The sequence below is a fragment of the Salinivibrio sp. PR919 genome, assembly GCF_001995355.1.
In the GTDB taxonomy this organism is placed as follows: Bacteria; Pseudomonadota; Gammaproteobacteria; order Enterobacterales; family Vibrionaceae; genus Salinivibrio; species Salinivibrio proteolyticus.
Genome location: NZ_MUFL01000026.1, coordinates 1 through 42476, shown reverse-complemented (window position 1 = coordinate 42476; position 42476 = coordinate 1). Strand labels below are relative to the sequence as shown.

The following is a 42476-nucleotide window of genomic DNA, read 5'->3' as shown; positions in this document are numbered from 1 at the left end:
TAATAAAGATCATCACAATGCCGGTCGTCGACAGGTCAATCCCGAACAATTGTGCGAGGAACACCGCAGCAATGCCTTCAAACAACGCGGTGCCATCCATGTTCATCACCGCGCCCAACGGCAAGACCATGCTCGCGGTCGACGGAGTGACCTTGAGCTCTTCTTTGGCAGCCTGCATCGAAACGGGCAGTGTCGCAGCACTGGATGAAGTGGCAAACGCCATCGCCAGTGGTGCAGAAATGGCGCGAAACAGACTCACAAAGCCAATACCACCAGCAACGCGTGCAATAAGCGGCAACACGATCAGTGCATGAACCATCGTGAGTCCAAATACCAAGGCGGCGAAGCTAAATAGCTGGCCGAATAGATCGTTATCCCCTTTATGGGAGAATTGGAAAACAATCGCAAACACAGCAAACGGCGCCAGCTTGATAATGCCTGCCAYCATGGTGTTAATGCCTTTATTCAGCCCGCGAATGGTCTCGAATAATGGGTGCGACTCTGGCAGCGCGACAATCAGCGAAATGCCGAACAAGATGGTGAACACCACAATCGCCAACAGGTTACCCTGAGTCACCGCGGCAAACGGATTCACCAACGCCATATTAATAAGTTTGGTGGCAATGGCTCCGGCTCCCGCTGCATCTTGGTTGATAAAGCTAATGCTCTCATCCACAGGCGGTGCATTGGTGAGCGGTTGCCATTCGGGCATCATCAGCGCTGCGCCAAGACCAATGGTGATCGCGATGGTGGTGGTAAAGCCGTAAAACAAAAGTGTTGCACCACCTAAGCGCTTAAGGCGAACCACATTGCCAATATTACTGATCCCCTCCAGTAACGAGAGCAATACCATCACGCCGACCACGGCTTTGAGTAGACCGATATAACTGACCTTGGCAAGCATAAGCAATGGATACCAAGTGGTCTGTTCTGCGTTTTCAATGGGGCCGAATACCGTGCCCACCAGCCAAGCCAGTGCGGCCGCCACCGCAATTTGCAATGGCAAAGAATGTCTAAGGGTTTTCCACATTGTCTTTTCCCTAATCACAGCGTCATAGCTGCATAATGATGATTTATCTGCATTTTTGTAGCGAATTGGCGACAAATCATAGCAAGTAGCGGAATTCAGCTCATGTAAAAGTTATGAACAATCTGGAATAACTAGTAACAAAATGGTTGGTTGGCGAATGAGGCCACACTTTTCACTGCAAATACCAAGAAAGCGCAAGATAAAAAAAGCCCGCCATGACGGCGGGCTAGGGATCACCACAAAGCCATTATTGGGGGCGTTGGTTTTGTGGGTTGAGCTCTAAGTTGACGGGGGTATCTAGCTCTTGGTTCAAGGCTTTTTCGAGTTCTGCCACATTGGTGCCCGGTGTGGCTTCAAGTAGGGCAACGCCCTCTAGGTAACTCACCAAACTTAAACCGTATTTTTGAGCCAGCTCACTCGCGTGCGCTTCGGTTGCTTTGACCAAAATAGAGCCAGTAACAGTCAAAGGCGTGCTTTGCGCGGATACAGCGACCTTATCGCCAACCATCACGCCCATTTGTTCACCGCTCATGCTGCGAGCGCTGTTGGCCGTATCCACCACCACGTAGTCTTGACCGTTCAATTGCACGCTACCTGCGCTAACACTCAAGCTAAAGCCCATGATAGCGAGTGCTGAGATCATCTTTTTCATACTTCGTCTCCTATTAACCACGGTGACCGATAACACGCAGTGACCATTGGGTCAGTTTGCCATCATCGCGGTTGTTGGGCATGGATTTAACCTCGCCACCTAAGGTGTACTGGCGTGTATCACCGTCAGTATCCGTGACATAGAGCGTCCACTGACCTTGCGATGCTTCACCATTAAATTTGTGCGATAGCATTAAATGGTCGGTAAAACCTTCTGGATAGGTAGGATCCAGGGTGTTTGAAAGCATACTGTTACGTGGTGACATCAATACGCTGCGAGTCCCTGAGGGCGACTCTAACTCAATGAGCAAATCAGACATACGGCTGTGCTCAATTGAGGTACGCACTTGTACCGCCTCAATAGTGAGGTTGTCGGCCACTTGCACACTGTCTGATGTCGCCACCGCCCCAGCATCGGCTATCGCAAGCCCAGTTTCACCCTCTTGGTTGTGATAAGACCACGCCCAATCCGTGAACACTTGTGCAGGAAGTGGCTGATATGTCTTCGCCGCATCGAGTGCCGCATTGACATCAATCAAACCAAACCCGTAGGTTGGGCTATACCAACGCCCCGCAGCATTTTGTTTCCAGCCTTCTAGGCCAGTCACCGTGCGCTCACCACCACGTGCTGTTTGATAGGTTAAAAGAACATCAGCATCGTCTGCATCAACCCGTGTCGCGGTCGTCGCTAATAGATGACGAATATCGCGCTGCGATAGGTTCGGGTAGGCTGACATCATCAACGCAAATGCCCCTGAGGTATTTGGCGCGGCGGAAGACGTCCCGTTCATCACGCTGTTGAAATCACAGGTGTTGTCTATCTCCGTGCCACCGTGCAGGTCGTGCGAATCGTAAGGAATACTATCATCACGGTTATATCCCATCGTACAACCGGTGAGGTCCGTGGTGATATGAGCGGGTTTATTGGTGCCATACTCCCCACCCGGTGCAGTCAGGAACACATTGCTCCCGACCGACGAGTAGGAAGAACGTTCGCCGTCTGCATTGAGCGCGCTGACCGTGACGTTCCAATAATTCGCATTATCAGACGATTGGTTGCTGTTCTGCCAAGGCAACCCGTGGTTCCCGTCGACAGGACCGAAGCGCTCACGATTAAATGAGGTACGCTTATAACCATTTCCCGCTGATTTGATGAATACCGCCCCCAGTCCGCCAAAGGCTTCCGTGCTCATTTTTTTGTATTGGGCATTCTGGCGACCATCATAGCTCATTGGGTCATCGCTGTAGGGATAGCTGCGCACCCCGGAACCACCATAGCTTTGGTTGAATATACGGACATCATCCGAATAGCCTTCACGGCCATGGCTGATCTCCCATGCATTCTGGCTTTGATATTCGAGGTAGTTATAACCTTGCAGGTTGGCAAGCGGTGCGACCCCCATACCACCAAGGCCGTTATCTCGCACTGCGGCGATGATGCCTGCGACTGAGGTACCATGTGCGGTATTACGATTACTCCAGCCTTCTGGCGTCGGATCATTGTCACGATTGACAAAATCGTAAGATTTACCTGCTCGGACATTGGCCGCCAAATCTGGGTGACCAACCTCCAACCCATCATCCACAACAGCGACATTGACGTTTTGGCCCAGAATAGCCTGTCGGTGAGCCCACCAAAGGTTTAGGTCGTTCCCCGCTTGCCCACCTTCGCGGGCAAAGGCTTTTTGACCACTGTTGAGTAGGTGCCACTGCTGCGCTGTAAATGGGTCATCACCCGGCAAACAGCGCTCTGCACTGGTGCGGCCAATATCAACAGGCTCATTGCCCGTTAACGCCACACAAGCTTGTGGATCGGGCTCGACAGAATCGGGCAATGTATGCCGCCAAACGGCGTGGTCGCAATCAGGTATGCGCGGATCCCCCATAAGCTGCCAATCACTTAGCCACTATTGTATTGGCAATGCGGTCTCTACCCCTAGTGAACGGCGCGCCAAGTACACATCATGCAAACTTGGGTCATCGGCCTCTCCTTTCACTGCATTGTCATTTTGACAGCCTAGATCTCAAATGCGACTTCATCCAACTCCGTTCGATGGGCGAGTGCTGCCGTTATCACGTATCATAAATCAACCCTAAGGAGCTTTTATGAGTTGGATTGAAACAAACGAGGCCATCTTCCGGCTGAGTGTGTTTGTCGCCGTGCTGGCGGTGATGCTACTCGCTGAGTGGCGCAGGCCAAAACGCCCCCTTACCAGAACACGGCGAGAACGCTGGCGTGGCAATATTAGTTTGACGGTGTTTAACACCCTAACGCTACGCTTGTTTGCCCCGCTAACAGCGGTCGGTACTGCGGCTTGGGCTCAAACCCATCATGTGGGCGTGTTCAATGTCCTCGSTCTGCCCGAGGCATTCGCGGTAATAGTGACACTGGTGCTGATGGATTTGGCCATTTGGTATCAACACAAGCTATTCCATCAATGGCCTTGGCTATGGCGTTTACATCTTGTCCACCACGCGGACATGGACATTGATGTCACCACAGGAGCACGTTTCCATACCGTAGAAATTTGGCTTTCCATGCTGATTAAATGTTTAGTTGTCATGATGCTCGGTGCGCCTGTGATGGGGGTGATCCTTTTTGAGACCTTGCTAAGCGGCATGGCCATGTTTAATCACAGCAATGTCGCCGTGCCCARACAGATAGATGAGTGGTTACGCCGCGTTATCGTTACCCCCGACATGCACCGGGTGCACCACTCGACCCGTTTTCATGAGTGCAATGCCAACTATGGTTTCAATCTGTCTTGCTGGGACCGCTGGTTTGGCACCTATGTGCCACAACCGCGTAAAGGCCATAAAGGGATGCGTATCGGCTTAGCCGAAGTCAGCCAAGCCACTGACGCCAGTCATATTTTGGGGATGCTGCGTTTGCCTTTGCGTTGGCGTATACTTCAGCGCGCCTATCAAAATAACAAGGAGACGCAGGCGCATGAGCCAAGTCATCGTCACATCCAAAAACCCCGCTAAAATCGCCGCCGTTGAAGCTGCCTTTCGTGATGTTTTTCCTGAACACCCCTTTACGTTTACCGGTGTCGCGGTCCCCAGCGACGTGCCAGACCAACCCATGACAGAGAAAGAAACCTATGCCGGTGCCTGCAACCGTGTTCAGCATGCCAAAGCAAAATACGAAGGGGATTTTTACGTCGGGGTAGAGGCCGGATTAGACCACCAGCATACCTTTGCATGGATGGTAATCGACGATGGGACGACACGCGGTGAAGCGCGCTCAGCCTCTCTACCGCTGCCGCCAGAGGCACTGCGCGCATTACACCATGGCGAGGAGCTGGGTGATGTGATGGATCGTATGTTCAGCGAGCAGAACGTGAAGCAAAAAGGCGGTGCGATTGGTATGCTCACCGGGCATCGCTTAACGCGCTCAAGCGTTTACCATCAGGCACTTATCTTAGCCTTGATTCCTTTTCTGCACCCTCACCTATACCGCTGATAAACCAAGAAAAAACGGAGCCCGAAGGCTCCGTTATCAATAAAATAGTGGCGTTCCGCTAGTCGGTATGCGCTTTCTGCTCTGCTTCGCTTTTGAGTAAACGCGCCAGCCACGCTTTACTGTCATCATCAAGGCGTTTGAGCTCATTGGAGCCGCGCGTCACGGTAGCGATGCCAACCCCCAGCAACTGACTCAGTTGGCGCTGGCTCATTTTACCTTCCAATAGCTCGTGTAAAATATTGATCCTCGCGACCAAGGTATCACGCTCATCTGGCGTCAGTAGCGCCGTCAGCAACGCATCATCATGGCCATCTTGTCCGGCACGACGCACTAAAGCGATAACATCTTGCCACCCTGAAAATGCAGGTGATTGCGACATGGTTTCCTCTCACGGTTAACGTCAGTGCGGCAAGTGTACCATTAATAACGTTTCGCTAACTCGTTGGCCCGTAAAAATTGAACCGGCTCCCCCAATAGCTGACGGTAATAGATTTCAAACATCAGCACATTTTGTACATAATGACGGGTTTCATAAAACGGGATCGACTCGATAAAAGCAATCGCGTCCATATGGCCTTGCGATCGTTCCAACCAGCGCGATACCCGATGCGGCCCCGCATTATAGGCAGCAAAGGCTAAGATGCGATTGCTCTCAAAGCGATCTAGCATCATTTTTAGATAGCCACTGCCAAGACGAATGTTCACCCCAGGATCGCTTAAACTCGCCGGCCCTTCGTAGTCATAACCAAGCTCCCGCGATGTTTCTCGCGCCGTCCGCGGCATGAGCTGCATTAAGCCCCGCGCGCCAACATGAGACACCGCGTGAGTAAAGAAGGCACTCTCTTGCCGAGACAACGCCATTAACGTGGTTTTATCCACCCCTCGCTCACGGCTGAAAAACTCAAACCACCACTGATGGGCAAGCGGGAAACGCAACGATAAGTGATCCCACATTTTTCCGGCGATCGTTGCCTGCACCGCCAAGTGATACCAGTGCTTTTTACTGGCGTATGCCGCCAATAACGCAATTTGCGCATCGCTGGCGCGGTTGAGGACGTAATACCATTCACGTTTCGCGGCATAGATTTTGTTCAGCGCAATCAGCTCATCCACTCGCGCTAACACATCTTTCACTGGCATCAGCCCCTCTTCTTTGAGGACAGCTGATCGGGAAGGGATATGAATGGCTTGATCCAAATGCTGCGCCGCAGCGACACTGTAGAAGTTGCGCTCTCCCACCATATTGGCGAAGGCGCGATTGGCTTGCTCACTATCCCCTAACTCGAGCTGAATGCGCGCATCCCAATAGCGCCACTTCAGCGATTGCTTCTCGTTATCACTGAGTAGCGACAGCCACGCATTGAGCGCGTGCCAATCATTGTCCAATAACGCCAATCGAAAGCGTCGCTCAATCAAGCCATCGTTGTGGGTATTGCGCAGCATGCGATCGCGCCACCCCGCAAGAGCAGGATCGTCATCATTCATCAATTGGCTGATCAGGTAATCGGCAATTTCTTGGCGTTCACGCTTATCATAATGTTGCCCTTCAACCGTACGACGAAACTGACGAATGGCTTGCGCTTCGTCTTTACGCGACAAGCGTTCAAATGCCAGTCGGGTTAGCTTTTGGTTAAAAGGCGTCACCTGACTGCGCTTGGAAAAATCAGCGACGTTCTCAGGCTCATCATAAAGCGCCAGTACCTGCGCGCCTTGTGGCTGATAAGACGCCGGTAATTGGCGATTTAAATACCGCATCAGGCTACGGTTACGTGCTTCAAAGGTTAGTAGCATCCGCTGTAATACCAGCTCTCCGGTTAAGAGTTTTTGCTCAGATAAAAAACCGAATAAGGGATCGCAAGCGCTGTCTACCGACTGACCCGAGAGATAAAGCGATTTCGCCCCACTGCGTGCTAATGCGCGGTTACCAGCCTGACTGTGGGCGTAATAGTACTGGCACTGATAACGCTCACCACGCGGGACATCGGTCTGGAAAGACACCAAGGTTTTCCATTCCCCTCGATCGGCAAGCAAGGTCAAATAGTCGGCCCGCAAACTGTTTACAAAAGGCAACGAACTGTAGCGGTTGATAAAGTTAGTGACCGACTTGTGCGACTTTAATGACAAATTGCGAGTAAAGTCACGATAGTCCAAATAGGGATAAAGCGGGTAATCGCGAAGCTGGCCCTTTAAGGTACGAAAGCGCTTGAGATCACCACGCTCGATGGCGTCGATTGCGGCCTCATATTGGCGCTGTTGCGGGGTCAACTCGGTGCCGTCTGGGGTGGATGAGGCCAACACCGCCGGCGCGGCAAAGCTGGATGTCACTAATACGCCTGACACTAAAGGGCGTGAGAAGGCACGGACACAGACGACAGCGAGACGATACGCTGCGCCATATGACCGGGAGAAGGCAGTGAGTAATTCCATGTCAACGGTTGCTCCTGTGTTCCTAACATCGAGTAGACAACAGCCTGGAAGGCAAATTCCCTCGATGTTAACGCCTGAATATGACGATCACTGTTAAACTTGGCAAAGTTAACGTTAGAATAGCGTCTTTCACTCCACAACTATTAACGCGAGCAGAAATGGCTGAGTACGTATATACCATGTCGCGGGTGAGCAAGATCGTGCCACCTAAGCGCCAAATTCTGAAAGATATTTCTCTATGTTTCTTCCCCGGCGCCAAGATCGGTGTGTTGGGTCTAAACGGTGCGGGTAAATCGACCCTATTGCGCATCATGGCCGGTATCGATACCGACATTGAGGGTGAAGCCCGTGCGCAACCGGGCTTAAAAGTGGGTTATCTGCCCCAAGAGCCGGTATTGGACGAAGACAAAACGGTTCGTGAAACCGTCGAAGAAGCGGTTGCCGATGTTAAAGACGCATTGAACCGACTCGATGCAGTTTACGCGGCTTACGCTGATCCAGATGCAGATTTTGACGCCTTGGCGCAAGAGCAAGGCGAACTGGAAGCCTTGATCCAAGCAAAAGACGGTCACAACCTCGACAACGCCCTTGAGCGCGCCGCTGATGCCTTGCGTCTGCCTGAGTGGGATGCACAAATTAAGCACCTTTCGGGTGGTGAGCGCCGTCGTGTCGCCATTTGTCGCTTGCTCCTTGAGAAACCAGATATGCTGCTTCTTGATGAGCCAACCAACCACTTGGATGCCGAATCTGTTGCATGGCTTGAGCGCTTCTTGGTCGATTACACCGGTACTGTAGTGGCGATTACCCACGACCGCTACTTCTTGGATAACGCTGCTGGCTGGATTCTGGAGCTTGACCGTGGTGAAGGTATTCCTTGGGAAGGTAACTATACCTCTTGGCTGGAACAGAAAGACGTTCGCTTGAAGCAAGAAGCGTCACAAGAAAAAGCACGTCAAAAAACCATCGAGAAAGAGCTCGAGTGGGTGCGTCAGAATCCAAAAGGACGTCAGGCCAAATCTAAAGCGCGTATGGCGCGTTTCGAAGAGCTTAATACGTCAGATTATCAACGCCGTAACGAGACCAATGAGCTGTTTATCCCGCCGGGTCCACGCTTAGGCGACAAGGTTATTGAGGTGAACAACCTCACCAAATCCTTTGGGGATCGTGTCTTGATTGACGATCTGTCGTTCAGTGTGCCTAAAGGGGCCATCGTCGGTATTATCGGTCCAAACGGTGCAGGTAAATCGACGCTGTTTAAGATGCTAAGTGGCACTGAGCAACCAGACTCAGGCACCGTGGAAGTGGGTGACACCGTCCAATTGGCATCGGTGGATCAGTTCCGTGACAGCATGGATGACAATAACACTGTCTACGACGAGATCTCAGAAGGGGCGGACATTATTCGCATTAACAACTTTGAGTTGCCAGCGCGCGCCTATGTGTCACGTTTCAACTTTAAAGGGAGCGATCAGCAAAAACGCATCGGTGAGCTTTCCGGTGGTGAGCGTAACCGTGTCCACCTTGCCAAACTGCTTAAAGCAGGCGGCAACGTGCTCCTTCTCGACGAACCGACTAACGACCTTGACGTAGAAACCTTGCGTGCACTCGAAGAAGCCCTGCTTGAATTCCCAGGCTGTGCCATGGTGATCTCGCACGATCGCTGGTTCTTAGACCGTATTGCAACCCATATTCTTGACTATCGTGACGAAGGCCAAGTGAACTTCTTCGAAGGTAACTTTGCTGAATACACCGATTGGTTGAAGAAAACCTTAGGGGCGCAAGCCGCTGAGCCGCACCGCATCAAGTATAAGCGCGTCGCCAAGTAATTGCCGCACGACAGCCCTGCTAGGCGGGCTGAGGTGGCTATCTACCATCTCAGCCCCAGCGGGGCTTTTTATGCTTCCTAAACCGTATTGTCTCCGGTACATAGCGCAATAAAGGTAACCAAACGTTGCAAAAGTGAGACAAAACGTCTAATTCCCGTGCCAACTGCACCCCATTGCCTACACTGAAAACAGACATCTAGAGGAGATGCTGTCATGTCAGAGCGTAGAAAATATTCCCGCGTGATGTATCGTGCCCCCGCGATACTCAAACAGGATGGTCGTGAATGGCACGCACACGTACTCGATTTATCCCTAAAAGGCGTGCTACTTAGCTTGCCCAACAATTGGGAATCTGACCCTGAGCGTAAAGAGTTCGACTTGGTCTTTTTTCTCCATGATTCAGAAATAGAATTAGACATGGAGTGCATTCTCGTGAACAACTGCGCGAATTACTTACATCTTTATATCGATCACATTGACATTGATAGTGCCAGTCATTTAAAAAGGCTCGTTGAACTTAACGTCGGCAACGATGAACTTCTCCATCGCGAGCTCGCACAACTGACTGACCATATGGCGGAGCCACAAGCTTAGTGCCCGCGCGGTCATGGACGGTATTAAATGCAGGCCAGCAGTAGCCAGTCATGACAGATCACATTCATATCGCCGTCACGCACCCTAATGGCGTGAAGCACTTTACCCTCTGCCCCACTCGTAAAAAGGTGGTGCAGACGCTTGCGCTTGTGTTGCTCGCACTGCTCACCGTCACCTTTGCCAGCTTGTACTTTCTCTCTGCACGCTCAACAGAGGCCGAAGCCGCCGTGGAACGTTTGCGGGATGAACGGGCGGCGCTGAATGCGGAATTAGCGGTACTGCAACAAAAACGGGATGAGTTAACCGCGACCATTGAAAATAAAGACGTTGAACTCACTGCGCTCACGCAACGCGTGGTGACCGTCGAGGATATGCTGGGGTTAAACTCGGTCGCCAAAGACGCCTCACTCACTCACCGTTTAGACGTCGCGGCCATTAACTCTGCAGTGCGATACACCATGTTGCAGCTCATTCCCAACGGTAAACCGATTGAAAGCTATCGGCGCTCATCCGGATTTGGATCACGCACACATCCAGTCACCGGCAAAGCCAAATTTCATATGGGATTAGATTTGACCGCAGACAAAGGCACGCCCGTTTATGCACCTGCAGATGGCGTAGTGGAATACGTACGCCCGAGTCGCAAAAAAGGCTATGGCAACTTTGTCAAAATCGACCATGCTTTCGGCTTTATGACCTTGTACGCACACCTTGATAAATTCAATGTGCGCAGTGGTCAGTTCGTGAAAAAAGGCGATCTGATTGCTTGGTCCGGCAACACTGGCTTATCGACAGGTCCTCACCTGCACTATGAAGTCCGTTTTTTGGGACGCGCGCTGGACCCGCGCCGCTTTATTAAATGGAGCGCTGAGAACTTTGATACCTTGCTGGAAAAAGAAAAACGTGTGGGTTGGGGCCATTTAGTTTCGGTAGTAGAAAACTTGGTAGAAACTCAGGTTCAGGTCGCCAATATGCCCGACCCCGAGCCACCGCTAAGTACCGCGCAACAGCGCGAGGCGGATTTAGACGTGACGCCTACCAACGTATCGATGTAGTCACTCAACAAAGCTCACAGAGTTCGGCTCCCGGGCAGCAAGACACGTGAGCTTTGTTGTTTATCACTGCGGTTAGAGGTCTTCCAACACATCCAACGCATCAGACAGCTTGCTTACCCCAAAGACTTGCATGCCCTCAAGCGGCTGCTTTGGCATATTCGCTTTCGGGACGACCGCTTTTTTAAAGCCGTGTTTCGCCGCTTCCATCAAGCGCTCTTGACCACTCGGCACAGGTCGAATTTCACCGGCCAAGCCCACTTCGCCAAAGACCACCAAATCACGGGGTAAAGGCCGATCGCGAAAGCTTGAGATCAGCGCCAACAACAAAGCGAGATCGGCACTGGTTTCGGTCACTTTGACGCCACCCACCACATTGACGAACACGTCTTGATCCGACATTTGCAGCCCGCCATGTTTGTGCAACACCGCCAACAATAACGCCAGTCGGTTTTGTTCTAAACCCACCGCGACACGACGAGGATTGGCTAACTGCGAATAGTCGACCAGCGCTTGTAGCTCTACCAACAAAGGCCGTGTCCCTTCCCATACCACCATTACCGAGCTTCCCGACGTCTGCTCCTCGCCACGCGAAAGAAAAATCGCCGAAGGGTTGCTGACTTCTTTCAGCCCTTGCCCGGTCATCGCAAACACACCTAATTCATTCACCGCCCCAAAGCGGTTTTTGTGGCTGCGTAAGGTTCTAAACCTACTATCACTTGAACCATCGAGTAGAATCGAACAGTCAATGCAGTGCTCGAGCACTTTCGGGCCGGCCAAGGTGCCGTCTTTGGTCACATGGCCGACCATAAATATCGCCACATTGTGCTGTTTCGCGTAGCGCGTTAAAGCGGCGGCTGACTCTCTCACTTGAGAAACGCTACCCGGTGCCGATTGCACATCACCAACATGCATCACTTGAATGGAGTCGATGACCATGATTTTAGGTTGCTCTTTCTTAGCAACCTGACAAATGGTTTCTACACTGGTTTCGGACAATAGCTTGAGTTTATCTTTGGGAAGCCCAAGTCGGTCAGCACGCATCGCAACCTGTTGGAGTGACTCTTCACCGGTGATGTATAACGTCGGTAAGTGCTGCGCCAAACCCACCATGGTTTGTAATAGCAAAGTACTTTTACCGGCGCCCGGGTTGCCCCCAATCAAAATGGCCGCGCCAGGCACAATCCCACCACCTAGGACACGGTCTAGCTCTTTAAAACCACTGCTCAGGCGTGGCACTTCTTGCAAGTCAATCTCTTGCAACGTCTGTACTTTACCTTCAGCACTCCCCGCGTAGCCGGCATATTTTTCGTTGCGCGCGACTTGAGGGGACGCGGCAAGGCGTACTTCTGTGATGGTATTCCACGCACCGCACGCTGAGCATTGCCCTTGCCAGCGGGGAAAATCAGCGCCACAGTCATTGCACACGTAGGCCCGTTTTGTTTTTGCCATTCGCACTCCAATACGTATGATGTCAGCTAATTCACAAAATGATTGCTATCTTATTAATTATTCCCAAACTTTTTTGATAGCGTGCCGCTACAAAAGCAGGCCAATACTTTAACAGACTTTGCCATGAAGCAGGATGATTACCAGGGACTGATTGAGCAACTGCTTCCTCTTTCCCAAACCCCAAAATTTGAGGTGCTGCTCGACAAGCTAACGGCTAACGAGCCGAACTCTGCCAAGCTGCTGATCAAAATGGAGATCAGGCGGCTGATGGCGCCGTGCAATCGCACCATTGATTTGCGTGGAAAAGTCGATGGCGAATGTCACGAATATGACTTGCATGGCAAGAAGCATTGGTTGGACGACGTCGCCATTAACTATTACTACGAGCGCTTGCCACTTTATAATGGACAACTGACCCAAGGGTTATGGGAAGATCTACACAACACCCCAAATAACTTTCGCGTCCAACACGAGAAAGCCAAGCAGAACCAGCAAAAAGGGCAAGGCCCAGTCACCGATAGTGCCCAAACGGCGTTATTACCCGAGAAGCTGACCTTTGGCAGCTATCTATCACGCAGCGAAAGTCGCATTCACTATGCTACGCAAGTCTTGATCACCTTGCAGTCGGGCCAGGAAGTTCACGGGACCACCAGCGACTTATCAAACTCAGGCTGCCGCGTGCGCGTCCCCGCCGCCTTTGACTACCCGCCAAGCTCAGAAGTCACTGTCCGGTTTGCGGCGTTAGCAAAGAAGTATCTCGACCCTGATCTTGAAGATGGCTTGAGCTACCGCATTATTGGTGTGGACCAAAACAATGATAGTACGAGCAATGCTTGGTTACGCCTGCGTCTTGATACCAGCAGTGACGCCATCAAACGGGCGTTGGAGTCAGAGATGGCATCGCCAGACTTTCGCGGTAAACAAGATGGGGAAGATAAACTGCTGACCCTCAAGCTGCAAAGCTATGAGCAGTCTTTTTTGCATCACACCAGCGTACTGCCGCTCTATTTTGCGCAAGATAAAATGGCGTACGTGCTTAAAACGCGGCAAAACCACAGCCTTTGGGATTACTGGCATGATGAACGCAACCAGCCTGTGATCAATCACCTTTTCGACCCACAACGCCTTTCATTATTACAAGTCGAAGGGGCGGCCAATAGCCAACTGCTGCTTTACTGTTTTTATGTTGAAAAAAATAAACGTCGCTTTTTCTACTCAGCCTCCCCCAGTGAGATGAGTGTGGAAGAACGCCAGCTGTTTTGGAAATTAGGGGCCAAGCGGGCATCTTGGCGGGCATTTAAAGTGACCATGTCGGCCATCACGGCTGCCGATATCGAACGACTGCAGGATGTATCGCCAGACTGGCTCAACAAATTGAAGACGTTGACGCACGTAGCACTGGTACAGGATGTGACACATCATGATGCGCAGCAGGCCTATTTAAGTCACCCCAAACCCGAACGCTCAAGCCAAGCACTGCGCCGCTTTTTACATGAGCGTAATCCTGTGAGCCAAGCCAGCTTAATTTCCTCCGATATGCAGCCGCAGCGGCGTGAGCCACGTTATCAATACCGCTCTAAGGTCTCTTTGGTGCATGCTGAACAGGGGGTTATGGAAGGCGCGCTGTTGGATTTTTCCTCGGGCGGACTGAATGTTGCACTCAAGCAGCCCTTTCAAGGGGCAAAAGACGATCTGATCTCTGTCTCTCTCGATGCCTTTGTGAAGATCGACCGCCGCGCGCCTTTGGTAGATATGCCTTATCAGGTTATCCGAGTCAGCCCTAAACGCAATAATATCCAGCTAAAGCTGGTCAACGAAGCCCCGAATACTCGCCGACGCCAATACTTACGCCGTTTGATTGAGCACAACCAAGAAAAACTCACCGTGTTGGATGAGATCTTACCCGATCCGCCACTGGTGCGAGCTATGCACCAACTATTGCTGACCCGGCTCACCGTGCAGCCTTACTTTATACGCCGAGACAATGGCGTACTCTCGGTATCCGCGGTCGGCATTAACCTACCACCGAGCCGGTTGCACCGATTACTGGAGCGCGCCGGTGGAGGGCGGCAGATTTCCTTCTACCCCTTGTTTGGCGACAAAATTCATACGCGCACGCATGAGGTTTCTCGTCCCTCTCAACCGCAAAAAGAACTGATCCGCGAATACTATGTCTGGATGGACATGCAAGATGAAGTCGTACGCAGAGTGCATACCTTCGCGGATAGCGAGTTTGAGTCCGACGATGCCCGCCGCAAGTTTATTGAGCTAGCTCAGCGCGGAGGACTATTTGCCGTGCTGCGCAACCGAATGGCGCCGCTTGCTCATGCGGAACAAGAAATCAATCCCGAAAAACTCGCGGCATTGTTAAAACGCGATACCCACAAAGCGCGCCAGCTCGAGGATGAGTTTGCCGCACTGTGCGCGTATGGCGAGCTGGTCGATGTCACCGATGAGGTGCTGATGCGCCTTGGCTGTTAGCGGGTCTGCCAACTGATACGTCCCTCGCGCAAGCTTGCCGATAGGATACAAAGCACACCGCCTAACCAAGTATGTTTCACCGCCGCTTGCGCTTGGGCGTTGACCATCGGCTTAGCATGGTAGGCGACGCCAAGCCCGGCGGCGTTCATCATGGGTAAGTCGTTGGCACCATCCCCGACCGCAAGGGTATTTTCTGCTGCAATATCATATTGTTGTGCCAGCATCGTCAGCACGTCTGCCTTTCGCTGGGCATCGACCACCTGCCCTTCCACTTCTCCCGTCAGCTTTCCGTGCGCTATCGAGAGTTGGTTGGACTCGGCATAATCCAGTGACAGCGTGTCTTTAAGGTGATCAGAGAAATAGGTAAAGCCACCAGAGGCAATTGCCACCTTCCAGCCATGCGCACGCAAACTGGCGACTAAACGCGCCATATCCGGCATCAAAGGCAACGTGGATTTCACTGACGCTAGGATTTGGCTGTCCGCGCCTTTCAACGCGGCAACACGCTCGCGTAAACTAGCTTCAAAGTCTAGTTCACCCAGCATGGCACGTTCTGTCACCGCGGAGACCGCATCCCCGACCCCCGCTAACGCAGCTATTTCATCAATACATTCGATTTGAATCGCGGTTGAATCCATATCAAACACCGCAAGACCCGGCTGACTGAGATCTGGCAGACCGTGCACGTCCGCACAATCTAGGCCAAGCAAATGGACAATGGTTTGATGCGCATCGGTTAATGGCCCTGCCATTAATAAGACTTCATAGGGCCCCACTCGCCAGCCATCAATCGGTGTCACCGCTTCGCCGGTAAAAAAACCAATATCATCAAGCTGGCGCGGGTCTAACAGCTCACCAAAGAGCACCCATCCACCTTGACGTCGGGTATAGCGACTGTAGGTCGACAACGATGGGAAACGTTGATAAAGCGTTGGGGTGCGGTAAATTTTAAAGGGCGTCGCGTCCATGGTTGTAGGCGTCCTTGCGGCCAAAGCCGTCGATTGAATAGTGAATGAATCGTATTGAGGCTGTGATACCATAAAACCAGCACTGAGCTCCAGTGCAATTTATTCTGGCGGTTTAGCTTTTGAGGTGGCTATGTTTACGGTTTCGCGACAAGCACTGCGACGCGTGGTGAAATGGGGGATCTTGTTCAGTGCGATCGCTGCAATTGCGGCGTTGATGCTTTACAGCACGACATTAAGCCAGCGCCAATATCAAGCGCTCTACCAACAAACGGATGAACTGGCACAACTGATGACCCGTCAGATTGGCGCACAAGCCTACGACGCCTTGGTGGATAAGAACTATCAGCCATTACAAACTATGGCCGACGCCTTGGTCAAAGAGCCTCTGATCCGCGATGCGAGTTTCTACCGCCTAAACGGTCAGGCCGTGGTGCACTCGGCTAATGCCCTGCCACTCGAAACGGCGGTTGGATTAACCACACCGCTTGGGTTAGAAAGCCGCGGCCGTCAGCAACTCATGGCCCCCATTAGCCGAGAGGGCGATGTAGCAGGCTTTCTCCGTCTCACGCTAGAACATCAGGCGGTCACAGAAAAAGCCCATCACCAATTGCAAGAAAACATGAATCAGTTTCGTACGCTGTTAGTGCTCGCGATTCTGTTGGGGGCATTGCTGGTTGGCATGCTCAAGCGTCGCGACGGCCAAACTCCATTACTTCCTTGGTAATCCAACTCAGCGACGTACGCGCCTCAAACCTCACCCATAAAAAAAGAGATGGCCTAAGCCATCTCTTTCATGGGTTAATCCCCGTCATCCTTACAGGAAGGATTGTCCATAGTCCATCGGCGACGTGCCAAAGTAAGTCGCCAGCGATTGGCCAATATCGGCAAAGGTTTCTCGGCGACCTAATGACCCCGCAGGTACCTTGCTGCCATAAACCAGAGCAGGAATGTGCTCACGGGTATGGTCAGTGCCCGGCCAAGTCGGATCACAGCCGTGGTCGGCAGTGAGGATCAAGACATCATCTTCTTCCAGCATGGCCATGATTTCTGGCAAACGCGCATCGRAGTATTCCAAGGCCGCAGCGTAACCAGCCACATTACGGCGATGACCATATGCAGAGTCAAAATCAACAAAGTTGGTAAAGACTAAGCTGTTATCACCCGCATCTTTGATCGCGTCTTTGGTCGCGTCAAACAGCGCTTCAAGGCCTGTCGCTTTGATCTTTTTGGTGATCCCGCAATGGGCGTAGATGTCAGCAATCTTACCAATCGAAATCACGTCACCGCCTTTCTCGTCCACGATTTTTTGCAATACCGTGGCCGATGGTGGCTCAACTGACAAATCACGACGGTTACCCGTACGCTCAAATTGGCCTTTGCCTGGGCCCACAAATGGACGCGCAATCACACGACCAATGTTGTAGTCTTCCAGCTCTTCACGCACGATTTGGCACAGCTCGTACAGATTATCGAGGCCATAGGTTTCCTCGTGACATGCGATTTGGAACACAGAATCTGCAGAGGTATAGAAAATCGGCTTACCGGTTTTCATGTGCTCTTCGCCCAAATCGTCCAGCACTTGAGTGCCTGACGCATGACAGTTACCCAAATAGCCCGGCAGCTTGGCACGCTCGACAATACGATCCAGCAGCGCTTGCGGGAAACTATTGGTCTGGTCAGTGAAGTAACCCCAATCAAATAGTACGGGTACACCGGCAATTTCCCAGTGACCAGACGGGGTGTCTTTGCCAGATGACAACTCTTTCGCGTGCGCATAAGCACCGATGATCTCTGCGTTGGCATCTAGCCCTTCAGGGAAGTAACCCGATGATTCTTCACATGCCTTACCTAGACCTAATTTGGTCAGGTTTGGCAATGAAAGCGGGCCGCTGCGGTCGGCATTATCCGCTTCGCCTTTGGCACACGCTTGAGCAATGTGGCCCAAGGTATTAGCACCTTGGTCACCGAATTTAACTGCGTCTTCAGTGGCACCAATACCAAATGAATCTAAAACTAATACTATTGCGCGTTTCATGATCGCCTCCGTTAGACGTCTTCTAGGCTGATGCGACGGTAAACGTCTGGCGTCGCACTGGGCGCCGTATCAGCCACTTTTACTGCGGCTCGCACCGCATTCGCCGCTTGTTGCCATTGCTCTTCAGTTTGAGCATGGAGCATGGCGAGCGGTGTTTGCCCGTCCACGTGTTGCCCCAGACGAATCATTTCGTTCAGCCCAACGGCATAATCAATTTTATCGCTAGCAACCCGACGGCCGCCACCTATTTCTACCATAGCCATGCCCAATGCTCGGGTATCCATGGCACTGACTATACCTGAATCCGTCGCGTAGACTGGTTTAATGATAGCGGCGGTAGAAAGATAGCGCTCCGGCGACTCAACAAAGTCACGCGGACCGCCCAGTCCAGCCACCATTTTGGCAAAGCACTCAGCCGCACGGCCACTGTCTAGTGCTTCATCCAGTTTCTGTTTTGCGCTGTTCACATCGTCTGCAAGCCCGCTAATCACCAGCATATCCGCACACAGTGCCATAGTGACATTGTACAAGCGTGGATTGCGGTATCGACCGGTCAGAAAATCAACCGCTTCTTTGACTTCTAGCGCATTGCCGGCAGAGGATGCCAACACTTGGTTCATGTCGGTTAACAAAGCGCTCGTTTTCGTACCTGCACCATTGGCAACCGCCACAATCGATTTGGCAAGCGCCTCGGAATCTTCATACGTGGGCATAAATGCCCCCGACCCCACTTTGACATCCATCACCAATGCATCTAACCCTGCCGCCAGTTTTTTCGACAAGATAGAAGCGGTGATCAGAGAAATGTTGTCCACGGTTGCAGTGACATCGCGGGTCGCATAAACGCGTTTGTCCGCAGGCGCCAAAGACCCGGTTTGACCGATAATCGCAACGCCAGCATCACGTGTGACATCACCAAACACTTGGTTGCTCGGCATGATGTTATAGCCGGGAATCGATTCCAGTTTATCTAGCGTTCCCCCCGTGTGTCCTAAACCTCGGCCGGAAATCATGGGCACATAACCGCCACATGCTGCTACCATAGGGCCAAGCATTAATGAGGTCACATCACCGACACCACCGGTCGAATGTTTATCCACCACGGGACCATCAAAATTCATATGTGACCAATCGATGGTCATTCCCGAGTCACGCATTGCACATGTCAGAGCAACACGCTCATCCATGGTCATGTCGTTGAAGTAAATCGCCATCGCAAAGGCGGCAATTTGCCCCTCTGAGACCGACTCGTCGGCCACCCCTTGAATAAAGGTATAGATTTCTTCTTTGCTTAACGCGATGTTGTCACGTTTCTTACGAATAATTTCCTGAGGTAAGATCATCCATCCTCCTTACCGGCAAGACAGGGCAAGCAGTCACTTGCCCTGCGAACATCACTAAGGATTAGTAGCCGCCTTGTGCCGCTTTTTCACCTTCACCCAGCGTATGTAATAAGTTCGCTAACAAGCTTGAGGCGCCAAAGCGATAGTGGCGACTGTCTGCCCAGCTCTCGCCCAAGATACGATCCGCCATCGCGAGGTATTGCTGCGCATCCTCAGCAGTGCGTACACCACCGGCTGGCTTAAAGCCCACTTTATCCGCGACACCTTTGTCTTTAATCACGTTCAGCATAATTTCTGCCGCTTCTGGCGTAGCATTCACCGCCACTTTACCGGTCGAGGTTTTGATAAAGTCAGCGCCCGCATCAATTGAGATTTCAGACGCACGCTTGATAAGTGCGTCTGTTTTCAGTTCACCGCTTTCGATGATGACTTTTAGCAGCGCTTGATCGCCACAGGCAGCTTTGCATTGTTTGACCAGTTCAAAACCGATCTCTTCGTTACCCGCCATCAATGCACGATAGGGGAAAACAACGTCAACTTCATCGGCGCCATAGGCAACGGCCGCCTTGGTTTCAGCCACGGCAATATCGATATCATCATTGCCGTGAGGGAAGTTAGTAACGGTGGCGATGCGCACCTCAGGGGTGCCTTGCTCACGCAGCGCTTTTTTTGCCACCGGAATGAAACGGGGATAGATGCAGATCGCAGCCGTGTTACCGACTGGTGATTTCGCGTTCTGACACAAAGCGATCACTTTTTCATCCGTGTCATCATCATTCAGTGTGGTCAGATCCATTAATTTCAGTGCGCGTAGGGCTGCGGTTTGTAATTCGTTCATGGGTATCTCCAGTCCTCATTCTTTTGCCAAACAGTTATGGGTTGGCCACTGTGTAAACAACCTATTAGCAGGTTGCCGTTCAGCGGACTTGGCTCCTTGAAGTTTGAGGCTGGACATCTCGCCGCCTTCAACCAACCATCCTTGTTGCCGCGTGCAAACGTGATGTGTTTGCGTATTCCGCCGTTGGACGTTCTAGATTGGGGCTAGCCACACCTTGTTGCTAACCATAAGAGGAAAATAAGGGATTGTGGCACCCTCAAACTATGACGGTGTTCACTTATTTTACCAACGCCATCCAAGCAAAACTAGATTTTACCGTTTCTGTTGAAATACACACTGTTGCCCACCAGCACCAATCGCAAAGATGGAGAATATTTAGCCGGTTAAGAAAAGAAACGCTCCACCACCCACTGGTAACCAACGCCTCCCAAATAGACACCGACAATCCCCATTATTCCTGATAACACCGGTGGCGCGGGGATAGGGAGTTTAATCGCACTGAATAACACTCCGACCAAAAAACCTGCTACAAGTGCCAGTAAGACTTCCTGCATAGTGTTTCCTTATTTTGTTGATAGATATCGCACTAACTAAGTATGGCCACCAAAAATAAAAACGCCACACAGTCTCCTGCGTGGCGTTTTTGATGACACATGGTTGGGGGAAATTAACCCATCATGGTCAAGGTTAGGAACAGACCAGCAATGGTTGCAGACATCAGGTTAGATAGCGTACCTGCCGCAACGGCTTTCATACCAAAGCGTGCAATGTCTGGACGACGGTTTGGCGCAAGGCCACCCAGACCACCTAGCAGGATGGCTACCGATGACAAGTTTGCAAAGCCACACAATGCGAATGAAATGATCGCTTGTGTTTTCTCTGTCATCAGTGCACCTGTTTGCGCGACTAACTGACCGTTTTCACCTAGGTACTGGGTGAAGTTCAAGTAAGCGACGAATTCGTTCACAACCAGTTTCTGACCGATGAAAGAGCCGGCAACGATGGCTTCTTCCCATGGCACACCAATCAAGAAGGCAAGTGGAGCGAAGACATAACCTAGGATTAGCTCAAGCGTGATGTCTGGATAACCGAACCAGCCACCGATGCCGCCTAGCATGCCGTTAATCAGTGCAATCAAGCCGATGAATGCCAGTAGCATCGCGCCCACGTTTAGCGCCAGTTGCATACCTGATGATGCACCCGCTGCGGCCGCGTCAATCACGTTCGCTGGTTTATCAACACCTTCAGCAGTTGCATCTGCCATTTGCTCGACAGGCTCTTCCGTTTCAGGCTTGATGATTTTCGCAAACAGAAGACCACCCGGTGCCGCCATAAAGGATGCCGCGATGAGGTACTCAAGTGGCACGCCCATTGATGCATAACCGGCCAGTACACCACCAGCAACAGAGGCAAGACCACCACACATGACGGCGAACAGCTCAGATTGAGTCATACGCGGTACGAATGGACGAATCACCAATGGCGCTTCAGTTTGACCCACAAAGATGTTAGCGGTTGCTGACATAGACTCGGCACGTGATGTACCTAGTGCTTTTTGTAGGCCACCACCCAGTACGTTGATCACAACCTGCATGATACCTAGGTAGTAAAGTACGCTGATCAATGATGAGAAGAAGACGATGACAGGCAGAACTTTCAGCGCGAAGACGAAACCGCCACCGCCGAACAGTTCAAACATTTTGCCAGAAACCAGCCCACCGAAGATAAAGCTGATCCCTTCATCACCATAGGCGATGACGTTGGCAACGTATTGTGATGCACCGTACAAGATGTCACGACCCACGTCGACATACAGTACGAAGGCACCGAAAAAGAGTTGGATAGCGAATGCGCCACCCACGGTACGGAGGTTAATCGCTTTGCGGTTATCGGAGAGAAGGACTGCAATCCCCAGCAGCACCATCATCCCTACCACGCTCATCAGCAGGCTCATAGTTTTGGCATCCTCAAAAATAAAAATTGGCGTCTCGACAAAGTGGAATTTGGTTTCCGGGGGGGATTATACGCATGCAAATCACATTAAAGTAATATTCCAGTCACAGTTCGCTGTAAAACTATTCTGTAATGCATCAATAAGTATGACTTTGATCTACTTTTGTGAGCTTATACGAGTGCAAACGTTTGGCTTTAGATGATAGCGGCTTATTTAAGACTAAACAATCGCTCAGCATTGCCTGATGTTTCAGTCAATAGACGATCTTTATCACAGTCTTTTAACTCACAGAGAACGTCTGCCACCCGAGAAACCTGTGCTGGGGTATTGGCTTTTCCTTGAAACCCTGCCAAAGGCATATCCGGCGCATCGGTTTCCAGTAACAGGTGTGAGAGGGGTAAATGTTGAATCGCTTGACGGGTCTTATTGGCACGCGGATAGGTAATGGTTCCGCCCACGCCCAACATCAAACCCGCATCGATAAATTGTTTGCCTTGCTGCGTACTACCACTAAAGGCATGAAGCACGCCGCGAACCCCAGGATACGCTTTAATCACACGCAATAATTGGTTATGGGATTGGCGACTGTGCAAAATAATGGGTAAATCATAACGGCGAGCCAGCCATAATTGCCCTTCTAGCAAGGCGTGCTGGCGCTGCTTCATCTCAGCGGTATTCGCGACAAAATAGTCCAAGCCGGCTTCACCAACCGCCACGCAAGATAGCGGCCGTGACACCAGCGCGTCTTCTAATGCGGCAAGACTCGAGTCGGTGTGCGTGTCGACAAAACAAGGATGCAGCCCAAGCCCGGCATAGATGCCAGCAAAGCGCTCCGTCAACGCTAATACCGCCTGCCAGTTTTGTTCACTCACGCTGGGCACTATCATCCGCGTGACGCCCATCTCACGTGCCGCTTGCCAATATTGCGCGGGCGCTTGGTTAAACGGAGAAAAATCAAAATGACAATGGGTATCAATCATGCTTGTCAGTGCGATTTATCTGAGTATGTGATTCGCGTTTCACCGGCACGCAACTGCGTCGGTTCTCAGGAGTGAGCCCCATGCGTTGGCACCAGGCATCATAACGCGCTATCCACCTTTTGATGGCCAAAGCTATCTTCATCGCTGTCCTCTTAAAAGTAAAATGCCGCCCTATACAGACGGCATTATAGAAGGTTTGACCCTCATCCGCAGGGAGCCTCACCCGCAGGGAACGAGCTAGCTCCCCTCCATGAGTGCGATGCCTTTGGCATCAACCCGCTTACTTAGTGCTCACGCGTTGCCCGCAATTGAATGTCCGGGAAGCGCTCTTGGGTCAGGTTGAGGTTGACCATGGTCGGTGCGATATAGGTAAGATTGTCACCACCATCCAGCGCGAGGTTGGCTTGGTTTTTACGCTGGAAGTCGTCGAGTTTTTTCTCATCCTCACATTCGACCCAACGTGCCGTCGCCACGTTAATCGACTCATAAATCGCATCAACGTTGTATTCCGCTTTCAAGCGTGCCACCACCACATCAAACTGCAGCACACCAACCGCACCAACGATAAGATCGTTCGATTGTAGCGGACGGAAGACCTGTACCGCACCTTCTTCCGAAAGCTGGACCAGACCTTTAAGCAGCTGTTTTTGACGCAAAGGGTCGCGCAAGCGAATACGGCGGAACAGTTCAGGCGCAAAGTTAGGGATCCCAGAAAACTTAAGATCTTCGCCTTGTGTAAAGGTGTCCCCAATTTGGATAGTGCCATGATTGTGCAAACCGATAATATCGCCAGCGTAAGCATCTTCGGCACGCGCACGATCACCCGCCATAAAGGTCACGGCATCAGAGATATTAATCTGTTTGCCCAAGCGCACATGTTTTAACTTCATGCCTTGCTGGTACTTACCGGATACCACACGAACAAAGGCAATGCGGTCACGGTGACGGGGATCCATGTTGGCCTGAATCTTAAAGACGAAGCCGGTGAATTTTTCTTCGTCGGCATTAACGACACGATCCGGCGTCGGACGAGAGAGTGGTTTCGGCGCCCAAGCCGTCAACCCATCCAACATATGATCGACACCAAAGTTACCCAGTGCCGTACCAAAAAAGACCGGTGTTAAGTCGCCACTGAGAAACAGCTCGCGATCAAATTCGTGCGACGCGCCCATGACCAGTTCGAGCTCATCACGCAAGTCTTGCGCAATATCTGCACCAATTGCCTCATCCAATTCAGGGTTATCCAACCCTTTAATGATGCGAGTTTCTTGAATGGTGTGACCTTGGCCAGACTGATACAAGATGCTTTCATCGCGATGAATGTGATACACCCCTTTAAACCCTTTACCACAACCAATTGGCCATGACACTGGCGCACAGGCAATATTGAGCTCACTTTCTACTTCATCCAGCAGCTCCATCGGATCGCGAATATCGCGGTCCAATTTGTTCATAAAGGTAATGATCGGGGTATCGCGCAAACGCGTAACTTCCATCAACTTACGAGTACGATCCTCAACACCTTTTGCTGCATCAATCACCATCAAACAAGAGTCAACCGCGGTGAGGGTTCGATAGGTATCTTCCGAGAAATCCTCGTGCCCTGGGGTATCAAGCAGGTTGACCAAACAGTCATTGTACGGGAACTGCATCACTGACGTGGTCACGGAGATCCCCCGCTCTTTCTCCATATCCATCCAGTCAGATTTTGCATGGTGGTTAGAGCCGCGCCCTTTGACCGTCCCGGCGGTTTGGATCGCACGTCCGAATAGCAGGACTTTTTCAGTAATCGTGGTTTTACCCGCATCCGGGTGCGAGATAATCGCAAAGGTGCGTCGTTTATCAACTTCCTGTTGCAGCGGTGTATTAGACATAGCAAGTTATCTTCTTGATTTATTCAGGCGGCAATCAGGCGCCAACTGAGGGGGTTAATCACAAAGGGAACGTATTTTCGCTGATCTTGTAGCCAGCTTCAATTCACAAATCTGACTTGGCACTGTTATCTGTATTCGTTAGGGTCAAGATTGCTTGCCAAACACATCACAAATGTTGCCAATTGAACGCCGCGTGGTGTCGTTATTGGTGAAGCACGTGTATAATTAGCGCCACTTTCAGTTGTGACACAGTCAACGAAGTCGACCATCCGGTCGCGGCTATTGACAACACATTGCACGTCCGCCCGCGGGACAAGCCCGCAGTGTGTTGCCATTAGTCGCGATGGTGAACAGCTGAAAGCTTACATTTAGCTCGATAAATCGGATGATTTATCTCCTCAGCAACAAGGAAACATTCTGTGAATCCAATCGTAAAAACATTCCAATACGGCAACCATACCGTGACGTTGGAAACCGGTGTGATGGCACGCCAAGCCACCGGTGCGGTAATGGCAAGCATGGACGATACCTCGGTATTCGTCTCTGTCGTCGGTAAAAAAGAAGCGGCAGAAGGCCAGGGCTTTTTCCCACTGACCGTGAACTACCAAGAGCGTACTTACGCGGCAGGTAAAATCCCAGGTGGTTTCTTCAAGCGTGAAGGTCGTCCTTCTGAGTCAGAAACCCTGACAGCACGTTTGATTGACCGCCCTATTCGTCCGCTTTTCCCTGACTCGTTCAAAAACGAAGTTCAAGTGATTGCGACCGTAGTATCGGTAAACCCAGCTGTTAGCCCAGATGTGGTTGCCATGCTAGGTACCTCTGCGGCACTAGCGATTTCTGGTATCCCATTCAATGGCCCAATCGGTGCGGCACGTGTTGGTTATATCAACGATGAGCTGGTATTGAACCCAAGCGAAGCAGAGCTGGACAACAGCCGTCTTGACCTTGTGGTTGCCGGTACTGAAGGCGCGGTGCTGATGGTTGAATCTGAAGCCGATCGCCTAAGCGAAGAACAAATGCTGCAAGCGGTGATGTTTGGTCATGACCAACAACAAGTCGCTATCAACGCTATCAAAGAGTTCGCCGCGGAAGTTGGCACCCCAGCGTGGGATTGGCAAGCACCAGAAGTGAATGCTGCACTGCAAGCGCGTGTTGCAGAAATGGCGCAAGGCCCACTCGCACAAGCGTACCAAATCACTGAAAAAATGGCGCGTTATGAGCAAGTCGGTAACGTGAAGCAAGAGGTGGTTGCCGCTCTGCTTGAGCAAGACGAGACCCTCGACGAGCGTGAAATCCTCGATATGCTTGGCGATCTAGAGAAGAAAGTCGTGCGTAGCCGCATCATTGCCGGTGAACCACGTATCGATGGTCGCGAAAAAGACATGGTTCGTGCGCTAGACGTACGTACCGGTGTGCTGCCTCGCACACACGGCAGCGCGTTGTTTACGCGTGGTGAAACGCAGGCGCTGGTGACCGCCACACTGGGTACCCAACGTGATGCACAGATCATCGACTCAATCATGGGTGAGCGTCAGGACAGCTTCATGCTGCACTACAACTTCCCTCCATACTGTGTCGGTGAAACCGGTTTTGTCGGTTCACCAAAGCGTCGTGAAATCGGCCATGGCCGTCTTGCAAAACGTGGTATTGCTGCGGTAATGCCAAGCCAAGACGAATTCCCATACACCGTCCGTGTGGTCTCTGAAATCACTGAGTCAAACGGCTCATCGTCAATGGCGTCGGTATGTGGTACCTCTCTGGCACTGATGGACGCCGGTGTACCGGTGAAAAAATCAGTCGCGGGTATCGCGATGGGTCTGGTTAAAGAAGGGGACGATTTTGTCGTACTTTCTGACATCCTCGGTGATGAAGACCACCTTGGCGACATGGACTTTAAAGTCGCAGGTACCGATGACGGTGTTACTGCACTACAGATGGACATCAAAATCGAGGGTATCACCAAAGAGATCATGCAAATCGCCCTGAACCAAGCAAAAGGTGCGCGTCTGCATATCTTGGATGTGATGGATCAAGCGATTGGTTCAGCACGTGATGATATCTCTGAGTTTGCTCCACGTATTCACACCATCAGCATCAACCCAGATAAGATCCGTGATGTGATCGGTAAAGGTGGCGCAGTGATCCGTCAGCTAACCGAAGAAACCGGTACCACAATCGAAATCGATGACGATGGTACAGTGAAAATTGCTGCAACTGACGGCGCGGCGGCACAAGATGCGATTTCTCGTATCGAAGCTTTAACCGCTGAAGTGGAAGTGGGCCGCATCTACACGGGTAAAGTCCAGCGTATCGTTGATTTCGGTGCATTCGTGTCTGTGATCGGTGGTAAAGATGGTCTGGTACACATCTCACAAATCGCGGATCAGCGTGTTGAGAAAGTCTCTGACTTCCTCGAAATCGGCCAAGAAGTTGAAGTGAAAGTGCTAGAGATCGACCGCCAAGGTCGTATCCGTCTAAGCATGAAAGAAGCAGCTTCGGATAAGGCAGCCACTGACGCTGCACCTGCCGATGACGCACCTGCAACTGACGCTTAGAGTCTGATTGTAATTCATGCTATAAAGGGGGGCCGTGGCCCCCTTTTTTTATATGGAGACGCACCGTCATGACCGTTTTTTTGAAGTCGCTGGTCATTGCAGGCCTTTTACTACTCACAGGCTGCACCAGTCAGTGGACTTTCCCGCCCATGGCCGTGCCATTGCAACCCACGTTGCAACAGGAAGTGCATCTTGCTCGTATTGACCAACTACTCGCTCGCGACGATCTGAGCGACGATGCGCGCGCCCAACTCCACTATGAGCGCGGTTTGCTGCACGACAGCCTCGGAATGCGCGATCTGGCACGGCTCGATTTTAATCAGTCACTCTCATTAAAGCCGGATCAACCCGATGTGTTTAATATTCTGGGCGTCTATTTCACCCAAACCGGCCACTACGATGCCGCATATGAAGCGTTTGACTCTACCTTAGAGCTAGATAACACACACACATATGCCGAGCGTAATCGTGGTATCGCGCTTTACTATGGTGGACGCTACCGCCTCGCCTATCAGGATCTTCTCACCCATTACCAAGACGACGTGGACGATCCGTATCGTGTGATTTGGCTGTACTTGGTGGAACGCGATTGGAAAGGCGATGACGCGGCCAAAACACATTTAGCCGAGCGGATAGAAAACAGCGACCAACTGGATTGGGGATGGCAACTGGCGCGGATGTTTTTGGGCAAGGTGAGCGAGCGAGAGTTGCTGGAGCAGTTGGCCACTCAAGCGAGTGATAACCAAGTGCTGGCGGAGCGTTTATGCGAAGCCTATTTTTATCTGGCTAAACACTATCAACATCTTGGCAATCAAGACAAAGCGGTTGCACTGTATAAGTTGGCCATGTCTGGCAATGTGTATGCCTTTGTCGAACACCGCTATGCCCTACTGGAGCTCAATCGTATTGCCTATCACCAATCTCAGCAAAACGACGAATAGCGCAAACCAATAACCGCCTTGTAGAGGCGGTTATTTGATCTGATTAGTCTGTCGGAGCTGGCACTGTCTGGGGTGGCTGCTTACGGGGCTTACTTTTTTGTAATAGCTTTTCAAATTCTCGCCGCGGCATGGGCGAGTGAAAATAATATCCCTGAATGGTGTCACAGTTTAAATTGGTCAGCACCGACGCTTGCTGGCGCGTTTCTACCCCTTCTGCTACCACCGTCATCTCCATGGCTCGCCCAAGGTTGATAATGCTTTCCACCAAGGTCACTTGCTTACTCAACGCATCCATATCGTGAATAAACGCGCGATCGATTTTCAATTCATCCAGCGGAAAACGCGCTAAGTAGGATAACGAGGAATATCCGGTTCCGAAATCATCGATAGACAAAGCAAAACCCAGCTCTTTGATTGCATTGAGCATTTGCATGGCATGGGTATCGTCGTTCATCACCGCACTTTCTGTAAGCTCAAACGTGATATCTTCGGGATTTGCACCGGTTGCGCGCAGCAGCTTTTCCATATGCTCGGTCAGTTTAGGATTACGAAACTGCTCCGGAGAAAGGTTGATGGCGACGCGGCCGGGCAAAACATCATGAAGACGCCAACGACGCACATTTTGAAACACCTCTCGCATTACATTGCGGCCCAGTTGCTCAATCAAGCCACACCGCTCTGCGACCGGAATAAATCGCGCAGGACTGATATATCCTTCGACTGGATGCTTCCAACGCACCAGGGCCTCCGCCCCGTTGACGCGATAATCGCTCGTGTTGACTTTTGGCTGATACCACACCTCTAAACCATTATTTTGTAATGCTTTTTGCAGTTCAATCTCAAGCCAAAGCCGCATCCGAGCTTCTTTGCTCATTTGGTCGTCATAGGCGACGACGCGGTTTCGGCCGCGCTCTTTCGCCTCATACATGGCAGTATCGGCATTTTGCAGTAAACTGCGTGCATCTTTGCCATCTTCTGGATAGCGTACCAACCCAACCGAACACGCCAAGTACTTACTAAAATGGTGCAGCTCAAACGGCTGGCTGATCACAGAGACCACTTTTTCCGCCAGCTGGTCAGGTGCATCATCGGTCGCCGGTTTTGGCAGAATAATTGCAAATTCGTCGCCCCCCAGATGACCCACAATGGTGTCTGGTGACAGTAAACGGCGTAAGCGTTGGGCAATATCTTGTAATACCCGATCGCCAATATGGTGACCTAATGAGTCGTTGATATTTTTAAAGTTATCTACGTCAAGGTACAGCATGGCTAACGGTGTCCCGCTGGCTATCAAACCATCCAGCTCACGACTAAAGCCATGACGGTTATACAACCCAGTTAACGCATCCGTGTACGCCGAATGGAGCATCGCCGCAGGCTGAGGCTCAGCCACGACAGCCTGTGCATGCAAACGCACCATATGCGCGTTTTTACCTAAAATGTGAATAGGTGCACAAGACACCTCGATGGATGCCCCCGTGTTGGCAAGCACACACGAGGTGCTTTGATTGCCAGCAGGCTGTGAAAGCATGGCGACGAGAGATTGATTAGAATCTGCGGGACGCAGGAAGGTCGATAGCGACTCGCCCAATAAGGCGTCTGTGCTGTCAACACCGAGGCGTTCCACTGCCATGGGATTTGCAGAAAGGATCAGCTCATCTTCTACCAAACAGCAGCCGTCATCAATCAATTCACTCAAGCGGTAAAATTTTTCTTCGGCTTCTTCAAGGGCACTTGCAAGCACCTGCCGCTCTGATGTGTCAGCAGCATGAATGACTACATAAGGCAGCCCTTTACTGTCTCGATGCTCACTAAGCGGGGAGACACTAAAATGAAAGCTGGTACTGTGATAGCCATCAGACACCACCACTTCCCCTTCAGTGCTTTTCCCTCGCCGTGCTGACTCGTAATGCGGCTTTACAGCTGCATAAAACTGTTCTCCGAGCGTTTGCTGGTCGTTCGCCCCCACCAAGGCATCCAATGCGACTCCAGTTATATCCGCATATCGCTGATTAGCATAGAGGTAACAATCGTCACTATCGAGAATGGCAAAAAGAAACGGACTGCTGTCGGTTAAGCGGTAAAACCAATCGGTTAACTGCGAAATTGGCATGGATGGCTCACATCTTCCTCGGTACAGGTGCCGACCAACGTGTCGTGGCGAAAAATTCGTCTCACATGTTAGACACTTTCTATCAGCTTGTCAGTAGCACTCTATGTGGTGCTGCTTTAGCGTTCAAGCTTTTAACACTATATACCGTACGTCAACCCGTAAAAATAGATAAGGTGCTCAAAATCAGTCATTGGTGTTGAGTTTGCAGCGAAAGTGCGCAATTTATTACTCAACAATACAGGCTGTGAGCGTCGATATACTGAAACCTTGTTCGCACAGTGCTTGCACCGGATCGGGAATCCGTTATCCTGAGCGCATCATTTGTCATCTAGGCTTTTCGCTATGTTAATCCGCTCAGAAGCGCCCGCCGATTTGGTTCGCCTCGATCAATGGTGGCGAGATACACTCGCTAACCCTCAGCAAGCTGATCAGTTGCAACAATGGCGAGAGCACGGGCTGATCACACTGTCATTGGTCGCCACGGATGATATGGGTAGCACGCTAGGACACATTGCCGTCGTGGATGCACAATCCGAGGATAATGCGCAACTTATCGCGGTTTGGTTTAGCCCCGACCCTGAATTGATTGCTCCCCTTTTAGATGAGGCAGAATCCGTCTTGTTTGAACTTGGCTATTGTCAGCTTAAAATTGCGCCGAGCCCTCAAGCGGCCAATGCTGAATTTGCGCCGATTTCGACCGACAAGCATTGGTGGTACAAGCAACTCGCTGCCGCCACCGTTTAACGAGCACTCGATATGCTGACCGATATTCAACGTTTACAAGCCATGGGTTTATCCGTCTGGCAACTCCGCCWTCCTGAGCTTTACGGCCGTGAACAGGAAGTTATCCAACTTCCCGAAAACTGCCAGCTATTGCTGGTTTGCGACGATCCTCTCAGCGAGCAAGATGCGTGGTTATTTGGCAATATCTTAAAAAGTATGAAGCTTGACGCTGATAAGGCGAGGCAACTACCCCACGCCGCGCTCGCAGCACTCGGCGATCACCACTTGGTCTGGTGTTGGTATATTGGTGAGCCGGAAGTCGTGATTGACGGTGTGCGCACACTCCGCTCTCTCCCCTTGGCACAGATGCATGATAACCCTGCGGCAAAACGCGATTTATGGCGTCAGATCTGCCAGTATGACTGATTACACGCTTCAGCCCATTGACGATAAGCACCTGAGCGATATCGTACGTATTGAACAATCCGTGCATATTGCGCCTTGGTCGAAGACACAGCTTTCACCGGCTCAGGGGCGCTTCGATCACCACTATGCGTTAGTCAACCAAAATGATCAGATCATCGGTTATTTTTACACGCGTTGCGTCGCTGGCGAAGCAGAGCTTTTAAACATTGCCGTTGACCGGCCTTTTCAAGGTAAAGGCGTCGGTCACCAGCTGCTCACCTTGCTAAAAAAGACACTCGTTGCTGCAGGCGCGAACACCTTGTGGTTGGAAGTTAGACAAAGTAACCGTGGTGCACGAGCGCTGTATCAAAAACAGGGATTTGAGCTGATAAGCCGCCGAGCAGGCTATTACCCCTGCCCGGATGGCACCAYGGAAGACGCACTTATTATGCGTGCTCAGCTTGGCAATGGCGCTGACTGAGCAAGATTGCCCAGTTGAACCGGTGGAAAGATATAGCCTTGGTAACCATGGCAGCCCAATTGATGAAAATATTGGTGCTGGTCAGATTGCTCAATGCCCGTGGCAATGACGCGTATCTCTTGCGCCGCGGCAATATTGATCAGCATACGGATAAAGACATCATCAACATCACTCGACGGCTGTCCAAAGCCAATGTCGAGTTTGACATAATCGGGCTCAATATCGTGGATATAATTCACGTTGTCCATATCACGGCCAAAATGGTCAATCCCCACTTCAAACCCATGCTCTCGGATCATCTTAAACAGGGTTTGGCATGCCGCAATGTCAACCTGCACCGCTTCCTCTGCAACCTCGAACGCAAGCTTATCTGACAAGTAGGTTTTTAATAAGTAGTTGGCTAACCAGTCATAGAACGCGGTGCTTCTCACACTCTCTACCGTCAAGTTAATGGCAAGTTTGTCCGACTCTGGATGTGCTTTTATATACTGATCGGCGCGTGTCAGCACATGACGGTCAAACTCTTCACCCAGCGCGTACATTTCAATACGATTGAGCAGCTGCCCAGCAGACAACCAAGCCTCATCCACCCACAAATGGGCATAGACCTCTTGGTGCCAGTTAGTTTGATTATCACGATGTCTCACTGGCTGAGCATAAAGGGTGAGCGGGTTTTTATTGAGGGCATCAAGCAAAATATTGCGCCACTGCTCTCGGGTTCGACTATCGGCATTCGCATGGCTAGGCCAATGGTAAACCTCACTGCGTCGCTTCGCTTGCTGCAAAGCGTTATCCGCTTTGGCCAGTAACGACGCCGCATCATCGTCTTGTGTTTTCGCTACACCAATATGAAAACCTTGATTAGCAGGCAAGGAAATATTTTCCAGCTCTTGGTTTATCATACGCAGTAAGCGCTGTAGATAAGGACGAATATCCCCCTCATCAATACTGGTCAGGAGAATGGCAACTTCATTGTGGCTTAGACGAGCAACCAGTTTGTGTCGCTCAGCTAACTCACCGTGACTCAAGGCTTCACCCAGCAACCGCCAACATTGATCGCGATACTGATAACCATAACGCGCGCGCAGGCGGGATAACCATTCGGTCTCAATTAATAATAAGGTGCAGTTCACATCGTCTTTAATAAAACTTTGCAACTGATGTTGGAAGTAGCCTCGATTCGGTAAACGAGAGACGGGATCGATCATCAATTTATCGCGTAAACGCGATAGCTCTTCTTGCTGACTTTTGTGGACCCGAGCTACCTGCTGACCCGCGAGGTTAAATGCCTGCAACAAGGCTTGCAGATCCTTAACGCGGGTTCTCGACTTAGCGGGTTGATAATCACCTCGCCCTAACGCGTTTAAGCGCGTATCCAGTTCCGCCAAAGGAGTAGTCACGCGCCTAAACATGAAGGATGCGGCAAAAGGGATCACCGCACACATGGCCGCTAGCAGCGTCACCAGTTGCGACATGCGATTCCAAAGCGCCTCAACGGCAGGGAGTGGGCTGACCGCCACCGTGACCCTGGCCAATTGGGTCCAGCCATTACTGACTGATACCGTTTTCGACGCTGACTCAATGCCAGATAAATGCACAAACCAACTAGGCGTTGCGATCGCTCTTGCATCCGCCTGCCAAAGCTGTCGTTGACCAGAAAGCATCGGCATCACCGATACCGACTTAACTTGGGGAGCCGCCATAAAATGCGCCACGAGCTGATTGAGCCGCTCGTTGTCGCTTTGCTCAATAATAGGTGGCAGTGCCTCGGCTATCGCTGCACTGAGTAAACTGACTTGCTGTTGCTGTTCACTTTTCAGTTGGGTTATACCGAGCTGAAAAGCGACCGCCGCCGTCGCTAACGCAGTTAGCAAAGCGGCGGCGACAACAAACAGGACAACACGTTGATGTAATGTCATGCTTTCTCTTTTAGATCATTCTCTAAGGCGTCTGCTCTGAAGAATAAATTGTCCAGCGCATATGGGTTGAGCCATGCTCACCGGTAACATGAGCAATCACTCTTCGGTTCACTTCATTAGCGTAGTCGTTTTCTTGGTCAATCAACGGACGCGACTCACCATAGCCGATAGCCTCAATACGCGCAGCAGGAATCGCAAACTGTCGCGTCAATACGTCCGCAATGGCTTGAGCACGACGTTGTGAGAGTGCGAGGTTGTACTCTGCCGAACCCACTTTACTGGCATGCCCCTCAATCACCACCTGAGTATTCGGGTAGCGCTGCATAAAGTCAGCTAAGGTTTGGATATCGCCATATTGTGAGACATCCACATCAGCGGAATCCGTGTCAAAACGCACGTTTAACTCGAACGACTCACTGGTTTGCAATTGCTCAGGACAGCCGTTGTTATCAACCAAGGCGCCGTTTGGCGTTTGCTCGCATTGCTCACGGGCAGAAATCACACCATCGTAGTCGGCGTCGCTCAAATCTTGGCTTTGCGCAATGGTGGTTGGCATTGTATCCACCGCTTGCGGTGCACAGCCGGCAAGAAGCATGACGGCTAATCCCGCGATATAAAACTGTTTCATTGGCTGTCCTCCTGCTTCAGTGACGCAGTATTCCAAATAGCAGGGGTATCAACACGCAATGACGCTAAAAGACGACCGGTTGCATTTAAAATTCGGTATTGCGCGTAAAGCTCATCCGCCTCTTTGCTCAAGTATTCACGACGTGCCTCAAAAAGCTCGTTCTGAGAGTCCAATACATCCAGCAACGTTCGTGCATTTAGGCGAAACTCCTCACGGTAAGCATCGCGGGTATCGGTGGCCGCCTCAACATGTTGACGCATAAAGTCACGTTGCTGCTCAAGGTACGTACGCGCGTTCCAAGCAAGGGTTGCCCCTTCAATCACATCCCGATGCGTCATTTCATTAATCTCTCGCGCTTCAATGGTTTGATACGCCGTTTGCCGTTCACGCGCTCGATCCGCCCCCCCATTAAACAGGTTATAGCGCATGCGTAACATCGCTTGGACGTTATTGTTCTCTGGGCCCACGTCAGGCGGGCCCGCCCCATCTTCCCCACCGACGTTTTCGTTCCAATTTGCCGCCACTTCGACATTTAAAGTCGGCAAATACGCAGCGCGCGAACCATCTCGCGCGGCATTGGCCGCCGCAATATCGGATTGCGCAGCATGAATACGTGGATGCTGTTCGAGGGCAATATCCAGCATGGCTTCAAGCGTACGCGGCAGCAACTCAGCATCAGGCATCGGCAGACGCAATGCTTCTGGAGACTCGCCAACCATTTTGGTAAAGCGACTTTGTGCATCAGCAAGATTGTTACGAGCTGACATCAGGTTTGCATTGGCTCTCGCTAAACGCCCAGTAACTTGAGAGAGGTCACTGGCTTTAGCAAATCCGCCCGCATTGCTCTCCGCAATAGCATCATAGATTTCTTGGTGGTTTTGTAAGTTCTTCTCTGCCAAGGTCACCACTTGCTCTGCAACCAACACATCAAGGTAAACGCGAGAGACCTCTAAGGCTTTATCCTCGGCAGTAGCGACCATTGCCCACTGCTCCGCCGTCGCTTCGTTTTGGGTGCGATCGACTTCGTTTTGGGTACGAAAACCGTCAAATAGCATTTGCTGAAGAGAGACACCCAGCTCACGACGCGTTAGGTCCACTTCATCATCGGTGGTGGTATCACGCCGTGTCGCGGGAGAGTCGGTACGCTCCCAACCGATCCCCGCCGTCGCATCGAGCTTGGGATAATAACCGGCTTTCGCTTGATCAATGGCTTGCTCACTGGCTTTATAGCGGGCAAACGCTTGGCGGATCTGAGGGTGTGATTCGAGCGACTGGGCGACCGCTTGCTCCAGTGTCTGTGATAAAACAGCAGGCGAACTTAGCCCTAACATCAAGGCTATGGCAGTCACACGCTTTTTAAATACCACGTGTGGTAAGTGCAGCATGTTGTTTCTCCTATTTTTAATTAGCGCTCGCGGAGCGCATTTTCTTTTGCTCGCAGTATCGGGTTAAGTAAGTACTCAATCACCGTCCGCTTGCCGGTTATAATATCCACTGACGTTAACATGCCTGGTATGATGGGCATTGGGGTCCCATCTTTCTTAGTGAGATGGGAAGAATCCGTGCGTATTCTCACTAAGTAAAAACTGTTGCCTTCTTCATCTTGCGTTGTGTCGGCGCTAATGTGCTCGACAGTCCCGTCCAATCCGCCGTAACGGGTAAAATCATAGGCTGTGACTTTCACGACAGCAGGTAAGCCGGGATGCAAAAAGGCGATATCTTTTGGCAAGATTTTCACCTCAACCAGTAATTGGTCTTCGGTAGGGACAATTTCAATCACGTCTTCACCGGGTTGCACCACACCACCGAGGGTATTGATATGCACCGTCTTTACCGTGCCGTTCACCGGTGAGGTAATCACCGCTTTATCCACTTTGTCTTGCGCACCAACGGTCGCTTCCGTCAACCGAGACAGCCGTGCTTCCATTTCGCTCAGCTTGCCACGTGTTTCGCTGATAAACTGAAGTGCTGCTTCTCGTCGTTTTAGTATTGCCTCATCCAACGCTGCTTTGATTTTAGGTCGGGACAGCTTCAGGTTTGTTAACTCACCTTCCATATCATTGATCTGTCGCTGGAGTTTGAGAAGTTCCACTTCTGAGACAATGCGCTTTTCGACCAGTGGACGTGTGATATTGATCTCACGTTGCATAATCGTCATGCTATTGTTAAGCGTTTTGATCTTCGAGGCGACTTCTTGAAGCTCTTGGCCTTTTTGGACAATCTGGCGTGCCTGTATCTCTAACTGGTTACTCAAGCTATCTAATCGGCTGCGATATTCAGACTTTTGGCGAGCCACCAAATTGGGTTTTCGGCTGGTGAGGGTATCGGGGAAAGTGATCGTTCTGGGTTCAATCACAATTTGCTGTTGCCAAGGCTGGCTAGCGGGCAATAGCGATACGCTATCGAGCTCGTGATACATCCGAGTCACCGCCGCACGAAGGCTATCCACTTCTTGCTCTTGTTGAGCAAGATCAGAGCGGAATCGGGTATCATCAATCCGCGCCAACGGCATGCCCTTCTCGACGAGCTGGCCTTCATCAACGAACATGGCCTGAAGGATCCCTCCATCCAAGCTTTGAATCAGCTGAACATGAGACGACGGGATCACTTTACCACTGCCACGAGTAACGCGATCCAGCTCAGCAAAAGACGCCCAAACGATAAAACTCGCGACCAACAGGAGTGCTCCCCATACCACCGCGCGATAACGCAATGGTGCATCTGTCATCATCGCCCCATAGACATCATCGATCATATCTAGATCGGTATGACGGTCTTTTTTAATTAACCGCTTGATCATGATGCATTTCCTTTATTGAGCTTACTGAGCACCTGATCTCTGGGTCCATCCATGACCACGCGCCCTTTATCCATCACAATCACACGCTTAGCCAGTTTGAGCAGCGCCATATTATGCGTCACCATGATCAGTGTTCGCCCACGCGCCGCCACCTGCATGGCTTTAATGAACTGGTTTTCAGCATGGGCATCTAGGCTTGCAGTCGGCTCATCCATAATCAACATCGGTGGCTCATTGAGCAGCGCTCTTGCTAAGGAGACCGCTTGGCGTTGACCTCGGGACAGCCGCTCGCCTCGCTCACCGACTTGTTTGTCTAGCCCTTCATGATCTTGGGCGGTAAATAGGCTCACACCAGAAAGCTGCACGGCACGCATCAATTGGTGCTCAGTCACTTGCCGCGTACCAAACATTATGTTTTCACGGATAGTGCCATGAAACAGGGCCACATCCTGTGCGAGATACCCGACGTTTCGACGCAGATCAGCGGGGTGTATTTGCCGGCTATCAACGCCATCAAAGCGTAAGCTCCCTTGCTGCGGCTGAAATAGGCCAGCTAATAGTTTGAGTAAGGTTGTTTTCCCTGAGCCGTTTTTACCCAAAATAGCAATGACTTCCCCAGGCTGAACACGGAAGTTTAATGGATAGAGCGCTGGACGCTCTGATTCGGGGTAATTAAACGCCAAGTTGTCAGCACTGATCTCACCTTTTAAGCGTTTGCGACTAACGAGATGGCCTTTTTCTGCAAACTCATCTTCTTGCTCCATCATGGCATTAAGCTGACGAAGCGAGGAACTGGTTTGATTCCAGCGACTGAGCAGGCTCGCCATCTGTGCCATCGGCGACACGGCGCGGCTTGAAAGCATCACCGCGGCAATAATTCCGCCCATGGAAATATCACCATCAGCAACACGATACACCCCTAAAATCACCACCGCGATAGCCATCATTTGGGTCACAAATGTCGCGGTATAGGAGATGCTGTTGGTGATTTGCTTAACTTTAAAGTTCCAGTTGGCCGTGTGTGCAGTCATTTGTTGCCAGCTACGCTGCACAATACCTTCAGCAACATTGGACTTGATCCCCTCTAGCGCCGAGAGGCTCTCAATTAAATGTCCGTGTCGCTCTGATGCATACTTGTTGCTCTCTTCGATGGCCGCTTTTAGTTTGGGCTGAACCGAAATGGTGTAAGCCAATATGATAAAGCCTGCAAGCACCGGCACTATCGCTAAATCCCCTGCAACGAGATAAATCACCGTAATAAAAAATACCGCAAAGGGAAGATCGACAAGCGTGGTTATCGTGGCTGAGGTCAACATATCTCGCACAGCATCAAACTCACCGAGCTGTTTTGCGGTTGCTCCCACACTGGCTCCTCGATTGACCAAAGGGGTTCCCATCAGCCGCGCAAATAAACGAGATGACACAATGATATCGACTTTTTTCCCCGCAACATCAATCATGTAAGAGCGAAGTTTTCGCATTAAAAAGTCAAAACAATACGCTAGCGTCGCACCGCTTGCGAGCACCCACAGAGACTCAAACGCAAGGTTAGGAACCACTTTGTCATAGACATTCATGACAAATAAAGGAGAGACAAGCGCAAAAAGGTTTACCAAGATGGAGGCTAGTAACGCATCTCGATAGATAGGTGCCGCGTCTTTTACCGTCTGCCAAAACCAGTGGATCTTGGTGTCGTGCAAATGCAGATCCACAGACTGATCACCGCGATACTGACGTTTAATCAGAAAACAGTAACCAACGTACATGGCCTCAAGCGCCTCAAGCGCAATGGTCTCTTCGCCTGAATTTTCAGGCAGTTGAATAAGTGCCGTGCCCGCATCACTATCTATTTCACGCAATACACAGGCTTTTTGGTCAGAGAGCAACAGGACACAGGGCAACAATAGAGCGCCGACATTATCCAGATTACGTCGAGACAACCGAGCAGCCAGACCCGCTCGACCCGCGGCTTGTGGAAACATGTCTGGGGTAAGCAAGGCATTGGTCATCGGTAAGCCTGCGACTAACGCATCACCAGAGCAAGGGGTGCCATAGTGCTCAGTCAATAACACTAAGCAATCAAGCAAAGGATCGTCTGTGGGTTGCTCACCGGGCGCAATTCGCCATTGTGCAGTTTGACTATTGTTAGAAGGGTCAGTCACTTACGTCTCTCTTTTGACCGAAAATGAGCAGGCAGCGACATGATAGCCGCTGCCTGGTAGGGATTACCAGTCGGTATCGATCCGAATATCATCCAGTGCATCATGATTTGACGTTACTGAGATTGAACCATCGCTATGCTTATCGATCGTTAATGCCCCTCTTTCGCCATCAATCAGCGTGTTGATCACGACCGTTCCTCCTTCCATTTTGACATTGCTCAGCTCAATGGTCTGATCAGCATCTTGCCTGTTGTGATAATCGAACTTCAACGTTACATCGACTTTACCGTCATTGTCGTTATCATCACTGACCGTAACACTAAAACGACTGAACTCGCCGTTAACAGAATCACCTTTGAACAAGTCATTCAGGTTTAAGGTATCTTCTGCCGAGAAGTCACTGACCGTGTCGGTATATTCATGACCATTTTGTGAGTTCACATCGGCCATCGACCAAGAGAAAGTATCCGCGCCATCAGAGCCGGTCAGCATATCGCTGCCACGACCACCGATTAGGACATCGTCACCTTCACCACCACGGATATCATCATTGCCACCTCCTGCATCAATGACATGATTATCCGTCACCCGCCAGTCAGAGACAAACTCTGACATCCGATGATTCTCAGGTCCACCAATAGTAAAACTTTCGTCGTTAATGACGACTTTTTCAGACCCACTTAAACCGACATTCAGTGCTAACCAGCCACTGTCTGCACTCTGCAACATATCAATTTGATCGACACCATTACCGGTTTCTATCGAATGATTTTGGGGCTCAGGCACGTTTGCTGGCTGAACAGAAAATTCACCCGTTGCCGAATCACCATCGCCATCCGTAACCTGGTATGAGAAGTCGATATCGGCATCACCTTCTGGCGTTTGTACGACTTGATATTGATAGAACTCCCATTTACCTGTCGCAGGGGTCAACTGAACTTCAAAGACCAATGCTCCGTTTTCATCAGTAGCGATGAGGCGATTATTGCCATCAAAACGGGTTGTAATAGCTAACCCTTCAGCGGTGCGCAATCCATCCTCAACACCTGTGAGCTTGAGCGAGCCGAGTCCATCGGCGCCAGCATGGTATTGCAATGTGCCATCAGCAATAGCAATCGCTTGTTGATCAGATGCGCCTGTGAAAGTTATTGACTTGACGGTTAGGTCACTATTATCTGGGCCATTTCGGTTTCCATTGTCAGTGGCCTCAATAGTAATTTGGTCAAAGCCACCTTCCTGAATATCAAAGTTCTTCGCATAGTCACCACTGGCTTCATCGGAGGTGAATGCCTTTTCAGCAATAAGCTGCCCATCACGATAGAAGCGCACAATGCCTGACTCGAGCTCTCCGCCATACATTTTTGAGAACTCAATTTGAGCGCCGTAAGCCACTTTGCCATTTAATGAGAAAATGAGCTGCTCAGACACACCTTGGCCTGTTTCCGTGATGCGATATTCGATCTCATTGGACAACGGATGACCGTGTTCGTCAGGATTACTTGGCCATGGCCAAGGAGTAGGCGAAGACCCGCTATCAACACCGATACCATCAGACGATAGATTCACCTTATCGTATTCAAGTTGTGTGTTGTAATCATTCGCAAACCCGAGCGCGGTCACCGTAACATCACCAAAGGTGACACTATCTCCCGAACTTTGCCCAGTAAACGAGACTTTGCCAGTAAGTACATCTGGGATGTCTTGCAACTCGACAGGAATAGCCTCTGCCGCTGTCGTTTCAGGGCTATCATCCTCAATAGTGACACTCAACGGCTTACTCAAGCCCGTATGGTTGTCATCACTCACAACAACATTGATAGGAAGCGCGAGTGTATCTTCTGTCTCTGGGTCTGAATGATCGAGCGATCCATGCAACTCAACGTCATAAGTCCATACTTCGTTTCCGGGAGTAGGCTCATTGAGCGCAATAGAAACAACAGGGTTTGTGGTGCTCGTATACCCGATTAAGCGATTTGTAGATGCATCCCATGTCCAAGCTACCGCTTCACCGTTAGAGGTCAAACCGCTGCCGCCGGCAAGTGCGACGGTCACATTACCCACGCCTCCCGTCACAGCGAACTCGCCCGACACCGATGTGCTATTGGTCGTATCGGAACCCGTTGGAGAACTGTCGGCGTTCCCACCTTCCAGCCCCTCTTCGGACACGTTGACACCCGAGCCAATGGTAATCACAGGCGCGAAACTTTTCACAACTGAATCATCGAACCATTGACCACCGTTTACATTCGTGGCGACGTTACCATCTTGGTCGATAAATGATGCAAACGCGTCAATGCCGCCATCTTGCAGATTACTGACATCAATACCACTGATGGTAAACAGGCCATTCTGTCCAGAAAGAGTAAGCGCATTTGCGTCAAGCTCTCCACTGATGACGTTAATACGTGGACCGTTATTATCCCAGACCAGTTGCAGTTCAACATCTGGATCATTGCCTGAACTATCTCGCAAGACAATCGTACTGCTTCCAGCCGTTACCCCTTCACCAAAATCGATTGTTATTTCAGCCGTCTCTGAATTTGTGATCACATCATCATTGTCGTTAGCTGTGCTGTCCGTGATGACAATATTAGGTAAACGTATATCACTAGGATCTTCGCCATCTTCACCACCATACTGAGTATCGACGGTCGCGTTGTCGCTGCCTTCCTTCGACACGTTGCCGTAGCGGTCGGTCTGCGTCGCATCCACTTTGATGCTCTCGCCCTCGGCCACGGTTTCTGTCCAGGTGATGGTGCCATTCTCGTACGTGTATTC

Annotated in this window: 33 protein-coding genes and 1 pseudogene; 12 read left to right on the top strand and 22 right to left on the bottom strand. The window is 51.0% G+C overall.

Translation table 11 applies throughout. The features are described from left to right. The 3 genes from BZG83_RS07135 to BZG83_RS07125 form a co-directional block, all read right to left on the bottom strand. The coding region (locus BZG83_RS07135; protein WP_077479911.1) for a dicarboxylate/amino acid:cation symporter at positions 1–1030 on the bottom strand (1030 nt) is incomplete at its 3' end. A 247-nt stretch (positions 1031–1277) separates the two neighbouring features. Further along, positions 1278–1682: a hypothetical protein gene (locus tag BZG83_RS07130; protein WP_069589189.1), complete on the bottom strand. Its 405-nt coding sequence runs from the start codon at positions 1680–1682 to the stop codon at positions 1278–1280. A gap of 13 nt (positions 1683–1695) precedes the next feature. Then, on the bottom strand, positions 1696–3516 hold the full coding sequence (locus BZG83_RS07125) for a S8 family serine peptidase (RefSeq protein ID WP_198536705.1): 1821 nt from the start codon (positions 3514–3516) through the stop codon (positions 1696–1698). 271 nt (positions 3517–3787) lie between these two features. Here BZG83_RS07125 and BZG83_RS07120 point away from each other — a divergent pair, with 271 nt between their 5' ends. Both BZG83_RS07120 and yjjX read left to right on the top strand, forming a co-directional pair. Beyond that, positions 3788–4669 (top strand): sterol desaturase family protein, encoded by an 882-nt coding sequence (locus BZG83_RS07120; RefSeq protein WP_077479909.1) that lies wholly within the window; start codon positions 3788–3790, stop codon positions 4667–4669. Then, complete coding sequence (gene yjjX / locus BZG83_RS07115; RefSeq protein WP_077479908.1) at positions 4632–5147, top strand: inosine/xanthosine triphosphatase; 516 nt, start codon at positions 4632–4634, stop codon at positions 5145–5147. The genes BZG83_RS07120 and yjjX overlap by 38 nt, the downstream gene beginning before the upstream one ends. A 58-nt stretch (positions 5148–5205) precedes the next feature. On the opposite strand, the gene trpR is transcribed toward yjjX, so the two are convergent. Beyond that, on the bottom strand, positions 5206–5526 hold the full coding sequence (trpR, locus tag BZG83_RS07110) for a trp operon repressor (RefSeq protein WP_069589177.1): 321 nt from the start codon (positions 5524–5526) through the stop codon (positions 5206–5208). Between the two features lie 41 nt (positions 5527–5567). Then, positions 5568–7574, bottom strand: coding sequence for a murein transglycosylase (gene sltY / locus BZG83_RS07105; RefSeq protein ID WP_077479907.1), 2007 nt, complete (start codon positions 7572–7574; stop codon positions 5568–5570). A 158-nt stretch (positions 7575–7732) separates the two neighbouring features. Here sltY and ettA point away from each other — a divergent pair, with 158 nt between their 5' ends. The 3 genes from ettA to BZG83_RS07090 all read left to right on the top strand — a co-directional run bounded on the left by ettA (position 7733) and on the right by BZG83_RS07090 (position 11049). Then, complete coding sequence (ettA, locus tag BZG83_RS07100; protein WP_077456225.1) at positions 7733–9400, top strand: energy-dependent translational throttle protein EttA; 1668 nt, start codon at positions 7733–7735, stop codon at positions 9398–9400. Positions 9401–9613: 213 nt separating this feature from the next. Continuing rightward, positions 9614–9994 carry a PilZ domain-containing protein gene (locus tag BZG83_RS07095; RefSeq protein WP_069589174.1) on the top strand — a complete coding sequence of 127 codons (381 nt, stop codon included), beginning with the start codon at positions 9614–9616 and terminating at the stop codon, positions 9992–9994. Between the two features lie 50 nt (positions 9995–10044). Next, the gene (locus BZG83_RS07090) at positions 10045–11049 is read left to right on the top strand and encodes a peptidoglycan DD-metalloendopeptidase family protein (protein WP_069589171.1); all 1005 of its coding nucleotides are present in this window, start codon (positions 10045–10047) and stop codon (positions 11047–11049) included. 72 nt (positions 11050–11121) lie between these two features. Here the strand turns inward: BZG83_RS07090 and radA are convergent, their stop codons facing one another. Further along, positions 11122–12498: a DNA repair protein RadA gene (radA, locus tag BZG83_RS07085; protein ID WP_069589170.1), complete on the bottom strand. Its 1377-nt coding sequence runs from the start codon at positions 12496–12498 to the stop codon at positions 11122–11124. Positions 12499–12621: 123 nt separating this feature from the next. Here radA and BZG83_RS07080 point away from each other — a divergent pair, with 123 nt between their 5' ends. Then, a complete protein-coding gene (locus tag BZG83_RS07080; protein WP_077479906.1) occupies positions 12622–14979 on the top strand; it encodes a PilZ domain-containing protein in 2358 nt (785 codons plus the stop codon). Here the strand turns inward: BZG83_RS07080 and serB are convergent. Continuing rightward, on the bottom strand, positions 14976–15947 hold the full coding sequence (gene serB, locus BZG83_RS07075; RefSeq protein ID WP_077479905.1) for a phosphoserine phosphatase: 972 nt from the start codon (positions 15945–15947) through the stop codon (positions 14976–14978). The genes BZG83_RS07080 and serB overlap by 4 nt on opposite strands. Before the next feature lie 130 nt (positions 15948–16077). Here serB and BZG83_RS07070 point away from each other — a divergent pair, with 130 nt between their 5' ends. Next, complete coding sequence (locus BZG83_RS07070) at positions 16078–16671, top strand: AhpA/YtjB family protein (RefSeq protein ID WP_077479904.1); 594 nt, start codon at positions 16078–16080, stop codon at positions 16669–16671. A gap of 90 nt (positions 16672–16761) precedes the next feature. Here the strand turns inward: BZG83_RS07070 and BZG83_RS07065 are convergent, their stop codons facing one another. From BZG83_RS07065 to prfC, 8 genes are all read right to left on the bottom strand, one after another. Further along, entirely contained in the window at positions 16762–17982 is a 1221-nt protein-coding gene (locus tag BZG83_RS07065; protein WP_077479903.1) for a phosphopentomutase, read from the bottom strand. A gap of 11 nt (positions 17983–17993) precedes the next feature. Continuing rightward, positions 17994–19325 (bottom strand): thymidine phosphorylase, encoded by a 1332-nt coding sequence (gene deoA, locus BZG83_RS07060; RefSeq protein WP_077479902.1) that lies wholly within the window; start codon positions 19323–19325, stop codon positions 17994–17996. A gap of 61 nt (positions 19326–19386) precedes the next feature. Next, a complete protein-coding gene (gene deoC, locus BZG83_RS07055; protein ID WP_069589160.1) occupies positions 19387–20163 on the bottom strand; it encodes a deoxyribose-phosphate aldolase in 777 nt (258 codons plus the stop codon). 383 nt (positions 20164–20546) lie between these two features. Then, positions 20547–20717, bottom strand: coding sequence for a XapX domain-containing protein (locus BZG83_RS07050; RefSeq protein ID WP_069589159.1), 171 nt, complete (start codon positions 20715–20717; stop codon positions 20547–20549). Between the two features lie 113 nt (positions 20718–20830). Further along, a complete protein-coding gene (locus tag BZG83_RS07045; protein WP_077479901.1) occupies positions 20831–22117 on the bottom strand; it encodes a NupC/NupG family nucleoside CNT transporter in 1287 nt (428 codons plus the stop codon). Positions 22118–22326: 209 nt separating this feature from the next. After that, positions 22327–23097 carry a TatD family hydrolase gene (locus tag BZG83_RS07040; protein WP_077479900.1) on the bottom strand — a complete coding sequence of 257 codons (771 nt, stop codon included), beginning with the start codon at positions 23095–23097 and terminating at the stop codon, positions 22327–22329. Continuing rightward, positions 23090–23233, bottom strand: a complete 144-nt coding sequence (locus BZG83_RS17000; protein ID WP_232112125.1) for a DUF5363 domain-containing protein — start codon at positions 23231–23233, stop codon at positions 23090–23092. The genes BZG83_RS07040 and BZG83_RS17000 overlap by 8 nt, the downstream gene beginning before the upstream one ends. 148 nt (positions 23234–23381) lie before the next feature. Further along, the gene (prfC, locus tag BZG83_RS07030) at positions 23382–24971 is read right to left on the bottom strand and encodes a peptide chain release factor 3 (RefSeq protein ID WP_077479898.1); all 1590 of its coding nucleotides are present in this window, start codon (positions 24969–24971) and stop codon (positions 23382–23384) included. A gap of 419 nt (positions 24972–25390) precedes the next feature. Here prfC and pnp point away from each other — a divergent pair, with 419 nt between their 5' ends. Beyond that, positions 25391–27526 (top strand): polyribonucleotide nucleotidyltransferase, encoded by a 2136-nt coding sequence (gene pnp / locus BZG83_RS07025; RefSeq protein WP_077479897.1) that lies wholly within the window; start codon positions 25391–25393, stop codon positions 27524–27526. Positions 27527–27594: 68 nt separating this feature from the next. Beyond that, positions 27595–28467 (top strand): lipoprotein NlpI, encoded by an 873-nt coding sequence (gene nlpI / locus BZG83_RS07020; RefSeq protein WP_069589153.1) that lies wholly within the window; start codon positions 27595–27597, stop codon positions 28465–28467. A gap of 43 nt (positions 28468–28510) precedes the next feature. Here the strand turns inward: nlpI and BZG83_RS07015 are convergent, their stop codons facing one another. Then, positions 28511–30580, bottom strand: a complete 2070-nt coding sequence (locus BZG83_RS07015; protein ID WP_077479896.1) for a putative bifunctional diguanylate cyclase/phosphodiesterase — start codon at positions 30578–30580, stop codon at positions 28511–28513. 342 nt (positions 30581–30922) lie between these two features. On the opposite strand from BZG83_RS07015, the gene BZG83_RS07010 reads away from it, so the two are divergent. From BZG83_RS07010 to rimI, 3 genes are read left to right on the top strand one after another with little or no spacing between them, the layout of a single operon-like run. Beyond that, a complete protein-coding gene (locus BZG83_RS07010) occupies positions 30923–31324 on the top strand; it encodes a hypothetical protein (RefSeq protein ID WP_077479895.1) in 402 nt (133 codons plus the stop codon). A 12-nt stretch (positions 31325–31336) separates the two neighbouring features. Beyond that, positions 31337–31729: a DNA polymerase III subunit psi gene (locus tag BZG83_RS07005; protein ID WP_077479894.1), complete on the top strand. Its 393-nt coding sequence runs from the start codon at positions 31337–31339 to the stop codon at positions 31727–31729. Beyond that, on the top strand, positions 31722–32189 hold the full coding sequence (rimI, locus tag BZG83_RS07000) for a ribosomal protein S18-alanine N-acetyltransferase (RefSeq protein ID WP_158074939.1): 468 nt from the start codon (positions 31722–31724) through the stop codon (positions 32187–32189). The genes BZG83_RS07005 and rimI overlap by 8 nt, the downstream gene beginning before the upstream one ends. On the opposite strand, the gene BZG83_RS06995 is transcribed toward rimI, so the two are convergent. The 6 genes and pseudogenes from BZG83_RS06995 to BZG83_RS16710 form a co-directional block, all read right to left on the bottom strand. After that, positions 32165–34108: a bifunctional diguanylate cyclase/phosphodiesterase gene (locus BZG83_RS06995; RefSeq protein ID WP_077479892.1), complete on the bottom strand. Its 1944-nt coding sequence runs from the start codon at positions 34106–34108 to the stop codon at positions 32165–32167. The two genes, rimI and BZG83_RS06995, sit on opposite strands and share 25 nt — an antisense overlap. Before the next feature lie 22 nt (positions 34109–34130). Next, positions 34131–34736, bottom strand: a complete 606-nt coding sequence (locus BZG83_RS06990; protein ID WP_077479891.1) for an OmpA family protein — start codon at positions 34734–34736, stop codon at positions 34131–34133. Then, the gene (locus tag BZG83_RS06985; RefSeq protein WP_077479890.1) at positions 34733–36121 is read right to left on the bottom strand and encodes a TolC family outer membrane protein; all 1389 of its coding nucleotides are present in this window, start codon (positions 36119–36121) and stop codon (positions 34733–34735) included. The genes BZG83_RS06990 and BZG83_RS06985 overlap by 4 nt, the downstream gene beginning before the upstream one ends. Positions 36122–36141: 20 nt before the next feature. Then, the gene (locus BZG83_RS06980) at positions 36142–37533 is read right to left on the bottom strand and encodes an HlyD family type I secretion periplasmic adaptor subunit (RefSeq protein WP_198536707.1); all 1392 of its coding nucleotides are present in this window, start codon (positions 37531–37533) and stop codon (positions 36142–36144) included. Then, positions 37533–39698, bottom strand: a complete 2166-nt coding sequence (locus BZG83_RS06975; protein ID WP_077479889.1) for a type I secretion system permease/ATPase — start codon at positions 39696–39698, stop codon at positions 37533–37535. Before BZG83_RS06975 ends, BZG83_RS06980 begins: the two co-directional genes overlap by 1 nt. A gap of 63 nt (positions 39699–39761) precedes the next feature. Next, positions 39762–42476 (bottom strand): annotated as a pseudogene (locus BZG83_RS16710) (hypothetical protein); the annotation flags it as partial.

What these genes read in the sequence shown, in the direction of transcription:
- BZG83_RS07130 (WP_069589189.1), bottom strand. Translation starts at nt 1,682, where the DNA reads ATGAAAAAGATGATCTCAGCACTCGCTATCATGGGCTTTAGCTTGAGT.
- yjjX (WP_077479908.1), top strand. Translation starts at nt 4,632, where the DNA reads ATGAGCCAAGTCATCGTCACATCCAAAAACCCCGCTAAAATCGCCGCC.
- trpR (WP_069589177.1), bottom strand. Translation starts at nt 5,526, where the DNA reads ATGTCGCAATCACCTGCATTTTCAGGGTGGCAAGATGTTATCGCTTTA.
- sltY (WP_077479907.1), bottom strand. Translation starts at nt 7,574, where the DNA reads ATGGAATTACTCACTGCCTTCTCCCGGTCATATGGCGCAGCGTATCGT.
- ettA (WP_077456225.1), top strand. Translation starts at nt 7,733, where the DNA reads ATGGCTGAGTACGTATATACCATGTCGCGGGTGAGCAAGATCGTGCCA.
- BZG83_RS07095 (WP_069589174.1), top strand. Translation starts at nt 9,614, where the DNA reads ATGTCAGAGCGTAGAAAATATTCCCGCGTGATGTATCGTGCCCCCGCG.
- BZG83_RS07090 (WP_069589171.1), top strand. Translation starts at nt 10,045, where the DNA reads ATGACAGATCACATTCATATCGCCGTCACGCACCCTAATGGCGTGAAG.
- radA (WP_069589170.1), bottom strand. Translation starts at nt 12,498, where the DNA reads ATGGCAAAAACAAAACGGGCCTACGTGTGCAATGACTGTGGCGCTGAT.
- BZG83_RS07080 (WP_077479906.1), top strand. Translation starts at nt 12,622, where the DNA reads ATGAAGCAGGATGATTACCAGGGACTGATTGAGCAACTGCTTCCTCTT.
- serB (WP_077479905.1), bottom strand. Translation starts at nt 15,947, where the DNA reads ATGGACGCGACGCCCTTTAAAATTTACCGCACCCCAACGCTTTATCAA.
- BZG83_RS07070 (WP_077479904.1), top strand. Translation starts at nt 16,078, where the DNA reads ATGTTTACGGTTTCGCGACAAGCACTGCGACGCGTGGTGAAATGGGGG.
- deoA (WP_077479902.1), bottom strand. Translation starts at nt 19,325, where the DNA reads ATGATCTTACCTCAGGAAATTATTCGTAAGAAACGTGACAACATCGCG.
- deoC (WP_069589160.1), bottom strand. Translation starts at nt 20,163, where the DNA reads ATGAACGAATTACAAACCGCAGCCCTACGCGCACTGAAATTAATGGAT.
- BZG83_RS07050 (WP_069589159.1), bottom strand. Translation starts at nt 20,717, where the DNA reads ATGCAGGAAGTCTTACTGGCACTTGTAGCAGGTTTTTTGGTCGGAGTG.
- BZG83_RS07045 (WP_077479901.1), bottom strand. Translation starts at nt 22,117, where the DNA reads ATGAGCCTGCTGATGAGCGTGGTAGGGATGATGGTGCTGCTGGGGATT.
- BZG83_RS07040 (WP_077479900.1), bottom strand. Translation starts at nt 23,097, where the DNA reads ATGATTGATACCCATTGTCATTTTGATTTTTCTCCGTTTAACCAAGCG.
- prfC (WP_077479898.1), bottom strand. Translation starts at nt 24,971, where the DNA reads ATGTCTAATACACCGCTGCAACAGGAAGTTGATAAACGACGCACCTTT.
- nlpI (WP_069589153.1), top strand. Translation starts at nt 27,595, where the DNA reads ATGACCGTTTTTTTGAAGTCGCTGGTCATTGCAGGCCTTTTACTACTC.
- BZG83_RS07015 (WP_077479896.1), bottom strand. Translation starts at nt 30,580, where the DNA reads ATGCCAATTTCGCAGTTAACCGATTGGTTTTACCGCTTAACCGACAGC.
- BZG83_RS07010 (WP_077479895.1), top strand. Translation starts at nt 30,923, where the DNA reads ATGTTAATCCGCTCAGAAGCGCCCGCCGATTTGGTTCGCCTCGATCAA.
- BZG83_RS06995 (WP_077479892.1), bottom strand. Translation starts at nt 34,108, where the DNA reads ATGACATTACATCAACGTGTTGTCCTGTTTGTTGTCGCCGCCGCTTTG.
- BZG83_RS06990 (WP_077479891.1), bottom strand. Translation starts at nt 34,736, where the DNA reads ATGAAACAGTTTTATATCGCGGGATTAGCCGTCATGCTTCTTGCCGGC.
- BZG83_RS06985 (WP_077479890.1), bottom strand. Translation starts at nt 36,121, where the DNA reads ATGCTGCACTTACCACACGTGGTATTTAAAAAGCGTGTGACTGCCATA.